This window comes from Brevibacterium metallidurans (assembly GCF_037101285.1).
Lineage (GTDB): Bacteria > Actinomycetota > Actinomycetes > Actinomycetales > Brevibacteriaceae > Brevibacterium > Brevibacterium metallidurans.
The window spans coordinates 114,692-155,963 of sequence record NZ_BAAAAF010000008.1; the positions used below are offsets into that span (position 1 = coordinate 114,692).

A 41,272-nucleotide genomic window follows, 5' to 3' on the forward strand; every position below is an offset into this window, starting at 1 on the left:
GGAAGTTGAAGGGCGCGATGACGGTGACGACTCCGGCGGGCACGCGGCGGGAGAAGGACCAGTGCGGTTCGTTCGAGGGCAGCACCTGACCCATCGGGTGGCTCGGCAGGGCCGCGGCCTCGTAGCAGCTCTGCGCGGCGTAGCCGAGTTCGAGATCGGCCTTCGCTGGGATCGACCCGGCTTCGCGGACGATCCACGAGGCGATCTCCGCGGTGTGCTCGGTCCAAAGGTCACCGGCGCGGCGGAGGATCACGGCACGCTCGGCTGGCGTGGTCTTCGCCCACGCCTTCTGCGCGGTGGCGGCGCGGGCGGCCGCGGCAGAGGCGTCGTCGACGGTCGCCGCGCCGATCTCCCCGAGGGTGTTCCCGGTGGCGGCTTCGACGACGGGCTGGGCGGGACCGGATCCGTTGATCCACTGTCCCGTGAAGATCTTTCCGTGCCAGTCGGTGCCGAGAATTTCGTCGGTGCTCATGTCGTGCTCCTTGTGCGCTCGGGGCTCGCGCCGCCGTCGGGGTTCGTCGGTTCAGTGGTCACTTCGATGAGCATGGGTCCCCCGCCGGCTCGCGCCCGATCGAGGAGTCGTCCCAGCTCAGCGATATCGTCTGCGTGTTCGGCGGTCATGCCGTAACCGCGGGCGATCGAGACGAAGTCGACCTCGCCGAGGTCGAGGCCCGGCGCCTTGTCGACCCCGAGCAGTCGTGCGAACCAGTCGAGCGCCCCGTACGTGCCGTTGCGCAGGAGGACGATGACGACGGGGATGTCCTCCTCGACGGCGGTGCGCAGGGCCGCGATCGAATAGTGTGCCGAACCGTCGCCGATGATCGTGACGACCGGTCGGTCGGGGTCGGCGAGCGCCACGCCCATCGACGCCGGCAGTCCCCACCCGAGTCCGCCGGAGGCGGGGAAGAAGTACGACCCGGATCGGCGCAGGTCCATCTGCGCCCAGAACGCGGCGTTCGTCGACGTCGATTCGACGACGAAGCGGGTGTCGCCCGGCATCTGCTCCCGCAGGGTCGCGAAGACCTCCTCGGGGTGGAGGACTCCGTCCTTCGCCGAGGTGGCCGCCGGGTCGATCTCGGCACTCCACGTTCCAGCGGGGCCGGGGGCGACCGCCTCGGCGAGGGCGCTCAGGACCTCGACGGGGTCGGCCAGGAGGGCATCGCCGAAGGGCGCGCGGTCGGCGGCGGACGGGTCGTCGCCGATCTGGACGAGCGCGGTGGTCTCGGGCAGGTACTGGCCCGGCTGCCACTGGTGGTAGCGGAAGACGGGGGCGCCGATGACGAGGGCGAGGTCGTGGGCACCGAGGATCTCGCCGATCCCGGCGATCGCGGCCGGCAGGACGCTGCGGAAGAGCGGATGGCGGTTCGGGAAGGGCAGTCGGGGCAGGGACGGGGCGGCCCAGACGGGGATCTCGAGCGCCTCGGCGAGGGCGATGGAGGCCTCCCACCCGGCATCGGTGTCGACGTCGGGGCCGAGGACGAGCACCGGGCGTTCGGCGGCGACAAGCCTGGCGCGGAGGTCGGCGATGACGTCCGGGTCGACGACGGTCGCCGGTCGCACGGTCCGGGAGAGTTCGGCGATGACTGCGGCCGGCACCTCGGCGTCCCAGTCGTCGTAGGGCACGGAGAGATAGACGGGGCCGCGGTCGGCGGCGAGCACCGACTGGGAGAAGGCCCGGGGGACGTCAGCGGCCGAGAGCGGTTCGAGTGACTGGTGGACGAGCGGCTTCGCGAGCACGGTGGCGTCGACGTTGGCGAGCATGACCTCGGGGCCGACCATGTCTCGGACCTGCTGGCCGGCGGTGAGGACGAGCTTCGAACGGGAGACCGTCGCGTTCGTCAGGGCGCCGAGGCCGTTGCCGGTGCCCGAGGCCGCGTGGAGATTGATGAGCGTGGGCCGGTCGGTGACCTGCGCGTACCCGTCGGCCATCGCGACGACGGTTCCCTCCTGCAGCCCGAGGATGTAGCGGGCGGGCAGGTCCTTGAGGAAGGGAAGCTCGTTCGATCCCGGGTTGCCGAAGATCGTCGTCATGCCGTGGAAGGCCATGAGCTCGTGGACTGCGTGTCGGACCGAGACCGTCGTCATCGACGCTGCTCTCCTTTGAGACGGGGCGGTGTTCTGAGGCGGATCAGACGCTGGGCGCACACGGTGTGCACCGCACTGCTCGCCACCCTAGTGACGCAGACCACCGTGCGGAAGATTCTTTTCATTCATTGGGAAACCCTTCATCGCGCGGTTACCATGACTGACATGGCGAACTCACCTTCGGGCGACTCGATGATCGACCGGCTCGTCCGCGTCCTCAGCTCCTTCGACCCGGACCATCCGAGTCTGAGCACCGAGGAGCTCTCGGCGCGGGCGCAGCTGCCGAAGTCGACGGCGTATCGCCTCATCAACGACATGATGCGCCACGACCTCCTGCAGCGCGACCCGTGCGGGCGGATCCGCATCGGGGTGGGGATGTGGGAGCTGTCGAACCGGGCCTCCGACGCCGTCGAGCTCGCGTCCTTGGCCCGGCCGCACATGACCTCGCTGCACGACTTCGTCGGGGAGAACACGCAGCTGGGCATCCTCCGCGAACGCGAGGTCCTCTTCGTCGAGCGGATGTCGAAGCCGAGCGCGGTCGTCCACCGTTCGCGGACGGCCGGGCGCCTGCCCGCCCACGCCTCGTCGTGCGGGCTCGTCCTCCTCGCGCATGCGCCGCGGCATGTGCGGGAGGCCTACCTGCGCGGTCCGCTGGCCGCGTTCACCGAGCACACGACGACGGATCCGACGATCCTGCGCCGGATGCTGCAGACGATCCGGACCTATCATCGGGCCGAACTCGTCGGGCACATCGACGAGGGGACGACGGGCATCGCGGTGCCCGTCTTCGACGGCAGCGGGCTGACGATCGCCGGCCTCGGCGTCGTCGTCGACTCCGAGCGCAACGTCGGGATGCCCGCGATCATGCAGGCCCTGCGGACCGCCTCGGCGGGCATCACTCAGGACCTCATCGCGCAGGGAGCACGGGCGAGCGAGTAGAGACCGCACCTGCTAAAGTAGCAACGTACCTACTTTATGGAGGTGGCGACGATGACGACGATGTCCGCACGCGAATTCAACCGCGATGCCAGTGCCGCGAAGCGCGCGGCGGCGGAGGGCCCGGTGGTGATCACCGATCGCGGCGAACCTGCATTCGTCCTGCTCTCGATCGAGGAGTACCGCCGCCTCGGCGAGAGCGGATCGGAGTTCGTCGACCGCCTGAGCATGGACGACGATGACGATGTCGAATTCGAGCAGATCGACTTCCACGCCAAGGTGCCCCCGCTGTGAGCTACCTGCTGGATACGAACGTCGTCAGTGAGCTGCGCAAACCGCAGCGCAGGGCCGACGGCAATGTGCGCGCGTGGGTGGCCGCTCGAGCGCCGTCCGACCTGTTCCTCTCCGTCATCACGATCCTGGAGATCGAAGTGGGAATCAGCAGGATCGGTCGACGGGACGCAGCCCAGGCCGGCCGCCTCCAGACGTGGCTCGACGACATCGTTCTCAAGTCGTTCGCCTCACGGATCCTCGCTGTCGACGTCCCCACAGCCCGTCAGGCAGCCCGCCTGCATGTGCCCGATCCTCGCCCTGAGCGCGATGCGCTCATCGCGGCGACGGCGCTAGTCCACGACCTGACCGTCGTCACGAGGAACACGGCCGATTTCGAACCCACCGGGGTTTCGATCATCGACCCCTGGGCGATCGGCTGACTCACGCGCGGGCGGCGTACCTCGCGCGGCGCTTCTCGGCCTCGACCTCGCGGTTCTTCGGCGGCGCGGTCGTCACGAGAGCGTCGAGGAGGTGCTGCGTGATGTGGGCGATCTCCTCGACGGCGGCGTCGAACGCTTCGGCGTTGGCCTGGGAGGGCTTCGTCGTGCCTGCGATCTTGCGCACGTACTGCAGGGCTGCGGCGTGGACCTCGTCCGAGGTGGCGGCGGGTTCGAAGTTGTGGAGGGTTCGGATGTTCCGGCACATGCCTCAACGGTACGCCGCGCGTCCCTTCGGGCGGTAGGTCCGGGCGAAGCTGCGCGGATTGGCCTCGTCGATCGTCACGAGCTCCCAGTCGAGGCGTCGACCGCCGGGGACGTCGAAGATCCGCACCCCGTCGCCGAGGAAGACGGGTACGGAGAAGTACTGGAGTTCGTCGATGAGGTCGGCCTCGAGCGCCTGCCGGGCGATGTCGGCGCTGATGATCTGGATGTCGCGGTCACCGGCGATGGCCTGGGCACGGTCGACCGCCTCGGCGATGGAGCAGTTGAGAGCGATGACGGAGTCGTCGTCCTCCAGTTCCTCGGGCCGGTGGGTGAGGACGAATTCGGTGCCCGACCACGCTCCGCCGTAGGCCTCGGAGGTCATCTCGTCGCGGATCGCGGCCTGCGCCTTCGCCGCATCGTAGCCGCGGCGGCCGGAGATGATGACGGCGACGGCGGCGGCCATCGCCTCGGTGGTGCCGTCGGTGAGCGGTTCGGCCGCGGACAGCCAGGACATGTCGTGGCCCGGTCCTGCGATGAAGCCGTCGAGCGAGCACGAGAAGCCCCATGCGACCTTTCCCATCACCCCTCCTTGAGTGAGCGTGCGCGAGTGAGCGCGCGTGATCTGGCACGTGGTGATTGCATTCTGCAACTGCTCCACCGTGTCCAGTCAATCACATGTAAGACACTGCGGGAATCCCTGCCGGCTCGGGCCGGAATCGGCGGCGCGGTCGTAGACTGGCATCGTCCCCGCACATCGGAACCAGGAGCATCGATGCCCGTCCCCGCAGACCCGTTCACCCCCGGCTAGGCGGAGAGGGTCCAGCGTCTGCGCACGGAGTTCTCGCGGATGCTCATGCACCATCAGTTCGCGATCGACGAGATGCTCACGAAGGTCTCGATCCTCCGCGAGGAGTTCCTCCACCTCCATCGGTACAACCCGATCGAGCACATCAGTTCGCGGGTGAAGACCCCGCGCAGCCTCATCGAGAAGATCACCCGCCGAGGTCTGCCGCTCGAGATCGACGCGATCACAGCGAACATCACCGACATCGCCGGTATCCGCATCACGTGCAGCTTCATCGCCGACACGTACCGGGTGCTCGAGACGCTCACCTCGCAGAACGATGTGCGGATCATCGAGATCAAGGACTACATCGCTCACCCCAAGCCGAACGGGTACAAGAGCCTGCACGCGATCCTCGAGATCCCCGTGTTCCTCACCGGCGGGCCGGTGCCGATCATCTGCGAGGTGCAGGTGCGCACGATCGCGATGGACTTCTGGGCGAGCCTCGAGCACAAGATCCACTACAAGTTCTCCGGCGATGTGCCCGAGAGGCTCGTCGAGGAGCTCACGCGTGCCGCCGCTGCCGCCGGTGACCTCGACCGGAAGATGGAGCAGCTCCACGCCGAGGTCCACGACGCCGACGACCCCGATGAGCAGGACGATTCCGACGGCGAGCTGCTGCGCCTCCTCCTCAAGCTCACCCGCGACGACGCGTAGGCGATTCCCGCCGAGGTGGTGGCGCGGTCATCAGTACCGCGCCGAGAATCCGCCGTCGGCACCGAGCAGCTGACCGGAGATCCACCGGCCCGCCGGCGAGATGAGGAAGGCGACGACATCGGCGATGTCGGTCGGGGTGCCGAGTCGCCCGAGCGGCTGATACGGAGTGAGCGTCGACCTCAGCTCGTCGTCCATCCATCCGGTGTCGACGGGTCCGGGGTTGACGACGTTCGCGGAGATCCCCTTCGGCCCGAGCTCCCGTGCGGCGGAGATGACGATGCGATCGAGCGCGCCCTTCGAAGCGCCATAGGGCAGGTTGCCGGTGGTGTGGTCGCTGGTGAACGCGACGATCGCCCCACCGTCGGCGGAGACCTGGCGGGCGAATGCGGCGATGAGCAGCAGACTCGCCCGCGCATTGACGGCGATGTGGGCATCGAAGCTCTCCGCCGTCGTGTCGAGGATTCCCGATTCGACGCCGTGGGCGTGGGAGAGGATGAGCGCGTTGATCGTCCCATGGTCGGCGGTCACGGCGCCGATGAGCTCCTCAGGTCCGGTTCGCGTCGACAGGTCGCATGGGTAGTCGGCGTTCTCGAGGTCGCTCGTGACCATGGTCCAGCCGTCGGCGCGCAGCCGGGGAACGATGCCTGCGGCGATGCTGTTGTCCCGGGCGGCACCGGTGATGACGGCAAGTGGCATTACCTTCTACTCCCGATGGGCGACGATGTTGAGGACGTTGCCGTCGGGGGCACGGACGAAGAAGCGGCGCACTCCCCACTCCTCGTCGGTGAGCGGATGGACGATCTCGAACCCGCGCTCGATCGCCTCGGCGTAGGCGGCGTCGACATCGTCGACCTTGACGGAGATGACCGCATCGACGGGGGCGGTCGCGTCCTTCGTCACGACCTGCAGATGCGCGCCCGTCTCCGCCGAGGTGAACCGGGCCACCCAGCCCAGGTTGAACTCCTCGACGCCCAAGCCGAGGTAGTCCGCGTAGAACTCCCGCGAACCCTCGATGTCGGGCACCCGCAGATCGGCGATGATGCTGTGGACCTTCATGACCCCACCCTCCTTGCGAGCGCGTTCGCCCTCACCACTGGTCATGGTCGAAGACCTGGCAGAACACGCTCGTCATCGTGTCGTTGAACAGGACGAACTGGACCTCGTCGATCGAGCCCCAGCGCTCGCGCTCCCGACCGTCGACGATGACGGCGTGGGCCGCCTCGGCGACATCCCGGGGCGACCAGCCGTACACACCCCCGCCGATCGCCGGGAACGCCACCGACGACGCCCCGAGCTCCTCGGCGAGATTGAGGCTTGACTCGAAGCACGACTCGAGGACCTCCGGATCGGCCTCCCCGGCGTTCCGGTTCGGTCCGACGGTGTGGATGACCCACCGCGCCGGCAGCTCACCCGCCCCGGTGGCCACCGCCTGCCCGGGCGGCAGACCGCGCGGATGACTCGTCCGCCGGATCTCGCGAGCCTCCTCGAGCAGACTCGGCCCCGCAGCCCGATGGATCGCCCCGTCGACCCCGCCCCCACCGAGGAGACTCGAGTTCGCCGCATTGACGATCGCGTCGACATGGACCGTGGTGATGTCTCCTTCGAGTACCGTGATCCTCATGGGGCGAGTCTATGCCCCGGTCAGGATGGCAGACGATGTGCAGACTCCTCGGATTCCTCTCACCGACCCCGGTGAGCGCGGCGGACCTCATCGGCGCAGCTCAGTGCCGCCGATGGCAGGACCTCGGCCGCCTCCACGACGACGGCTGGGGCACAGCCTGGATCGACCCCACCGCCGCCGAGGCGATCGCCCGGTTCCGCACGCCCACCGAAGGCACCGACGACCCCCGGCTCACCGCGGCCCTCGACGACGAAGCCGACGTCGGCCGGATCTTCCACCTCCGGATGGCGACGACCGGGATGGCCGACCTCGTCGAGAACACCCACCCCTTCCTCGCCGACGGCATCGCGTTCGCCCACAACGGCTCCGTCCACCCCGTCGAAGAGCTGCGCGCCCTCGTCACCGATGAGGAGATCGCCCGGATCGGCGGGACCACCGACTCTGCCCTCGTCTTCGCCCTCATCCTCCGCCGCGTCCGCACAGGCGTCACCCTGCTCGAGGCGGTCGTCGAGACAGTGCGGATGCTGCGCGCCGACTTCGACCACCCCGGGATCAACCTCCTCCTGCTCACCGCAGGCGAACTCATCGTCGTCCACGCGACCGCCGGCACCCCGGTGCCGTATCAGAGCTTCGACCTCTCCGGCACGGGCGGTCTGCTGCCCTACGACCACCGCGACCACTACTACCGGATGAGCTGGCAGCGGTTCGACAACGGAGCGACGATCGTCACTTCCTCGGGCCTGTCCCATGCAGGGTGGAGCCGCATCGAGCAGAACACGGCGATGCGGCTGCGGCTGGGCACGGGAGCGGAGACGATCGTGCGGCTGTGACGGCGGGCCGCCTCGGCGAGGAATACCATTCAATGGAAAAGGCCTCGCGGTGCTCACGTGGCGCAGAGCACACTGGGGTGAACCCAGTCAGGCAAGGAGGCCAAGGTGCCACAGCTCCAGACCGACGTCGCGATCGTCGGCGCAGGACCCGCGGGCCTCATGCTCGCCCATCTCCTGCACGTCGCGGGCATCGACTCCGTCGTCATCGACAACCGCAGCCACGACGACATCGCCACGACCCACCGGGCCGGCATCCTCGAAGCCGCCTCGGTCCGCATGCTCGAGACCCCGGGCATCGACTCCCGCGTCCACACGGCAGGCCACCGCCACGACGGCATCGACATCCGCGTCGACGGCATCAGCCACCCGCTGCACTTCCCCGACCTCGTCGGCGAATCCGTGTGGCTCTACCCGCAGAACGAGATCTTCGTCGACCTCGCCGCCGCCCGCGCCCGCACCGGCCGTCCGACCTTCCACTCGGTCACCGACACGCGGCTGTCCGCCATCGACTCGGAGTCCCCTTCGGTCCACGCGGTCACCGAGGACGGCGAACAGCTGACCATCACCGCCCGCTACGTCGTCGGCGCCGACGGCTCCCGCGGACCCAGCCGCGCCTCGATCCCCGACTCGACCAGACAGCGGTACTTCCACGAATACCCGTTCGCCTGGTTCGGCATCCTCTGCGAAGCCCCGCCCAGCCACGAGGTGCTCGTCTACTCCCGCTCCCCGCGCGGCTTCGCGCTCATCTCCCAGCGCAGCGAGAGCGTCCAGCGCATGTACTTCCAGACCCCTCCCGGCACCGACGCGGCCGACTGGTCCGATGACCGCATCTGGTCAGAGCTCCAGGCCCGGGTCGCAGGCCCCGACGGGTTCGAACTCAAGACCGGGCCGATCATCGACAAGACTGTCCTGCCGTTCCGCTCGGCCGTGACCGAGCCGATGCAGCACGGCTCGCTCTTCCTCGCCGGCGACTCCGCCCACACCGTGCCCCCGACCGGGGCGAAGGGACTCAACCTCGCCTTCGCCGACGTCGCCGTCCTCGCCCCCGCCCTCATCGCGGCCCTCCGCGACGCCGACGCCGAGGCGCTCGCCGGATACTCGCAGACCGCCGTCGCCCGGGTGTGGAAGGCCCAGAACTTCTCGTACCAGATGACCCGCATGCTCCACACCGACGAGACCGCGGATCCCTTCGAGACGAAGCGCAGCCTCGGCGAACTGCGCTCGATCCTCGGCTCCGAGCACGGGCGCCGCTACCTCGCCGAATGTTATACGGGCTGGCCGCAGGGCTGAGCCACGCGACGACCCCACTCCGACCCCACCGAGACACTCCCACAGAAGGAAGGCCCGACCATGAGCGCCACGAAGCTCCCCGGCCCCGACGACGCAGCCGAGTCGCAGGCGACGCTGAGCGCCGAGATCGACGCGATCGCCACCGAATACCGCGACGCGGTCGCCGCTGGGGCACCCGTCGAGACGCAGCCGCGCCTTGACTACCTGCCCTACCGCTCCTCGCTGCTGCGGCACCCGACGAAGGACCTGCGGCACGCCGACCCGGAGACGATCGAACTGTACTCGCCGGCGTTCGGCCACCGCGACATCGGCACCCTCGAATCGGACCTGACGATTCAGCACGGCGGGGAGCCCATCGGCGAGCGCATCCGCGTCACCGGACGCGTCCTCGACGGCGACGGCCGCCCCGTCGCCGGTCAGCTCGTCGAGATCTGGCAGGCGAACTCCGCCGGACGCTACATCCACAAACGCGACCAGCATCCTGCCCCCATCGACCCGAACTTCACCGGCGTCGGCCGCACCCTGACCGGACCCGACGGTTCGTACTCGTTCACCACGATCAAACCCGGTCCCTACCCGTGGAAGAACCACCACAACGCGTGGCGGCCCGCGCACATCCACTTCTCCCTCTTCGGCTCCGAATTCACCCAGCGCATGGTCACCCAGATGTACTTCCCCGGCGACCCGCTCTTCGCGCTCGACCCGATCTACCAGTCGATCACGGATGAGAAGGCCCGCGACCGCCTCGTCGCCACCTACGACCACGACCTCACCGAACACGAATTCCTCATGGGCTACTCGTGGGACATCGTGCTCACCGGCACCGACCGCACCTGGATGGAAGAGGAAGACCATGCCTGAGCAGACCCGCCTCACCGCGACCCCCGGCCAGACCGTCGGCCCCTTCTACGGCTACGCCCTGCCCTATGCCAAGGACCGCGAACTCGTCCCGCCGGGATCGGAGCGGGCCGTGCAGCTGACCGGAGTCGTCTACGACGGCGCCGGGGAACCCGTGCCCGATGCGATCCTCGAGATCTGGCAGCCCGACGAGACCGGCACGGTCTCCCGCGCGACCGGGTCGCTGCTGCGCGACGGCTTCACCTTCACCGGCTTCGGTCGCGCGGCCTGCGACCCGGAGGGCCGGTTCAGCTTCTCGACCGTCGAACCCGGACCCACCGAGCCCGGGCGGGCGGCGTTCATCAGCGTCGTCGTCTTCGCCCGCGGCCTGCTCAACCGGCTCTTCACCCGCGTCTACCTGCCCGAGGACACCGCAGCGCACGCGAGCGATCCGCTCCTGTCCTCCCTCGATCCCGCCGAGGCGGCCCGTCTCATCGCCGAGCGCGAAGCTGACGGATCCCTCCGGTTCGACATACGGTTGCAGGGTGAGGACGAGACCCCGTTCCTCCGGTTCCCCGGCCACAGCGACTGAGACGCCTGCCGTGACCGCCGCGATCGAGACCAGTGAGGAGTCCGCATGAGCGAGCACACGCGTCTGCTCTTCGCCCCCGGCGACCTGCGCGCCGAGGGTGTCGACGATGCCTCGCTCGTCGCCGCGATCGGCGAGGTCGAATCCGCCTGGGTGCAGGCGCAGGCGGCCACTGGACTGATCTCCGCCGAGGTGCGCGCCGAGGCGGTGACCGGCATCGAGGCGACCGTGCGGGAGCTGAGCGGGGATACTGCGGCACTGACGACCCTCGCCGAGGATGCCGAATCCGGGGGCAACCCAGTCATCCCGTTCGTCACCGCCGTGCGGTACCGGCTTAACCCGGCAACGGCGCGGATCGTCCATCGGGGACTGACGAGTCAGGATGTCATGGACTCCGCGCTCGGCATCCTCATCGGCCGGGCGTTCGCCCGGATCGACGCCGACCTCGAAGCCGTCACCGCTACTCTCGTGACACTCTCCGAGAACCACGCGCGCACCCTCTGCCTGGCCCGCACGCTCACACAGCCGGCCCTGCCGACGACCTTCGGTCTGCGCGCGGCGACGTGGGCGGCCGAGGCCGAGGAGATCCGCCGCGGCACCCCGCAGCTTGCGACCCTCCAGGTGGGCGGGGCCGCCGGCACCCGGGCCGCGATCAGCGAGTTCGCGGGTCAGGCGACGATGACGCTGCTGCGCGAATTCGCCGTCGCCGTCGGCGGGCCCGACGCCGCCCTCACCCCGGTGCCCGCGCCCTGGCACACCGACCGGATCCGGGTGCTCACCTGGGCCGGGCACCTCGCCGCGTGCGTCGCACTGGGCTCCACGATCGCCCGCACCGTCCTCATCGGCACCCGCCCCGAGATCGGGGAGCTGCGCCTGAGCGCGACCGGTGCCTCCTCGGCGATGCCGCAGAAGGCGAACCCCACCGCGGCGGTCCTCCTCCACCGCAACGGCATGCGCGCCCCCGGGGCGCTGGCGACCGTGACGACCGCCGCGGCGGAAGCGGTCGAGGAGCGCTCGGACGGAGCCTGGCACGCCGAATGGGCCCCCTTGGCCGAGCTCATGGTCCTCGCCCTGTCCTCCCTCTCCCTGCTCGAGGACATGGTGGCAGGCCTCAGCGTCGAACCGGAGGCGATGCGCCGCAACCTCGACGCCGCAAGCCCCGGCATCTATGGAGAGCGCCTGACCACGGCCTTCGGCGACCGTCTGACGAAGACTCAGATCCAGGAGATCATCGTCCCCGGCGGCGATCCGAGCGCCCGGCTCGCGGCAGCGCTCGCAGACACCCCGGGGCCCACCCCGCCGCGGGCCGACCTCGAGGGATTCTTCGCTCCGGAGGACTACCTCGGCGAGACCGAGGACATCCGGCAGACGATCATCTCCGCGATCACCGACCGACCCACCGACCCTGCCCTGTGACGACCCTCTGACGAAAGCGACCACCGTGGACCTCACCGCCTCAGTCCTCACCGCCCCGACGACGCCCGCCCCGGCGGTCCTCATCGTCCTCCCGTCCCTCGGCACCTCGGTGAGCGCACTGTGGCAGACGGCGGCCGAGGACTTCGGCCGGCTCTCCCCCGACACTGCTGTCATCGGCATCGACCTGCCCGGCCACGGCCGGTCCCCCGCCCTCGACGTCCCCGCGGGGACGGCACGCTCGGACGTGCCGCGAGTGACGATGGCCGAGCTCGCCGAGGCGGTGCTCGCCACCGTCGACCGGGTCCTGCCGGATGTCGCCGAGGAGGGGGCCGAGATCTCCGTGGCCGGGGACTCGATCGGCGGGGCACTCGCCCTGCAGCTCGCCCTCGACCATCCCGCCCGGTTCGAGCGCATCGCCGTGTTCTGCACGGGGGCGAAGATCGGGGAACCCGAAGGGTGGGAAGAGCGCGCGGAGACCGTCGCGATCTCGGGCACCCCGACCCAGGTCATCGGCTCGGCCGAACGGTGGTTCGCCCCCGGTTTCATGGAGCGCGAACCCGAGGCCTCGGCCGCACTGCTCCACTCCCTCCAGGACGCCGACCGGTTCTCCTACGCCGCGCTGTGCTACACCCTGGCCGACTACGACATCCGCGAGCGCCTCGACGAGATCGTCCTGCCCGTGCTCGCGGTCGCCGGGGCCGAGGACAAGCCGACCCCGCCGACGAAGCTCGCCGAGATCGCCTCCGGAGTCCGCGCAGCCCGGCTTGAGGTCCTCGAAGGAGCCGCCCACCTCGTGCCCATCGAAGCGCCCGAGGTCACCGCGGGTCTGCTCTCGGACTTCCTCGCCGGGCGCGGGGCCGCCGAGGCTGATGTCGCGGCCGGCTCGGCACAGCTGCCGACCGCGTCGGGGCCCCGCGACGCCGACCGGGACGAGGTGTGGGCCGCCGGCATGCGGGTGCGCCGCGAGGTGCTCTCCGACGCCCATGTGGACCGAGCGAACGCCGCCATCACCGACTTCACCGCCGACTTCCAGGACCTCATCACCCGTTTCGCGTGGGGCGAGATCTGGACCCGGCCGGGATTGGACAGGCGGATGCGCTCGGCGATCACGCTCACCGCGATGATCGCCGGCGGTCATGAGGCGGAGCTGAAGATGCACGTCAAAGCCGCCCTGCGCAACGGGCTCAGCCGTGACGAGATCAAAGAGGTCCTCCTCCAGTCGGCGATCTACTGCTCGGTGCCGAGCGCGAACACCGCCTTCGCGATCGCCGCCGAGGCCCTGGCCGAAGTCGACGCCGAAGGGCTCGACTGAGACCGCGGCTTGATTCGGACTCAGAGGGCGCGGTCATCGGTGGCCGTGTCGTCGGAAGCAGTGCCGTCGGTGGTGCTGTCCGCGGACGGGCCGCCCTCGTCCTTCGCCGCCTCCTCGTCGTTCTTGGCTGCCTCAAGGTACTGGGTCGAGAGCATCCGGTAGGCACGGGTGGCGAACGCGCCGAGGGCGAGGAGGATCGAGACGACGCCCGTCCACACGAAGACGAGCCCGATGCCACGCACGTCCCCGGTGCCCAGCAGCCAGCCCCACCGGTCCTGACCGGCGGCGGAGTCCATGTAGGGGATGATCCAGAACTCGGCGATCGGAGCAATGAGGAACGCGGTGATCGGGGCCGATGCCGCTTCGAAGGTCATCGCGAAGCCGAACACGCGGCCCTGCTGCCGGAAGGGCACGACGCGTTGGATGACGGTCTGCTCCGCGGCCTCGACGGCGGGCATGACCATGAAGAACGCCCACAGGCCCAGCCCGTAGAGCAGCCATGACTCCCGCAGGGCGAAGGTCGCGCCGAGCACGCCGATGAGGCAGCACAGCAGGAGCATCGTGCGGATCGGGTTGCGCCCGAGGCCGAACTTCGCGACCAGTCCCCCGCCGATCATGAATCCCGTCGAGACGACCGCGAGGGCGATCCCCCATGCCTGCGCCGTGCCGAAGACCTCGATGCCGTACGGGTCGGTGAGCGCCATGTAGACACCGCCGACGAGGTTGTTCAGCGTCGTGAAGAGCACGAGGGCGAAGAGGCCGGGGGCGGCCATGACCGCAGCGAATCCGCCGCGGATGTCGACCCAGCCGGGCTGACCTTCGGTGTGGACGATGACCGGTTCGGGGATGCGCAGGGTGAGGAGGTGGGCCAGGGAGAGGCCGACGAAGACCACGGCGATGGCGATCGACCAGCCCATGCCGAGATAGCCGATGGCCAGACCGCTGAACACGCTCGTGACGAGGAAGCCGAGACCCTGGACGGTGCCGACGAGGCCGTTCGCGTTCGCCCGCTTCGGGCCGGGCACGAGCAGGGACACCGTCGTCGACAGGGCGATGCCGCGCAGCTGCTCGACGACGGCTCCGGCGAGCATGACGAGGCTGAAGACCCAGAACCACGGGCCTGTGACGTCGAGGAGGACCGCATTGGGCACGGAGAGGTAGATGAGCCCGGTGAGCGCGAAGAGGACGAAGGTGCCCGTGGTCGCCGTGACCATGACCCGGTGCTTGCGGAACCGGTCGACGACGGTGCCGAAGAACATCGAGAACACGGCGACGAGGAGCATGTACGCCCCGCCGATGACGCCGGTGGCGAGCACCGACCGCGTCTCGAGGTAGACCCAGAAGGTCAGCGCGAACCACAGGAAGCTCGTCGTGACGTTCGCGATCGCCGTGTTGACGAGCACGTGGAGGAACGTCCGCTGCCCGCCCGGCGGCGGCTCCGGGTCGGCTGCGTGCGGATCCACGGCGGCTGCGCTCATGCCCACCTCCTCGTAACGGCGATGTCGCTGCGACCATTCTCAGCGTAGACCCGATCACTGACACGGCAACGCTGCCCGGCTGCTGTTCGACCGGTCACATTGTGACGTGCGGTCTTCACGCACCCGCCTGCGGCCACTAGGCTGGTCCGGTTGCGGCGAGCGCTCCAGCCGCCCGTGATCATCCGCACCCCATCCCAGAGGACAGCCATGAGCGATGCTCCCGTGCCCCGCAGCACCTACAAGTTCGCCGTGTTCGCACTCGCGATCGGTGCCTTCGGCATCGGCGTCACCGAGTTCGCGACGATGGGCCTCCTGCCCCACATCGCCTCGGAGCTGGACATCACCGTCCCTCAGGCCGGGCACGCGGTCTCCCTCTACGCTCTCGGGGTCGTCGTCGGCGCTCCGCTCATCACGACGATCGCGGCCCATATGGACCGCAAGACGCTGCTGCTGTGCCTCATGGGGCTCTTCGCGCTCGGCAACATCGCCTCGATGCTCGCCCCGAATGCGTGGTCGTTCAATCTCGCCCGCTTCGTCAGCGGTCTGCCGCACGGGGCCTACCTCGGCATCGGGGCGATCGTCGCCGCCTCGCTTGTGCCCGCCAACCGGCGCGGACGGGCGATGGCCCGGGTCATGCTGGGACTGACGATCGCCAACATCGTCGGCGTCCCCGTCGCCGCAGCCCTGGGCAACGCCTTCGGCTGGCGCAGCGCCTACGCGCTCGTCGCCGCCCTCGGCATCCTCACCGTCATCATGGTCGCGATCGCCGTGCCCCGGGTCAGCCTCGGTCAGACACCCTCGGCACGTGGGGAGATGAAGGCACTGGCCAGGCCGCAGATCCTCCTCACCCTGCTCGCCGGTTCCGTCGGCTTCGGCGGCATGTTCGCCGTCTACACCTACATCACCCCGACGATGACCGAGGTCGCCCACGTGCCCGGCACCGCGATCCCGTGGGTGCTCGCCGTCTACGGCCTCGGCATGACCGCAGGCTCCCTCATCGCCGGTCCCCTCGTCGACAAGTCGATCGAACGCTCCGGGGTCGGCGGCATGGTCCTCTCCGCGCTCGTGCTCTCGATCTTCGGCGCGTTCACGCAGATCGCCTGGGTCGCGATCCTCGCCCTCTTCTTCATCGGCATCGCCGGCTCCATGATCACCACGGCCCTGCAGATGCGCCTGCTGCGCGACTCGACGGATGCCCCGAGCCTCGCCGCGGCGATGAATCACGCGGCCTTCAACCTCGCCAACGCCCTCGGCGCGTGGCTCGGCGGCATCGTCATCACCGCCGGGCTCGGCTACCGGGCGCCGGCCTGGGTGGGGGTCGGCCTGTGCCTGGCCGGACTCGTCGTCCTCGGCATTGCGATCGCCCTGCGCCGAGGCGGTCCCGCCCAACCCTCCCGCCGCACCACCCTCGACGTCTGAGGCCGACCCTGCCCCCACCTCGGCGGGGGCAGGGTCAACCACCTCGGCGGGGGCAGGGAATACTCGGACATCGAAGCAATCTTAACTTCTGAGACCTCACATGTGCACTTCCTGAGACAGGCGTACTGTCGGTCCGTCCGACACGAGCAACCCCGCCCGTGCCTTCGTCTCACCACCTCAGCGGAGCACAAGAGAACATGTCCACCGAAACACAGCCCGGCAGCCACGAAGCGCAGTCGGCAGCCGAGTCCGACGCGATCGCGGCAACCCGGAAGAACAACACCCGCGGCAAGGTCCTGTCCGCGTCGATGGTCGGCACGACGATCGAGTTCTTCGACTTCTACGCCTACGCGACTGCGTCGTCACTCGTCTTCCCCGCCCTCTTCTTCCCCAACCAGACCTCGACGACGCAGCTGCTCAGCTCGTTCGCGATCTTCGGCGTCGCCTTCGTCGCCCGCCCCGTCGGCTCGATCATCTTCGGCCACTTCGGCGATCGGGTGGGGCGGAAGAAGACCCTCATCGCCTCCCTGCTCATCATGGGCATCGGCACCTTCCTCATCGGCCTCCTGCCCACCGCCTCGACGCCGGGCTGGGTCGTGCTCGCACCCCTCTTCCTCGTCCTCCTCCGCTTCGCCCAGGGAGTGGGCCTCGGCGGCGAATGGTCAGGGGCGGCTCTGCTGGCCACGGAGAACGCCCCGAAGGGCAAGCGCGCGATCTGGGGGACGTTCCCGCAGCTCGGCGCGCCCGTCGGCTTCATCCTCGCGAACCTCCTCTTCGTCGGCCTCAACTCGTGGACCTCGCCCGAGGCCTTCCTCGCGTGGGGCTGGAGGATCCCGTTCCTCCTCTCCGCCCTCCTCGTCGCCGTCGGCCTCTACGTCCGCCTCTCGCTCATGGAGACCCCGGCGTTCCAGCTCGTCGAACAGCGCCAGCAGATCTCCCGGGCCCCGATCGGCCGGGTCTTCACGAACAGCTGGCGTCCGCTCGTGCTCGGCACGTTCATCATGCTCGCCACCTACGTCATCTTCTACTTCATGACGGCCTTCACCCTCACGTACGGCACCTCGCCTGCGACGACGGAAGAGGCAGCAGCTGCCGCCGAGGCGGCCGGCAAGCCCTTCGATCCCGCGGGCTTCGTCGCGGGGCTGGGGTACGCGAAGAACGAGTTCCTCACCTACCTCATCATCGGCGTCGTCTTCTTCGGCATCTTCACCGTCGTCTCGGGACCGCTCGCGGAGAAGCTGGGCCGGAGGAAGATGCTCATGGGCGTGACGGTGCTCATCGCCGTCTACGGTTTCGCAGTCAACGCGCTGTTCAACGCCGGCACCGTCGGCGTCGTCGCCGCCCTCATCATCGGCTTCACGCTCATGGGACTGACCTTCGGTCCGATGGCCGCATACCTGCCGGAGCTCTTCCCCGCCAATGTCCGCTATACGGGATCAGCGGTGAGCTACAACATGGCCAGCGTCATCGGCGCGGGTCCGGCCCCGTTCGCGATGGTCGCCCTCTGGCAGGCCGAAGGCGGAACGATCTTCTGGTGCGGTCTCTACATCGTCGCCGCCGCGATCCTCACCTTCGCAGCCCTCTTCCTCGCGAAGGAGACCGCGAACCTCGACATGGAGGCCGAGCTCAGCTGATGTGACCTGGGGATTCACTCCCCTACCCACCTCGAAGCGCCGAGGCGGACTGCGACAGTCCGCCTTGGCGCTTCGCTGTTGCGCCCGCGGATCCGGGCCGGGAAACGATTCCGCAACGACCGCCTCGGCGGGACCGATCGAAACATAAATGTGACACAGGACACGGTACTATACTGCTCAGACGCTATCCGGAATGTGAAACCGGGCAGCGCGAACCCACGTGACTTCGCGGTCACGACCGATCTGGGAGGATCCATGAAACGACGCTCGACTCTCTCCGCCCTGGCTGTTGGCGCACTGTTCGCCCTGTCCGCGTGCGGCGGAGGAGGAGGCTCAGGATCCTCGTCGACCGCGGCCGGCGGCGTGCCCCTGGTCAGCGACGGGAAGCTCACCGTCTGCTCGGACATCCCCTACGAGCCGTTCGAGTTCGTCGAGAACGGGAAGAACGTCGGCTTCGACATGGATCTCGCGCAGGCCACGGCCGACGACCTCGGCGTCGAACTCAATGTCATCACCACCGCCTTCGAAGCCATCCAGTCCGGGTCCGCCCTCGACACCGCACAGTGCGACATCGCGCTGTCGGGCATGTCGATCACCGATGACCGGAAGACGAAGATGGACTTCTCCGCCCCCTACCTCAAGGACAACCTCGGGCTCATGGCCACGAAGGACTCGGGGATCAAGGGCATCGCCGACGTCAAGGGCAAGAAGGTCGGCGTGCAACAGGCGACGACGGGTGAGAAGTACGCGCAGGACAACGGCACCATCCCCGTCCAGTTCGAGGACTCGGGACTGATGACGCAGGCGATCCAGACCGGGCAGGTCGATTCGGTGATCGGCAACATCTCGATCATCTCGACGGCCGTGGCGTCCGACGACAAGCTCACCTTCGTCGAGGAGTACGACACGGGCGAGGTGCTCGGCGCCGGAGTGAAGAAGGGCAACAAGCCGATGCTCGATGCCTTCGCCAAGACCATGGACCGCCTGTACAAGGACGGTTCGTACGACAAGTCGGTCGACAAGTGGTTCGGCGATGTCGCCGATGCCGCTCGGATCCCCGAAGCGGATCGCGGCGCCGACAACGGCTGAACGACATGACCGGGGCCCGGTCGGCACTGCGCCGACCGGGCCCCGGTCGGTCACCCCGAAACTCACTGAACGGCATCACCCGCCCGATGCTGCGTGACTGCTCATCGGGCCCCTGACCCCGGAGGCACACCTTGGCTCTCAGCGTGCGCCAGCGCGAACGGACTTCGCGCGGCATCCAATACGCCATCCTCATCATCGCGGCCCTGCTGGCGATCTTCCTCGCCGACTGGCAGACGATCTACCTCAAGTTCTTCAACCCCAAGGTGATCGCGGAGCAGTTCCCCGCGATCATCACCACGGCCCTGTTCAACACGATCATCTACACGGCGCTCGGCTTCGTCCTCGCGCTGTCCCTGGGCATCCTGCTCGCGCTCATGAAGATCTCCTCGGTCGCACCGTACCGGTGGATCGCGACGGCCTACATCGAGCTCTTCCGCGGGGTGCCCGCCCTGCTCGTCTTCCTCGCCTTCGGCTACGCCGTGCCCTATGCCTTCGGTGTGCGGATGGACACGTACGTGACCGTCATGCTCGCGCTCGGCATCGTCGAGTCGGCCTACATCGCCGAGACGATCCGGGCGGGCCTGCAGGCGGTCCCGAAGGGACAGTACGAAGCGGCGAGGTCGCTGGGCATGTCCCACACCCGGGCGATGGTCACGATCGTCATCCCTCAGGCGTTCCGGATCATCCTGCCGCCGCTGACGAACGAGATCATCCTCATGACGAAGGACTCCTCGCTCATCTACATCCTCGGCCTCACGGCCTCGCAGTACGAGCTGACGAAGTTCGGCCGGGAGGCGATCTCGAATCCTGAAGCGGGTCTGACGCCGCTCGTCGTGGCCGGCGTCTGCTATCTCGTCATCACCGTCCCCTTGGGCATCCTCGCCCGGCGCTTCGAATCGCGCACCGCCAAGATCAAGAAGTAGGCAGATATGTCGATCGCATCGAAACCGACAGAGAACATCCACGCCGAGGGGTGCACGATCTCCGGCCTCCACAAGTCCTACGGCGACGTCGAGGTGCTCAAGGGCATCGACCTCGACGTCGAACCGGGCCAGGTCGTGTGCCTCATCGGGCCCTCGGGCTCGGGAAAGTCGACGCTCCTGCGCTGCGTCAACCTCCTCGAGCAGCCCAACGCCGGAACGATCACCGTCGCCGGCTTCGACGCCACCGACCCCGACGTCGAGCTCAACAGCCTGCGCCGGCACGTGGGCATGGTCTTCCAGGCGTTCAACCTCTTCCCGCATCTGACCGTGCTGGAGAACTGCACGATCTCCCAGCGGCGGGTCCTCCACCGCGGCAAGGCCGAAGCGGAGACGATCGCCGTCGACCGGCTGACGAAGGTGGGTCTGGCCGACCTCGCCGACCGCTACCCCGACCAGCTCTCCGGCGGTCAGCAGCAGAGGGTCGCGATCGCCCGGGCGCTCGCGATGGATCCCAACCTCATGCTCTTCGACGAGCCGACCTCCGCGCTCGACCCGGAGACCGTAGGCGACGTCCTCCAGGTCATGCGCCGCCTCGCCGAGGCGGGGATGACGATGGTCGTTGTCACCCATGAGATGGAGTTCGCCCGGCAGGTCGCCGACCGCGTGGTCTTCATGGACGGCGGCGTCGTCGTCGAGGAGGGTCCGGCGAAGGACGTCATCGGCAACCCGCAGCACGAGCGGACGAAGCACTTCCTCTCCCGCGTCCTCCACCCCGGCCAGATGGAGTGACGCAGGCGGCGGGGTGGCGGTCTCGGTGAAGCTTCGGCGACGAGGTGGACCATGTCGACGTGGACGACGCGCGAGCCAGGGGTGCTCGCCTTGCCGTCGGGCAGGCTGGTGCGCGGGCGAGCGCTGTCGGCACCACGGCAGCCATCCCGCTCCCAGCCCGTACCCTCGTCGCAGCCCGCACCATCAGACGCTCGAGCCGACTTCGAGCTCATCCTCCTCGGCACCCACCGGCAGTTCGAGACCCAGACCGCGCACGTCGGTGAGGCTGGGAACGGCACCGCCGTCGAATCGCGCTGGGTGAAATGGCCGGACTTCCGGTTGCCGTCCGATCCTGCCGATGCCGCGTCCGCCTTCGCCGAGGCGTGGGCGCGGGCATCGTCTGAACGCGTCGGCGTCGCCTGCGCGGGCGGCAGGGGTCGCACCGGGACCGCGCTCGCGTGCCTGGCGATCCTCGACGGGGTCCCTCCCGCCGAGGCGGTCTCCTTCGTCCGCGAGCATTACCACCCTCGCGCCGTCGAGACACCGTGGCAGCGTCGCTTCGTCGAGCACTTCACTGCCGAGACCGCCACTTAGCGCCGAGACCGCGGCGCTAAGTGGCGGTCTCGGTGGTTTCGGCGCCGGCGGCACCCCCGACACCGCGATACTCGGCGATGATCTGATCGGAGGCCTTCTCGCTGACCATGTAGACGGCGCTGGCGATGAAGTACCCGGGGATGTCCGGGAAGACACTGGCATCGACGACGCGCAGACCCTCAACCCCGCGCACCCGCAGATCGCCGTCGAGGACCGCCATCGGGTCATCGGCCGCGCCGATCTTCGCCGTCCCACACGCATGGTGCCCCCACGCCTCGCGAAGGACGTGATCGCGCAGCTTCTCCCGCGTATCGACCTCGGCTCCGGGCACGAGCTCCCGGACGACCTTCGTGTTCTCGATCGCGCCCATGATCGTCCGCGCCATCTCGATGCCGTCGACGACACCTTCGAGATCGGTCTCCCACCCGGGCGAGCCTTCGTCGAAGTACCGCATCCGGATGTCGGGCACATCGCGCGGATCCGCCGACCGCAGCCGCACGCTGCCTGCCCGATCCCGCGTCCAGCCCTTGAGCACGAGCATGCTCATCCGGTCATGGTGCGGCTTCGCATCATACGAGTAGTTCGGGTAGTACCCGTGGAAGTCTGCGGCGAGCGAGAAGAGGATGACATCGGTGTCCTCGCCCTCGGCCGCGCTCGTGCGCGCGACCATCGCCGCGAGCGACCCGTTCGTCGAATAGGGCCCACCGCGATCGGCCTTCCACTCCCGCAGCAGGTGGTCGTCAGGCTCGCCCGGTGCCGGCAGGTCGAGGGTCGAGTCGTCGAAGATCGGGAAGTCGCCGTCGAGCTCCCCGACGACGGAGACCTCGTAGCGGTCGTGGAGGTTCTCCCCGACACCCGGTGCGTCGACGAGCACATCGATCCCGAACTCCTCGAGCTCCGCCCTCGGTCCGATCCCGGAGAGCTTGAGCAGCTGCGGGGTGTTGAAGGCCCCGCCGGAGACGATGACCTCGTGGCGGGCGCGAACGGAGAACCGCCTCGGCGAGCGATCCTCCGACCGCCGGCCGGCCGGGGTCGCCGCGTAGAGTCCGGCACCGGAGAGGCACTCGACGCCGACGGCCCGGGTGCCCTCGAAGATGACCCGTGTGGCCAGGGCATCGCCGATGATCGTCAGCCGGTCCGGGTGGGCGGCGCGCGCGGCGAGGAGGCGCTCCCGACTGCCGTTGCGCTGTCCCCCGCCGGCGGCGACGGGGACGAACGACATGCCCTGATAGCTCGCCGAGGTGTCGGCGGCGTTGATGTCGCGCGGCAGGGAGACGTCCTCGGGGATGTCGAAGAGATCCCGGCTCGTCGCCTCGGTGGCGTTGATGATGTCGAGGAACCGGGGTTCGCGCCCGGCGATCGCGGGATTCGCCCGCGTCGTCCGCAGCCAGCCCGAGCGACCGTGGGACGCCTTCGCATCCCGGTCGGCCTCGGTGTCACCGGGCAGCGGATTCGCGTCGACGCCCTGCCAGTCCTCGATGCGCTCGAAGATCTGCCGCATGTGCGCAGGTCCCCAGTCCGGGTCACCGGTGAGCGCCTCGAGCGCCTCCCAGTCACGCGGGTGCGGGGCGATGTGGACGAGCGCGCTCACGGCGGTGCTGCCGCCCAGCGTCGAACCGCGCGGATAGAGGACGCCGCCTTCCTTCTCGACCCATTTCGAGTCCTGCGCCGCCCGGTCGGGATCGTCGTAGTGGGAGACGAAGAAGTTCCACACCATGTCGACGTCCTCGCTGGCGTAGGCCTGCATGACGGGGATGTCGTAGTAACCGCATTCATGGTCGCCGCCGGCTTCGATCACGGCGACACTGAAGCCCGCCTCGGCGAGGTTGGCCGCGAGCGGTCCCCCGCCCGCGCCCGAGCCGACGACGACGAAGTCGAAGACGGCGTCACCGTCGGCGGGTCCGCCTGAGGCGGGACCGGAGGTCACTGGAGGTAGCCCTCGACTTCGCTCACGGGGCGCTCCCTGGCGAGGTTCGGGTCACGGCCGGCGTCACGTTCGCCCTGCCGCTGGCGCAGCAGGTCCCAGAGCTGGTCGAGTTCGCCTTCGAGCTGTGCGATGCGCTGGTGTTCCTGCTCCTCGGTGATCTCGCCCTTCCCGAGGCGGCGGCGCAGCTCGCGCTCCTCCTCGACGGCTTCGTTGATCTGCTGATGGATCGACTTGTCGGTGGTCACGGGATGTCCTCTCGAGGGGTCTGAGCGGGGATGCTCAGCGGTGGATCTTATCCATCCAGTCCGCGGGCACGCGGTCGGCGGGACCGGGAACGGACTGGGATTCAGGGTGCGCGAGCGGTGGGGCGAGTTCGGGTCCGTCGAAGAACTGCTCGGTGCGGAAGTCGTAGAACCAGTCCTCCCCGGGCTCGTAGCTGCGGGTCACGGGGTGGCCGGTCTCCTTGACGTGCTTGCTCGCGTGCTGCGAGGGCGAGGTGTCACAGCAGCCGATGTGCCCGCACGCCGCGCACCGGCGCAGATGGACCCACCACCCGCCGGTCTCCTCGCATTCGACGCATCCCGGACCCGAAGGCGGGACTGAGGGATCGATGTCTCCGGGCTGCAGTTGAATCTCCATGCCCCGAGTATGGCACAGGTCACACTGATGCGACGCTACTCGGCCTCGGCCTCCCCGGCGACCTCCGGCAGGATCACGCGGTAGCCCAGCCGGGCCTCGTAGCCGTGGATCTCCCGGGTGTCGAGCGCGGACATGAAGTCGAGCACCTCGGCGGTGATGACCTGCCCGGGCACAAGCACCGGGAAACCGGGCGGGTACGGGGTGACGAACCCGGCCGAGACCGGGGCCTCCCCGACTTCGACGCGCCGGCGCAGCTCGTGCGGGAGGACGTATTCGACGGAGGACTGCCGCAGCCCCGCATAGTAGGCGGAGCGGAGGTCGCCGTCGGGAAGCTGCGCTGCGGGATCCTCGGCCGGCACCTCGGCGGCGTATTCGGGGGCGAAGGCGGAGAAGTCCGGCAGGGACGGCATGACGTCGGCGACCTCCCCCGAGGCGTCCGATCGGTTGGACTTGTACGGGTCGGTGAACTTCTCGGCGAGCTTGACGAGGACCTCGATGAGGTAGGCGACGGCGGACCGGGAGGTGCCGATGTTGGTCATGAAGAGCACGGTGTTGCGGCTCGTCTTGTTCACCTGGATGCCGTAGCGGTCCATGAGGTACTCGTGTTTGAACGTGTCCCCGTCGACGCCGGTACCGGTGATCTCGACGGTGATGCGGCTGGGATCGACGACGAACTCGTCCTTCGTCCACGCGTTCCAGAACGTCGCCAGGCCGTCGCGCAGCGGCATCGACCGGGTCGTCTCCCGGTATTCGGCGGGGATGAGGTCCTTGGCCGTGAGCACCCGGAACGTCTTCTTCAGCAGCGGATGCCGGGCGACGGCCGAAGCGAGGCTGACGGCGAGGTCGAGCTGCTTCTGGACGAGCGCGAAGCCCTCCATCTCGACCTGTCGGCGCCCGAGGTCGAGGGAGGCGAGGATCTGGTAGTTCGGCGAGGTCGAGGTGTGCGTCATGTAGGCCTCGTGGAAGGCCTCCTCGGCGCCGGAGCCGAACTCCTGGTCGTAGACGTGGATCATCGAACCCTGTCGCAGCGCCGTGAGCGTCTTGTGCGTCGACTGGGTCGCGTACACCCTGATCGTCGCGTCCGGGGGCGCGAGCAGGGTCTCGTTCAGCCATACCTCGTCCGGTGCCGGTTCGCCGGTGACCGGGTCGAAGAGCCGTTTACGCTGCTCCCGGTAGGCGGCGTCGTGGGAGTTCGTCCGCAGGGTCTCATCGAGGCGTTCGGCCGCGACCATCGCGGTGCGCTTGCGGGTGACGGGGTGGAAGCGGGCGAAGGCGAACCACGCTTCGTCCCAGAGGAAGACGAGGTCGGGTTTGATCGCGAGGCATTCGGCCATGACGCGTTCGGGGTCGTAGACGATCCCGTCGAACGTGCAGTTCGTCAGGGTGATCATCCGCACCTCGTCGAGGCGGCCGGCCGCCCCGTAGTCGAGGAGGAGCTGCTTGATCCGGCTGAGGGGAACCGCGCCGTAGAACGCGAAGTCGTTGAGCGGGTACGCCTCGAGGTAGGCGGTGCGGGCACCGGTGAGCATGAGCGCGTGGTGGTGGGATTTGTGGCAGTTGCGGTCGACCATGACGACCTCGCCGGGGGCGACGATGGCCTGGTGGACGATCTTGTTCGCCGTCGAGGTGCCGTTGGTGACGAAGTACGTCCGCTTCGCCCCGAAGGCGCGGGCGGCCAGGGACTGCGCCTTCTTCAGGGTGCGCACGGGGGCGAGCAGCGAGTCGAGCTCACCCGAGGTCGCGCTCGTCTCGGCGAGGAGGAGGTTGAGGCCGTAGAAGTCGACGAAGTCGCTGATCCACTTCGATCCGACGACGGAGCCGCCGCGGGAGACGGGCAGGGCGTGGAAGACGCCGGCGGGGCGGCGGGCGTGCTCCTGGATGGCGGCGAAGAACGGGGTGTCCCAGAGGTGCTGAACGCGTCGGAGCAGGGAGAGGTGGAGTTCGAACTGGTCCTCTCGGCGGAACACCCTGCGGAATCGGTGGGTGAGCGCTCCCGCGAGGCTCTCGATGTGGGCGCCGGCCATGAGGTAGAGGTCGAGTTCGGGGCGCAGTCCCGCCAGGGTGTCGGCGAGCCGCAGCACTCGGCGCACGGAGTTGAGCGGGCTCATCGGCCCTGTCGGCGACGACGTCGTGCCCTCGTGGGCGAGCGCGACGGCGTTGCGGAGGTCGCGGCTGAGCACCTCCCGGGTCCGGTCGGTGAAGCCGGGGCGGATGACGCAGGCGAGCAGGTTCGGGTTCGTCAGGGCCGCGACCACGGCGTCGTCGGCGGTGGGGACGATGACGTAGTCGTAGATGAACTGGTCGCCGGGGCTGCGCAGCCGCAGCAGGTCGGAGTGGAGTTCGTCGCGGCCGCCTTCGGTCGTCTCGTCGACGATGAGGACCTCGAACCGGGGGCGCGGATCCTGCCGGTCGCGCTGCTCGGCGCGTTCCTCCTCGGTGAGCTCCTCATCGATCGTGTCGGGCACCGTCGTGCCCCGCAGACGGTTGACCGCCTTGGTGATCATGTCGTGGGCCTTGTCGAACTCGCCGTCGGAGAGGAGTTCGGCGATCTCCTCGACGTAGCGCTGACCGAAGCCGCCCCAGTAGAGCTCGATCGTCTTCAACGACCGCAGGGACCGCCACACCTCGCCGTCGGCGGCGATCATCGAGAAGTCCCCGCCGCTCATGACGAGGCGCTTGATCGCGTACTTGAGGTACTCCCACGCATCCGAACGCAGCCGCCATGTGCTCGCCGGCATCCCCGGGTCGCGTTCGAGCCGCGCCTTCTCGGGGCGAGCGAGGAATCCCTGCTTCGTCGAGACGGGTTTGCCGCCCCGGTCCGAGGACAGGCCGGAGGTGAAGGGGGCGCCTCCCGGGAAATCGTCGGAATCGATGCCGGTCATGCTCGAGCCTCCTGGCGTGATGGTGCGCTGGTGCGGAATCCGTTGTGCTGACGATCATACGGCCTTGCCGCGACCGGATGGACACCGCGGTGCGCACTTGAGACGAAACAGTGATAAGCATGGTCCATGGTCTTCACCGAGTCGCTCACCGCCGGCCACCTCATCGTCAGCGAGCTCGAGGCCCACGGAGTGAGGCGCGCGTACCTCGTCCCCGGAGAGTCCTACCTCGACGTCCTCGACGGCCTCCACGATTCGCCGATCGAGACGATCGTGTGCCGGCAGGAGGGCGGGGCCGGCTACATGGCCGTGGCCGAGGGCCGGATGACCGGCATCCCCGGCATCGCCATGGTCACCCGGGGTCCGGGGGCCGCGAACGTCATGGCCGCCGTCCACACCGCGCACCAGGATGCGACCCCGCTCGTCGTGTTCGTCGGGCTCATCCCCACCGCGGCCCGCGGGCGTGAGGCGTTCCAGGAGTTCGACCTGTCCGCGTGGTTCTCCTCGACCGCGAAGTCGGTCCTCGTCCTCGATGATCCGGACAAGGCCGCCGAGGTGGTCGTCGACGCCCTCCACACCGCCGTGTCCGGCCGGCCGGGTCCCGTCATCGTCGGCCTGCCCGAGGAGGTGCTCACCCAGCGCACGAGCGCCCCGGTGCTGGCGCCGCGGAGAAGAGCTCATCCGGCGCCGGATGAGCGCGGTCTCATCGATGTGCGGTCGATCAGCGCCGAGGCGGAGCGACCCGTGCTCATCATCGGCGGAGAGGGATGGACGCCCGGAGCTTCTGCGTCGGTGGCCGAATGGACTCGACGCCGCGGCCTCGGCGTCATCGGCACGTTCCGCGCCTACGACGGCATCGACCATGACGCCCCGAACTTCCTCGGGATCCTCGGCTACGGTGCCGCTCCCGTCGCGAAGCGGGTGTTCGCCGAGGCGGACCTCCACATCTTCCTCGGCTGCGTGCGCACCGATGTCGCCACCGACGGGTTCACGATCGGCACGGAGCAGCGGACGATCGTCATCGGCCCCGACCCGGATGCGCACGGGCACTTCGGGCGCCTCGACCATCAGATCGTGACCTCGGTGGCCGACTTCGGCACGGCCTTGTTCTACGACATGGGCAAGCCTAGCTACCTCTCGGGCCCGAGCGGTGACGCCTTCGATCCCGCTGGAGTACAGGATTCGCCATCCGAACAGGCCCCATTCCCGCCCCTGCCGACCTGGATCCAGGAGGCCCGCGCCGAGCTCATGGGCTGGCGGGAGCCGAAGCCGGTCGCGGTCCCGGTGGGGGCGATCTCGGCGGGAGCCGCCTCGGCGGGGGACGCGGGAGGCGCAGACGAGGTCGCCACAGCCGCCTCGGCGGGGAACGACGACCGCACCTTCGTCGACATGGACGAAGCGTTCTCCCACGTCAGAGAGCTGCTGCCGGCGGATGCGATCATCACGTACGGGGCGGGGAACTTCTCCGGCTGGGCCACCCGATTCCTGCCCACGCACGGATTCCCCTCGGCGCTGGGACCGCGGAACGGGTCGATGGGCTTCGGCCTGCCCGCCGCCGTCGCCGCGGGACTCGTCGCCCCGGACCGGACGGTGTTCTGCATCTCCGGCGACGGTGACTTCCTCATCAACGGCCAGGAGCTCGCGACCGCGGCCCAGTACGGGGTCGACCTCACGATCGTCGTCAACGACAACTCCGTCTACGGGACGATCCGCGGTCACCAGGACCGGGACTACCCGGGGCGGGCGACGGGCACGACGCTGGAGAACCCGGACTTCGCGGCCATGGCCACGGCGTTCGGGGGGCTCGGCATCCGGGTCGAGCGCACCGAGGACTTCCGAGAGGCCTTCGCCGCGGCCCTGAACCATCGAGGACCGGCGCTCGTCCACTGCATCACCGACCCCGCGATCCGCGGGGCCCGGCTGTGATGGCACACTCGAGGAGAACCAGTCTCCGATGAAGGCGGCCCCATGAGAATCGACGCGATCTTCACCGACCTCGACGCGCACACCCTTGACCCGACCCGGCCCAGGGTCTCGAAGATCGGCGTCGCCTCCGGCCGGATCGTCGGCGTCGACGAGGAGCTCGACGGCATCGACGCCGACCGGGTCGAATCGCTCGGCGGGGCGACCGTGCTGCCGGGCTTCAACGACGTCCACTGCCACACGACGTGGTTCGGGCTCACGCTCGCCTCCGTCGACGTCACCGCGTTGCCCGGCGGACTGCCCGAGGTCTACGCGGCACTTAAGACCGCGTCAGCGACGACGCCTGCGGGCGAGTGGATCAATGCGACCGGCTACGCCCACCGCGATTACGACGGGCAGTACCCGGACCTGGCCCGTCTCGATGAGATCACCGGGGACCGGCCCCTGTTCATGCGTCAGACCTCGGGGCATGCCGCGATCGTCAACACCGCGGCGATGCGCCTGGCCGGGATCCTCGAGCCCGACTTCACCGACCCGGTCGGCGGGAAGGTCGTCCGCGACGCCGCGGGACACCCGACGGGACTCGTCGAGGAGACCGCGCAGGGCCTCGTCCAGGACCTCATCCGCCCGTACTCGCTCGAGACGATCGTCGACGCCCTCGACCTCGCGACCGCGCAGTACGCGAGAGAGGGGATCACCTCGTTCGGGGAGTGCGGGATCGCCTACGGCTGGATCGGCCACTCCCCCATCGAGATCTCCGCATACCTGCGCGCCCGCGAGGAGGGCAAGCTCCGCGCTCGGGCCCAGCTCATGCCGCAGGCCGACGGCCTCCATCCGATCGCCGCACACCCCGCCGACGGGTTCGGCATCGGCCTCGACGCGGGACTGCGCACGGGCCTCGGCGACGACATGATCAGCATCGGTCCCGTGAAGTTCTTCATGGACGGGGCGCTGTCCGGGGAGACCGCGGCGCTGCGGGAGAACTACGAGGGCCGTGACCATCCCGGGTACCTCCAGGCCGACGCCGAGGCGCTGCACCAGCAGATCCTCGACACCTACGCCTCCGGGTGGTCACTGGCCGTCCACGCGATCGGGGATGCCGCCGTCGATGCGGCGATCGCGACCATCGTCGACGCCCAGACCCGCTACGGCAGGCGGGCGGTGCCCAACCGGATCGAGCACGCCGGGATGGTCCACGACGAGCATCTGGCGACCCTGGCCGCCCACGGCATCGCCGTGACCCCGCAGGCCGCGTTCGCCGAGGCCATCGGCGACGGCATGAACCGCTCCGTCGGGCCGCAGCGCCGCCGTCTGCTCTACCGGGCGAAGTCGTTCCTCGACTCAGGCGTCCTCCTGCCCGGCAGTTCGGATCGTCCGTGTGCCGACGGCACCGCCCTGCGCGGCATCGGCGCGTTCGTCACCCGTGCCACGAGGGAGGGCGATGTCATGGGCTCGGCTGCGGAGAGGCTCACCCCCGCCGAGGCGGTCGCCGCCTACACCTCGGTCGCGGCGATCGCCTCGGGGCAGGGAGCTGCGAAGGGGACGCTCTCGCGGGGGAAGCTCGCGGACTTCGTGGCGCTGGACGCCCATCCCGCCGAGGTGGCACCTGAGGAGATCGCCGACATCCCCGTGCGCGCCACCGTCCTCGGCGGCGAGTTCACCCACGACGCGAGGTAGCCGCCTCAGCAACCCTCCGGGCGCTGGGCAACCCGGCGCAGGGTGGCTGAGCGCCCGGAGGGTTGCTGAGATGAGCGCATTCAGCGCTCGAAGTCGAGGTCGGTGAGAACCTCCTCGAGGATCCCGAGACCCGACTCGAGGTCGTCCTCGCTGATGTTGATCGGCGGGACGACGTGGATGCGGTGGTAGTTGCTGAAGATGACGAGGCCGCGTTCCTTGAGTGCGGCGAGCACCGAGGCGACCTCGGGTGAGCCGCCGCCGTACGGGGCGAGCGGTTCCTTCGTCTCCTTGTCCCAGACGAGTTCGATCGCCCAGAACGCTCCGGTGCCGCGGACCTCGCCGACGTGCTTCGAGGCCTCCGCGATCTGTCGCAGGCGGGGGCCGATGATCTCCTCGCCGATGCGCGCGGCGTGGTCGACCATTCCCTCGTTCTCCATCGCATCGATCGTCGCGACCGCGGCGGCGCACGCGAGCGGATGACCGGAGTAGGTCAGCCCTCCGGGGTAGGCCACCTCGGCGAAGGCCTCATAGATATCGTCGTTCATGATCACTCCGCCGAGCGGCACATACCCGGAGTTGACGCCCTTGGCGAAGGTGATGATGTCGGGGACGATGTCGAAGTGCTCGAAGGCGAACCACTTCCCGGTGCGGCCGAAGCCGGCCATGACCTCGTCGGCGATGAGGACGATGCCGTGCTCGTCGGCCAGGGCCCGCACGCCCTGCATGTACTCAGGGCTGGGGATCATGATGCCGGCGGTGCCGGGGATCGATTCGAGGACGATCGCCGCGATCGTCGACGGGCCTTCGAGTTCGATGGTCCGCTCGAGGTGGCGCAGGGCTCGTGCCGTCTCCTCCGCCTCGGTGGTCGCTGCAAATTCGGAGCGGTAGAGGAAGGGGCCGAAGAAGTGGACGACGCCGGAGTCGCCGAGGTCGTTCCTCCACCGGCGCGGATCCCCGGTGACGTTGATGGCCGTCTGGGTGCCGCCGTGGTACGAGCGGTAGCGGGAGAGGACCTTGTGCCTGCCTGTGGTCAGGCGGGCCATGCGGATCGCGTGCTCGTTGGCGTCGGCGCCGCCGTTGGTGAAGAAGACGTGGTCGAGGCCTGCCGGAGTGCGTTCGGTGATGAGGCGGGCGGCCTCCGACCGGGCGGCGTTGACGTGGGCGGGGCTGATCGTGCAGAGCAGATCGGCCTGCTCCTTGATTGCGGCGACGACCTTGGGGTGCTGGTGGCCGATGTTCGTATTCACCAGCTGGGAGGAGAAGTCGAGCAGCGGCCGGCCCTCACCGTCGAAGATGAAGGAGCCTGCGGCGCGGGAGACGGTCATCGGGTTCAGGGTGCGCTGCGCCGACCACGAATGGAAGACGTGGGCCCGGTCGAGGTCGTAGGCGCGGGCGGATTCGTCCTTGATCTCCGCGATCTCCGCTTCGCTGAACTGCTCCATGTCGCTGGCCTTTCGCCGTGGTCGAATCCGGGCTTGAGCGCACCGTCACGGTGCCGCTTGGACTCATCGTAGAGCACAGCGCAGGACCGGTCGCAGGGCGCAGCGCAGCGCAGTTCGCAGGACACAGCGCACGGGAACGGCTTCGCTAGAGTGAGGCCCATGCCCTACCGCACGATCACCCGCACCGCCGAGGCCGAGATCGAGATCAAGAGGTCCCGTTTCTTAGGCCTCGTCGCCCCGGTGGCCGATGAGGCGGAGGCCCGCGAGGTCATCGCCGGACAGCGGTCGATCCACCCGAAGGCCAGGCACCACTGCACCGCGTTCATCCTCGATCCCGATTCCCGCACCCAGCGCTTCAGCGACGACGGGGAGCCGGCGGGCACGGCGGGCGCTCCGATCCTCGACGTCCTCGCAGGGCACGGCCTCACCTATGTCGTCGCGGTCGTCACCAGGTATTTCGGGGGAACCCTGCTCGGGGCGGGCGGGCTCGTGCGCGCGTACGGTCAGGCCGCCTCGGCGGCAGTGGATCTCGCCCCCGTCGTGACGAAACGGGAGCTCGTGCCTATCCGGGCCGAGGTCGACTATTCGCAGGCGAACGCGCTCGAGCGGGCCGCTGAGGTGCGGGGCTGGTCGGTGCGGGCCGAGTACGGCGCCGACGTGGGGCTGACCGTCCTCGCTCCCGTCGCCGAGGTGGACCCGGCGCTGACGATGTTCGCCGACCTCACAGCAGGTCAGGCCCATCCGAACGTCGGCGACGTCGAATGGGCCTGAGGGTGCGCGGCTGGGACCGCGCCGGCTGGGACCGAGTCGGCTCCGGAGGATCCGTCAGTCGAGGGCGGCGATCTTCGCGACCTGCGCGTTGGTGAGCATGACGAGGTCCTCGGGGCGGATCTCGATCTCGAGGCCGCGGCGGCCTGCGGAGACGAAGACGGAGGCGTGCTCGAGCGCGGTGCGGTCGATGACGACGGGCACGGCGTGGCGCTGCCCGAACGGGGAGACGCCGCCGACGGGGTAGCCGGTGCGGCGCTCGGTCTCGGCGACCCCGGCGAGCTGGGCCTTCTTCGCACCCCGCGCCGAGGCGAGGGCCTTGAGGTCGAGCTGTCCGGAGACGGGGACGAGAGCGGTGACGGGGGCGCCGTCGACCTGGATCATCAGGGTCTTGAATACCTGATCGGATCCGACGCCGAGCTTGTCGGCGGCCTCCGAGCCGTAGCGTCGGGTGGCGGGGTCGTGCTCGAAGCTGTGCAGGCTGTAGTCGATTCCTGCAAGATTGAGGACTCGAACGGCTGGGGTTGCCGCGCTTGCCGGTTTGGATGCAACTGTCATAGGGGGGATCGTGCCTCCTGCCCGTGGATCGGGCGGGACGTCCAGAGTGAGTCTGTCGAGGCCGATCGGCCCCGAATGTCCCGCGTCGATACGGACGGAATGTTGTTTCGATTGCTGTTTCCGTACCCGCCCACAATAGGCGAAACGTCAAGCCCAGCGCCAATCATGAAAGCCTGTGCGAACTCATCGGTAGCCTGTTTCCCTCCTGTTCACGCGGGGAGGATAGGGCCAGTGGCCTTGTCGCCTCGGCGGAGGTGTGCCGGCCCGGCGGGGATCAGCCCCAACCGATTTCGTGGAGACGGTCGTCGTCGATGCCGTAGAAGTGGGCGATCTCGTGGACGATCGTCACGACGATCTCCTCGCGGAGGTGGTCGCGGTCCTCGGCGTAGGCGATGAGGTTGGCGCGGTAGAGGAAGATCGTGTCGGGCATCTCGAGGCCCATCTGTCCGCGTTCGCCGATGGGGGTGCCGTCGTAGAGGCCGAGCAGCGTCGTGCTCCCGTCCTCGGGGACGTCCTGGATGAAGAGGGCGACGTTGTCGAGCTCGTCGGTCACCCCGGCGGGCAGATCGTCGATGGCCTCGTCGAGGATCTCCTCGAACTCCTCGTCGCTCAGATGTTCCATGCCCCGATCCTAACCATTCCCCACCCCTGCTCCGCTCCCCCGCCGAGGTGGTCGCTGGGAGGGGTGGACCACCTCGGCGAGGGGGGGTGGATCGGACCCGGGATCGGGGTCCGGATCAGGGTCCGGGACGCTGTGACGGAGGACACCGGTTTCCGCTTTGCATTCTGCGAAAAGGTTGGGATAAGCTTAACGTCGTTGCCCACGGGGAATCCGAGAGCAAACTAGGCCCCCATCGTCTAGAGGCCTAGGACACCGCCCTTTCACGGCGGCGACACGGGTTCGAATCCCGTTGGGGGTACGGTGTAGGATCGAAAGGTCTGTCACCACAACAGCAAGGCCCTGTGGCGCAGTTGGTTAGCGCGCCGCCCTGTCACGGCGGAGGTCGCGGGTTCGAGTCCCGTCAGGGTCGCGGAGCATAAGGCTCTTCTTCGGAAGAGCCTTTGTCTCTCTCGGCATACTTTTCGTATGTCGGCGACTCGGCTCTGTAGCTCAGTTGGTAGAGCGTTCGACTGAAAATCGAAAGGTCACCGGATCGACGCCGGTCGGAGCCACCAGAGAAGAACCCCGCGGATTCCGCGGGGTTCTTCGCGTATCCGGGGCGGGGGCGCGCCGGCAGTCCGCGACGCCCCGTCCGGACGCCCTCCGAGGTTGAGCTCACTCTGGTTTCCAGAGCTCAGTTCGCGAACTGGGCTCTCCGTACTGAAGTGTGCCGGAATCCGGTGGGGTTAGCATGCACCCATGAGCAACGACGCGCATCGCGCTCCCGGCGACCCCTCTCCCGACGTTGGCGACCACACTCCCGACGACGCCTGCCCCGGGGACCCTGCTCCCGTCGATGACGACGCCGCTCCCAACGATGGCACCCCTCCTGACGATGCTGGCAGCACGGTCGCCGTCGAGTGGCGCGGCGAAGCGACCAACGACGAGATCAACGTCCTCCACGCCGAGGCGTTCGAGCACCGGGTCCTCGACGACAACTGGCTCACCCCGCTGACGACGCTCAGCCTCGGGTGGGTGACCGCCCGCGATGAGGACGGGCTCGTCGGCTTCGTCAACGTCATCTGGGACGGCGGCGTCCACGCGTTCATCGAGGACACCGCGGTGGCCGAACGGGTCCGGCGCCGCGGTATCGGCAGGCGCCTCATCGCCGTCGCCCGCGAGCATGCGACGGCGGCCGAGTGCGAGTGGCTGCATGTCGACTTCGACGATCACCTGCGCAGCTTCTACTTCGACGCATGCGGCTTCGCCCCGACGAACGCGGGACTCATGCAGCTGCGGTGAGAGAGCTCCCTCGAGGACTCAGGCGCTGAGCTGGGAGTCTGCGCTGGCGATGAGCACATCAGCGGAGCGCTGGATGTGGCACTCGAGGGCATGGACCGCACCGTCGACATCGCGTGCCACCGACAGCTCGGCGATCTGACGATGCTCGTCGGGCACATTGCGGGTCTCATCGGCGACGAGCTCCCGCGACCAGTGCACGAACAGCTCCGATCGAGCACGGAGATCGGTCGCCACCTTCGCCAGGGTCTTGCTGCGGCCGCCGGCGAGGATCGCCGTATGGAAGGCCCGGTGAGCGCGATCCCACTCACAGGTGATGTGCCCTCCCCCGTCGGTGAAGCGGGTGTTCTCCAGCGTGTGATGGGCAGCGAGCACCTCTGACTCCCACTCGAGCCCACCCCGGGCGATCGACTCCCGCAGCGCTGCGGCTTCGATGATCCGGCGTGCACGGGTGAGGTCTTCGAGGAGGCTCGCGGTGAGCTCGGGGACCGAGAACCCGCGCTGCGGGCTGGCGCTGAGGAGTCCGTCCTGCGCCAATCGGGTCATCGCTTCGCGGAGCACGGAGGGGCTGACGGAGAACCGCTGGGCGATCTCGCCGATCCGCAGCTTCGATCCCGGCGTGAAGCTGCCCCGCAGAAGCTCCGCGCGCAGGCGGTCGTACGCTTCGGCGGACAGAGTGCTTCCGACTCGAGATGCAGCCATGTCGTCAGTATAGACGGAGCCCTCCGTCCACGAGATTCAGTGAAAATATCTTTTTTCTGTTGCAATGTTGTGATTTCAGCCATACGGTGGAGGGCACGCGGCAACGGATCCTGCCGCACTCGTCGGATCATCGCCGGTGCCCCCAGTGCACCGGTGCCAGGATGCAAGGAGGCACCATGGCTGACATCGAAGTACCCGTGCTCATCATCGGAGGCGGAGGCGCAGGACTGTCCGCATCGATGAATCTCTCGAAGCTCGGAGTCGACCACCTGCTGGTGAGTTCGCTCCCTTACACCTCGAAGCTGCCGAAGGCGCATGTGCTCAACCAGCGCACGATGGAGATCTTCGAGGAGACCGGGGTGGCACCGGAGATCGAGAAGCGCAGCACTCCGGCGGAGAACATGAAGGCCACCGGATGGTACGCCGGTCTCGTCGGCGACCACGAGTATTCGGGCCGTCGTCTCGGCCATCTCGAGGTGTGGGGCGGAGGCTACACCGACCCGGACTACATCGCGGCGAGCGCGAAGCGCACGTGCAATCTTCCGCAGATCCGCCTCGAACCCCTTCTCCTCGACCATGCGCGAAGACTGCACCCGGACCCCGACGGCATTCGGTTCAATCACGAGGTCACCCACGTCGAGCTGCTCGAGGAAGGCGTGCTGGCCACTGTGCTCGACAAGGACACGGACACCGTGTACACGGTGAAGGCCCGGTACGCGATCGCCGCTGACCGCGGCCGCACGGTGTGCCCGGCACTCGGCGTCGGCATGACCGGACCGACGGATCTCATGATGATGGTCTCCGTCCACTTCTCTGCCGACCTCTCGCAGTGGGCGCTCGATGACGACGTGCTCATCCGCTGGCTGGTCAATCCCGAGTTCGGCGGCTCCTGGTCCTCAGGCGTCCTCGTGGCCATGGGGCCGGAGCACTGGGGAACGAAGTCCGAGGAATGGGTCGTCCATCTCGACTACGCCACCCATGATGCCGATGCCCTGCAGGACGACCTCGTTGTGGAGCGTCTGTGCACCGTCCTCGGCGTCGAGCGCTCCGCCCTGGAGATCCACAAGGTCTCACCGTGGATCATGGAGGGTGTCGTCGCGGAGAGGTTCCGTGCCGGAGACGTCTTCATCATCGGCGACGCGGCGCACAGGCATCCGCCCACCGGTGGTCTCGGGCTCAACTCCGCGATCCATGACGGCTACAACCTTGCGTGGAAGCTCGCCCTCGTGCTCGAGGGCAGGGCCGGCGACTCACTGCTCGACACGTATGAGGCGGAGCGCAAGCCCGTCGATCAGGACAACGTCAACGCGGCGGTCGCCTCGGCGATGAATCATTTCACGATCGACAAGGCGCTCAACCTCTCCGCCGAGGCGACCCCGGCCGCCAACTGGGCGGAACTCGAACCGATCTGGGACGATTCGAAGCCCAATGCCGCCGAGAAGCGCCACGCCCTCAATCGGGCGATCGGCACGCAGACCATGGAGTTCCGCCACCACAACGTCGAGTTCGGGTATCGCTACGATTCCGCAGCGATCGTCTCGGACGGGTCGCCGGACTACGTTCCGATCGATTCGGTGCGCCTGTACGAACCGTCGACGAAGCCCGGTCACCCGCTCCCCCACGCGTTCGTCGAGAAGTCGAACGAGCGCTTCGCACTCAGCAGCCTCGTCGACGGCGGGCACTTCCTCGTTCTGGCCGGCGAGGACGGTCATGATTGGGTCGAGGCCGCCGAGCAGCTCGCCGCGGACCGCGGGCTGCGGATCAAGGCGCACACCGTCGGGCTCGAAGGCAGCGACTTCGTCGACGTGCGCATGGCGTGGATGAAGAACCGCGGGATCGGCTCGAACGGCGTCATCATCGTCCGCCCGGACCGCTACGTCGCCTACCGATCGATCGACGCGGTGCCCGATGCCGCCGAGGAGCTCAACGCGGTCTTCGACTCGATCCTCGGTCTCTCCGCGCCGCTGAGCCCGAGCCGGAAGGTCGCTCAGCCCGACGCCGCCGCGGTCTGATCGGCCAGGCTCTCAGTGCCGACGACGGCACGTGATGTCGGAGGACCCCGCGGTTTCCGCGGGGTCCTCCGGGTCTGCCCGACGAACCGATGTCGCCCGGTAATGGAAGGCGCCCAATTCCTGTGTGCGGCTCACCCTGGTCTCTGGAGCCCAGTTCGCGAAATGAGCTGCAGAAACCGGAGTGTGCCCAAATCTGCGGCCGCGGTCACCGGCTGCACCCGAACCCGGTCCCCGCCACCTCGGCGACCTGCCCCAACCGGGCGGGAAGGGTGTAAGAATAAGGAGGCAACCGACTCGATCCAAGGAGCGACCATGAGTGAGACCCCGACCGGCGAGAACACCTGGGACGACGAGAGCGAAGAGAACGCCTTCCTCACTCAGGACGACGAGTTCGACGAAGAGGAGATCGAAGAGGACGACGCCGAACCGACGGGCGTCGAACTCGACGGGCTCGAGAGCACGGCCGATGCCGCCGAGGCGGAGGCTGAGACCGACGACTTCGACGAGATCGAGGACGAGGACTCCGACGACGAGCCCTACGTCGAACCCGGCGCGGAAGGCCCCGAGGGCACCGGCGTCGAAGGCGCCGACGACGCACTCATCGAAGACGCAGGCTGGGACGAAGAACAGGATGCTCCCGCACTCGACGGCGACCTCGACACCGACCCGATCACCGCCGCCGAACAGGGCAACCGCGACGGCGACGACATGGTCTCGTACGGTGACGACGACTCCGAGGTCGCCGAACTCAGCGGCGACGACCTCGACGTCGACGCCCTCGCCGACGACGGCATCGAAGAGGTCGACGTCATCGACGGCATGCCCGAGACCATCGACAACGCCTACCAGGAGGACTGACCGGCCCTGGTCCCAGCCCCAACGCCCTCCCTTCTCGCTCGCCGAGGTGGGAGGGCGTTCTCGTGCGCCCGCGCCTCGCGGTTCCCGCGTGCCCGAAAGTCCGGCGCGCCCGATCGCAGCCCCGATCGAGATCCCCACTTCCACCCTGCAATCGAAGTCCGAACACCCGGGAGTCGGCATAAGTTTTTCACTGATCATTCTGAATTCAAATGAATATTCGTTCGGATCTGTTTCGAAACACATATTGACACGATTTGTGATGCGGTCTACACTGGGAGCAACGATCCACACTGGGGTGGAAAGGCAGGTGACCGGCGATGAAGGATCCTTCGGGTTCTCTAGGGCCCGGTTGCGGTGCCGCCGATGACGAGCCTCCCGACCGGTCGAGGACTCGCCGCCTCCGCATCGATCCTGACTCCCCCTATGCTGATGCGCTCTCCGTCTACAGCGCCTGCGATCGCGCGCAGCTCGCCGCGTGGGAGGCGACCGCTTCCCTCTTCCTCACCGACGTCATCGCTCACCTCGACCTCCTCAACCCCTCTCCGGAATCCCCCTACCGACACGCCTCGCTGACCGAGACCGCCCGCCGTCACGCCCGGGCCCACGGCTCCGACGCCGGCTGGGTCTCCGAGGTCGACCCCGACCCGGCCCCTGCGACCGCTGCCGGGGACAGTGAAGCCGCCCCCGCCTCGGCGTCTGATCCCTTTGCCGCGGCGCCACTCCCCGGTTTCCCGAAGTTCCGGGAGACCCAGACCATCTACGGATGGGTCCATTCCCTCTCCCATGCCGAGGACATCGCCGAGCTCTCAGCGATCCGGGGCTCGACGATCCCCGCCACCTACGCTCACGTCACCGCGGCGATGACCCTCGTCCACGGGCTGCCGAAGTTCTACGCCCGCTGCCTCGCCGGTGAGTTCACCATCGAGCATGCGATCGCCGCGACCCGCATGTGCCAGGACCTCCAGCTCCAGCGCCTCCCCGTCATCGACTGCTACCTCGAGGAACGGCGAGCCGACATCACGGTCGAGACCTTCAGGAAGTCGCTGTCTCTCAAGGTCGCGATCGTCCAGCCCGAGGATGAGCGCACCCAGCAGGCCCACGAACGTCGCCGAGTCGGCATCACCACCTACCCCGACGGCACTGCGTGTCTGACGCTGACCGGACCGTCGGCAGAACTGCAGGCCTGCTACCTGCGCATCGAGGCCTTCGCGAGAGCCATCCGCAAGGGCAGCACCGCAGCCTTCGCCGACCAGATGCCCGTAGGGGCGATCATCGACGACGACCGCAGCATCGATGCCCTCATGTTCGACATCCTCACCCGCACCATCCCGCAGGCTCGCATCCACATCCGCGCTCACGACACCGACACCGGGCAGAACTCGACCCGAGACATTCCCCTCGACCTGGAGAATGCCCGAACCGTCCATGACATCGCCGAGGCGATCAACGCGGCCGTCGGATCCGCCGGAATCGCCCCTGATGCACCCGGAGGCGTCCGCGTCCATGAGGGTGAACCCGCCACACCGGCGGTCGGCACTCTCAACGGAGCACCGATGGGAACTCCACCGCCGACTGCAGTCAGCGATGCATTCGGCACCGCAGCTCCCGTCGGCAGCGCGCCCGCAGTCGACCGCAATGGTCCCGACACCGAGAACCGGACAGCCGGCGATGCCTGTTCGACGGATGACGATGGACCCGAAGGTTCCGTTCGCTCGCCGGACACGAGGTACGCAGAACTGACCCGGATCGAGGATTCCGGCCCAGACGAGCAGGGTCGATACGCGTACTACTTGGGCCTGACGATGCCGACGACGCCGTTCTGGCTCGGCGGCCAGGCGAAGCTGATCACCACGGTGCCGGCCATCTCCCTGACTGGTCTCGCCGATCTTCCAGGCACGTTCTCTGACGGTTCGCCCATCCCGCCGGACATGGCTCGGGCGATCGCCGGCCAGTGCTCGACGTGGACCCGCATCCTCACCGATCCCGCGACCGGCACCCCGATCGACGCGAAGGCGATGTCCTACTACATTCCCGCTCAGGTGAGGCAGACGCTCGTCGCCCAATGGCAATGGTGCAGTGTGCCCGGATGCCGACGGCGAGCAGAGACGTCGGAAGTCGACCACATCATCCCGTTCGACCACGATGATCCTGCCTCGGGCGGACTGACCGTCTTCGGCAACCTCCACCCGCTGTGCAAGCTCCACCACCAGGCGAAGACGGACTGCAGGTACGCGGTGCGGATGGACTGTCCCGGTGTGCTCGAATACCGGTTCGCCCACGGAGTGGAAGCGATCCTCTCTCCAGGGGACAACCCTGTCGACGTCGAGCAGGCCCGACTCATACAGGCCATCGAGACGGGCGCGATCGACCCCGATGATGAGCAGGAACCGCCACCGTCACCCGGCGACGAACGATTCGCCGACGAGTGCCCGGGCCGCGCGGCCGGAGACGGAGGTGCCGGGTGGGTCCACGCGGAGGGAAGCATCATCTACAAGGAACCGCGAAAGAAGCGCTGGGTCTGGGATCCCGGCGGACCTCCGCCGTTCTGACTCCCCTTTTGCGGCTCTTCACAATTCGGGGTGTAGGTGTGGTCTGAATCCGCCGGCTTCGAGGAGTGCGCGGGCGATGTAGTTGGTGAGGTTGCGGAAGCCGAGGGCCAGGCCACGCAGGTGCTCGAGGCGACCGTTC

At 68.4% G+C, this 41,272-nt stretch carries 39 protein-coding genes and 3 tRNA genes (1 of these 42 only partly in view); 26 read left to right on the forward strand and 16 right to left on the reverse strand.

The window, feature by feature from the left end:
- Positions 1–472: the start of an aldehyde dehydrogenase family protein gene (locus AACX88_RS11330; protein ID WP_339393122.1), read on the reverse strand. Its footprint begins 992 nt before the window's first position; only the first 472 of its 1,464 coding nucleotides appear in the window; the start codon lies at positions 470–472; its stop codon lies beyond the left edge, outside the window.
- Positions 469–2,085: a benzoylformate decarboxylase gene (mdlC, locus tag AACX88_RS11335; protein WP_339393123.1), complete on the reverse strand. Its 1,617-nt coding sequence runs from the start codon at positions 2,083–2,085 to the stop codon at positions 469–471. The genes AACX88_RS11330 and mdlC overlap by 4 nt, the downstream gene beginning before the upstream one ends.
- A gap of 165 nt (positions 2,086–2,250) precedes the next feature.
- On the opposite strand from mdlC, the gene AACX88_RS11340 reads away from it, so the two are divergent.
- From AACX88_RS11340 to AACX88_RS11350, 3 genes are read left to right on the forward strand one after another with little or no spacing between them, the layout of a single operon-like run.
- The gene (locus AACX88_RS11340) at positions 2,251–3,024 is read left to right on the forward strand and encodes an IclR family transcriptional regulator (protein WP_339393124.1); all 774 of its coding nucleotides are present in this window, start codon (positions 2,251–2,253) and stop codon (positions 3,022–3,024) included.
- Between the two features lie 51 nt (positions 3,025–3,075).
- Complete coding sequence (locus tag AACX88_RS11345; protein WP_339393125.1) at positions 3,076–3,315, forward strand: type II toxin-antitoxin system prevent-host-death family antitoxin; 240 nt, start codon at positions 3,076–3,078, stop codon at positions 3,313–3,315.
- Entirely contained in the window at positions 3,312–3,734 is a 423-nt protein-coding gene (locus tag AACX88_RS11350) for a type II toxin-antitoxin system VapC family toxin (protein WP_339393126.1), read from the forward strand. The genes AACX88_RS11345 and AACX88_RS11350 overlap by 4 nt, the downstream gene beginning before the upstream one ends.
- 1 nt (position 3,735) lies before the next feature.
- Here the strand turns inward: AACX88_RS11350 and AACX88_RS11355 are convergent, their stop codons facing one another.
- Positions 3,736–3,999 (reverse strand): DUF2277 domain-containing protein, encoded by a 264-nt coding sequence (locus tag AACX88_RS11355; protein ID WP_339393127.1) that lies wholly within the window; start codon positions 3,997–3,999, stop codon positions 3,736–3,738.
- 3 nt (positions 4,000–4,002) lie between these two features.
- Complete coding sequence (locus AACX88_RS11360; RefSeq protein WP_339393128.1) at positions 4,003–4,578, reverse strand: dihydrofolate reductase family protein; 576 nt, start codon at positions 4,576–4,578, stop codon at positions 4,003–4,005.
- Between the two features lie 267 nt (positions 4,579–4,845).
- Between AACX88_RS11360 and AACX88_RS11365 the strand changes: the two genes are divergently transcribed.
- Positions 4,846–5,499 carry a GTP pyrophosphokinase gene (locus tag AACX88_RS11365; protein WP_339393129.1) on the forward strand — a complete coding sequence of 218 codons (654 nt, stop codon included), beginning with the start codon at positions 4,846–4,848 and terminating at the stop codon, positions 5,497–5,499.
- A 30-nt stretch (positions 5,500–5,529) separates the two neighbouring features.
- On the opposite strand, the gene AACX88_RS11370 is transcribed toward AACX88_RS11365, so the two are convergent.
- Genes AACX88_RS11370 through AACX88_RS11380 form a run of 3 tightly spaced genes read right to left on the reverse strand, consistent with a single transcriptional unit; the run spans position 5,530 to position 7,120 of the window.
- Positions 5,530–6,195 carry an SDR family oxidoreductase gene (locus AACX88_RS11370; RefSeq protein ID WP_339393130.1) on the reverse strand — a complete coding sequence of 222 codons (666 nt, stop codon included), beginning with the start codon at positions 6,193–6,195 and terminating at the stop codon, positions 5,530–5,532.
- A gap of 6 nt (positions 6,196–6,201) precedes the next feature.
- Positions 6,202–6,555, reverse strand: coding sequence for a VOC family protein (locus AACX88_RS11375; RefSeq protein WP_339393131.1), 354 nt, complete (start codon positions 6,553–6,555; stop codon positions 6,202–6,204).
- Between the two features lie 31 nt (positions 6,556–6,586).
- On the reverse strand, positions 6,587–7,120 hold the full coding sequence (locus AACX88_RS11380) for an O-acetyl-ADP-ribose deacetylase (RefSeq protein WP_339393132.1): 534 nt from the start codon (positions 7,118–7,120) through the stop codon (positions 6,587–6,589).
- Between the two features lie 35 nt (positions 7,121–7,155).
- Here AACX88_RS11380 and AACX88_RS11385 point away from each other — a divergent pair, with 35 nt between their 5' ends.
- From AACX88_RS11385 to pcaDC, 6 genes are all read left to right on the forward strand, one after another.
- Positions 7,156–7,950: a class II glutamine amidotransferase gene (locus AACX88_RS11385; RefSeq protein WP_339393133.1), complete on the forward strand. Its 795-nt coding sequence runs from the start codon at positions 7,156–7,158 to the stop codon at positions 7,948–7,950.
- A 105-nt stretch (positions 7,951–8,055) separates the two neighbouring features.
- Positions 8,056–9,240: a 4-hydroxybenzoate 3-monooxygenase gene (locus tag AACX88_RS11390; protein WP_339393134.1), complete on the forward strand. Its 1,185-nt coding sequence runs from the start codon at positions 8,056–8,058 to the stop codon at positions 9,238–9,240.
- Positions 9,241–9,300: 60 nt separating this feature from the next.
- On the forward strand, positions 9,301–10,101 hold the full coding sequence (gene pcaH / locus AACX88_RS11395; protein ID WP_339393135.1) for a protocatechuate 3,4-dioxygenase subunit beta: 801 nt from the start codon (positions 9,301–9,303) through the stop codon (positions 10,099–10,101).
- Positions 10,094–10,669: a protocatechuate 3,4-dioxygenase subunit alpha gene (gene pcaG / locus AACX88_RS11400; protein WP_339393136.1), complete on the forward strand. Its 576-nt coding sequence runs from the start codon at positions 10,094–10,096 to the stop codon at positions 10,667–10,669. The genes pcaH and pcaG overlap by 8 nt, the downstream gene beginning before the upstream one ends.
- A 45-nt stretch (positions 10,670–10,714) precedes the next feature.
- Positions 10,715–12,082 (forward strand): lyase family protein, encoded by a 1,368-nt coding sequence (locus AACX88_RS11405; RefSeq protein WP_339393137.1) that lies wholly within the window; start codon positions 10,715–10,717, stop codon positions 12,080–12,082.
- A gap of 25 nt (positions 12,083–12,107) precedes the next feature.
- Positions 12,108–13,394 carry a bifunctional 3-oxoadipate enol-lactonase/4-carboxymuconolactone decarboxylase PcaDC gene (gene pcaDC / locus AACX88_RS17750; protein WP_459892578.1) on the forward strand — a complete coding sequence of 429 codons (1,287 nt, stop codon included), beginning with the start codon at positions 12,108–12,110 and terminating at the stop codon, positions 13,392–13,394.
- Positions 13,395–13,414: 20 nt separating this feature from the next.
- On the opposite strand, the gene AACX88_RS11420 is transcribed toward pcaDC, so the two are convergent.
- Positions 13,415–14,872 carry an MFS transporter gene (locus AACX88_RS11420; RefSeq protein WP_339393138.1) on the reverse strand — a complete coding sequence of 486 codons (1,458 nt, stop codon included), beginning with the start codon at positions 14,870–14,872 and terminating at the stop codon, positions 13,415–13,417.
- 207 nt (positions 14,873–15,079) lie between these two features.
- Here AACX88_RS11420 and AACX88_RS11425 point away from each other — a divergent pair, with 207 nt between their 5' ends.
- The 6 genes from AACX88_RS11425 to AACX88_RS11450 all read left to right on the forward strand — a co-directional run bounded on the left by AACX88_RS11425 (position 15,080) and on the right by AACX88_RS11450 (position 21,299).
- Positions 15,080–16,291: an MFS transporter gene (locus AACX88_RS11425; protein WP_339393139.1), complete on the forward strand. Its 1,212-nt coding sequence runs from the start codon at positions 15,080–15,082 to the stop codon at positions 16,289–16,291.
- A gap of 197 nt (positions 16,292–16,488) precedes the next feature.
- Positions 16,489–17,925 carry an MFS transporter gene (locus AACX88_RS11430; protein ID WP_422614437.1) on the forward strand — a complete coding sequence of 479 codons (1,437 nt, stop codon included), beginning with the start codon at positions 16,489–16,491 and terminating at the stop codon, positions 17,923–17,925.
- 255 nt (positions 17,926–18,180) lie between these two features.
- Complete coding sequence (locus AACX88_RS11435) at positions 18,181–19,014, forward strand: ABC transporter substrate-binding protein (RefSeq protein WP_339393140.1); 834 nt, start codon at positions 18,181–18,183, stop codon at positions 19,012–19,014.
- Positions 19,015–19,145: 131 nt separating this feature from the next.
- Complete coding sequence (locus AACX88_RS11440; protein ID WP_339393141.1) at positions 19,146–19,937, forward strand: amino acid ABC transporter permease; 792 nt, start codon at positions 19,146–19,148, stop codon at positions 19,935–19,937.
- A gap of 6 nt (positions 19,938–19,943) precedes the next feature.
- Positions 19,944–20,726 (forward strand): amino acid ABC transporter ATP-binding protein, encoded by a 783-nt coding sequence (locus AACX88_RS11445; RefSeq protein WP_339393142.1) that lies wholly within the window; start codon positions 19,944–19,946, stop codon positions 20,724–20,726.
- A 51-nt stretch (positions 20,727–20,777) separates the two neighbouring features.
- On the forward strand, positions 20,778–21,299 hold the full coding sequence (locus AACX88_RS11450; protein WP_339393143.1) for a protein-tyrosine phosphatase family protein: 522 nt from the start codon (positions 20,778–20,780) through the stop codon (positions 21,297–21,299).
- 16 nt (positions 21,300–21,315) lie between these two features.
- Here the strand turns inward: AACX88_RS11450 and AACX88_RS11455 are convergent, their stop codons facing one another.
- Genes AACX88_RS11455 through AACX88_RS11470 form a run of 4 tightly spaced genes read right to left on the reverse strand, consistent with a single transcriptional unit; the run spans position 21,316 to position 26,747 of the window.
- Positions 21,316–23,226, reverse strand: a complete 1,911-nt coding sequence (locus tag AACX88_RS11455; protein ID WP_339393144.1) for a GMC family oxidoreductase — start codon at positions 23,224–23,226, stop codon at positions 21,316–21,318.
- Positions 23,223–23,471 (reverse strand): DUF2630 family protein, encoded by a 249-nt coding sequence (locus AACX88_RS11460; RefSeq protein ID WP_339393145.1) that lies wholly within the window; start codon positions 23,469–23,471, stop codon positions 23,223–23,225. Before AACX88_RS11460 ends, AACX88_RS11455 begins: the two co-directional genes overlap by 4 nt.
- Before the next feature lie 34 nt (positions 23,472–23,505).
- Positions 23,506–23,865, reverse strand: a complete 360-nt coding sequence (locus AACX88_RS11465; protein ID WP_339393146.1) for a UBP-type zinc finger domain-containing protein — start codon at positions 23,863–23,865, stop codon at positions 23,506–23,508.
- A gap of 35 nt (positions 23,866–23,900) precedes the next feature.
- Positions 23,901–26,747: an aminotransferase class I/II-fold pyridoxal phosphate-dependent enzyme gene (locus AACX88_RS11470; protein ID WP_339393147.1), complete on the reverse strand. Its 2,847-nt coding sequence runs from the start codon at positions 26,745–26,747 to the stop codon at positions 23,901–23,903.
- Positions 26,748–26,873: 126 nt separating this feature from the next.
- Here AACX88_RS11470 and AACX88_RS11475 point away from each other — a divergent pair, with 126 nt between their 5' ends.
- Both AACX88_RS11475 and AACX88_RS11480 read left to right on the forward strand, forming a co-directional pair.
- Positions 26,874–28,670: a thiamine pyrophosphate-dependent enzyme gene (locus AACX88_RS11475; protein ID WP_339393148.1), complete on the forward strand. Its 1,797-nt coding sequence runs from the start codon at positions 26,874–26,876 to the stop codon at positions 28,668–28,670.
- Positions 28,671–28,712: 42 nt separating this feature from the next.
- Positions 28,713–30,344 carry an amidohydrolase gene (locus AACX88_RS11480; protein WP_339393149.1) on the forward strand — a complete coding sequence of 544 codons (1,632 nt, stop codon included), beginning with the start codon at positions 28,713–28,715 and terminating at the stop codon, positions 30,342–30,344.
- 80 nt (positions 30,345–30,424) lie between these two features.
- Here the strand turns inward: AACX88_RS11480 and AACX88_RS11485 are convergent, their stop codons facing one another.
- Positions 30,425–31,786 carry an aspartate aminotransferase family protein gene (locus AACX88_RS11485; RefSeq protein WP_339393150.1) on the reverse strand — a complete coding sequence of 454 codons (1,362 nt, stop codon included), beginning with the start codon at positions 31,784–31,786 and terminating at the stop codon, positions 30,425–30,427.
- A gap of 159 nt (positions 31,787–31,945) precedes the next feature.
- Here AACX88_RS11485 and AACX88_RS11490 point away from each other — a divergent pair, with 159 nt between their 5' ends.
- The gene (locus tag AACX88_RS11490) at positions 31,946–32,557 is read left to right on the forward strand and encodes an IMPACT family protein (protein WP_339393151.1); all 612 of its coding nucleotides are present in this window, start codon (positions 31,946–31,948) and stop codon (positions 32,555–32,557) included.
- Positions 32,558–32,611: 54 nt separating this feature from the next.
- Here the strand turns inward: AACX88_RS11490 and ybaK are convergent, their stop codons facing one another.
- Positions 32,612–33,112, reverse strand: a complete 501-nt coding sequence (gene ybaK / locus AACX88_RS11495) for a Cys-tRNA(Pro) deacylase (protein ID WP_339393153.1) — start codon at positions 33,110–33,112, stop codon at positions 32,612–32,614.
- Between the two features lie 274 nt (positions 33,113–33,386).
- Positions 33,387–33,734, reverse strand: coding sequence for a metallopeptidase family protein (locus tag AACX88_RS11500; protein ID WP_339393154.1), 348 nt, complete (start codon positions 33,732–33,734; stop codon positions 33,387–33,389).
- A 225-nt stretch (positions 33,735–33,959) separates the two neighbouring features.
- On the opposite strand from AACX88_RS11500, the gene AACX88_RS11505 reads away from it, so the two are divergent.
- The 4 genes from AACX88_RS11505 (at position 33,960) to AACX88_RS11520 (ending at position 35,015) form a co-directional block, all read left to right on the forward strand.
- Positions 33,960–34,032: transfer RNA gene (locus AACX88_RS11505), tRNA-Glu, on the forward strand.
- A gap of 37 nt (positions 34,033–34,069) precedes the next feature.
- A tRNA-Asp gene (locus AACX88_RS11510) sits at positions 34,070–34,143 on the forward strand.
- A 69-nt stretch (positions 34,144–34,212) separates the two neighbouring features.
- Positions 34,213–34,288, forward strand: a tRNA-Phe gene (locus AACX88_RS11515).
- 184 nt (positions 34,289–34,472) lie between these two features.
- Positions 34,473–35,015: a GNAT family N-acetyltransferase gene (locus tag AACX88_RS11520; RefSeq protein ID WP_339393155.1), complete on the forward strand. Its 543-nt coding sequence runs from the start codon at positions 34,473–34,475 to the stop codon at positions 35,013–35,015.
- Positions 35,016–35,033: 18 nt separating this feature from the next.
- Here the strand turns inward: AACX88_RS11520 and AACX88_RS11525 are convergent, their stop codons facing one another.
- A complete protein-coding gene (locus AACX88_RS11525; protein ID WP_339393156.1) occupies positions 35,034–35,714 on the reverse strand; it encodes a GntR family transcriptional regulator in 681 nt (226 codons plus the stop codon).
- Positions 35,715–35,890: 176 nt separating this feature from the next.
- Between AACX88_RS11525 and AACX88_RS11530 the strand changes: the two genes are divergently transcribed.
- From AACX88_RS11530 to AACX88_RS11540, 3 genes are all read left to right on the forward strand, one after another.
- On the forward strand, positions 35,891–37,726 hold the full coding sequence (locus AACX88_RS11530) for an FAD-dependent monooxygenase (protein WP_339393157.1): 1,836 nt from the start codon (positions 35,891–35,893) through the stop codon (positions 37,724–37,726).
- Between the two features lie 312 nt (positions 37,727–38,038).
- Positions 38,039–38,584: a hypothetical protein gene (locus tag AACX88_RS11535; protein ID WP_339393158.1), complete on the forward strand. Its 546-nt coding sequence runs from the start codon at positions 38,039–38,041 to the stop codon at positions 38,582–38,584.
- A gap of 317 nt (positions 38,585–38,901) precedes the next feature.
- The gene (locus AACX88_RS11540) at positions 38,902–41,133 is read left to right on the forward strand and encodes an HNH endonuclease signature motif containing protein (protein WP_339393159.1); all 2,232 of its coding nucleotides are present in this window, start codon (positions 38,902–38,904) and stop codon (positions 41,131–41,133) included.
- The last annotated feature ends 139 nt before the right edge of the window (positions 41,134–41,272 follow it).

Excerpts from the sequence above, each read along its gene's own strand:
- AACX88_RS11425 (WP_339393139.1), top strand. The coding sequence starts at position 15,080 with ATGAGCGATGCTCCCGTGCCCCGCAGCACCTACAAGTTCGCCGTGTTC.
- AACX88_RS11480 (WP_339393149.1), top strand. The coding sequence starts at position 28,713 with ATGAGAATCGACGCGATCTTCACCGACCTCGACGCGCACACCCTTGAC.
- AACX88_RS11500 (WP_339393154.1), bottom strand. The coding sequence starts at position 33,734 with ATGGAACATCTGAGCGACGAGGAGTTCGAGGAGATCCTCGACGAGGCC.
- AACX88_RS11465 (WP_339393146.1), bottom strand. The coding sequence starts at position 23,865 with ATGGAGATTCAACTGCAGCCCGGAGACATCGATCCCTCAGTCCCGCCT.
- AACX88_RS11405 (WP_339393137.1), top strand. The coding sequence starts at position 10,715 with ATGAGCGAGCACACGCGTCTGCTCTTCGCCCCCGGCGACCTGCGCGCC.
- AACX88_RS11530 (WP_339393157.1), top strand. The coding sequence starts at position 35,891 with ATGGCTGACATCGAAGTACCCGTGCTCATCATCGGAGGCGGAGGCGCA.
- AACX88_RS11360 (WP_339393128.1), bottom strand. The coding sequence starts at position 4,578 with ATGGGAAAGGTCGCATGGGGCTTCTCGTGCTCGCTCGACGGCTTCATC.
- AACX88_RS11420 (WP_339393138.1), bottom strand. The coding sequence starts at position 14,872 with ATGAGCGCAGCCGCCGTGGATCCGCACGCAGCCGACCCGGAGCCGCCG.
- mdlC (WP_339393123.1), bottom strand. The coding sequence starts at position 2,085 with ATGACGACGGTCTCGGTCCGACACGCAGTCCACGAGCTCATGGCCTTC.
- AACX88_RS11340 (WP_339393124.1), top strand. The coding sequence starts at position 2,251 with ATGGCGAACTCACCTTCGGGCGACTCGATGATCGACCGGCTCGTCCGC.
- AACX88_RS11345 (WP_339393125.1), top strand. The coding sequence starts at position 3,076 with ATGACGACGATGTCCGCACGCGAATTCAACCGCGATGCCAGTGCCGCG.
- AACX88_RS11370 (WP_339393130.1), bottom strand. The coding sequence starts at position 6,195 with ATGCCACTTGCCGTCATCACCGGTGCCGCCCGGGACAACAGCATCGCC.
- AACX88_RS11435 (WP_339393140.1), top strand. The coding sequence starts at position 18,181 with ATGAAACGACGCTCGACTCTCTCCGCCCTGGCTGTTGGCGCACTGTTC.
- AACX88_RS11540 (WP_339393159.1), top strand. The coding sequence starts at position 38,902 with ATGAAGGATCCTTCGGGTTCTCTAGGGCCCGGTTGCGGTGCCGCCGAT.
- AACX88_RS11445 (WP_339393142.1), top strand. The coding sequence starts at position 19,944 with ATGTCGATCGCATCGAAACCGACAGAGAACATCCACGCCGAGGGGTGC.
- AACX88_RS11490 (WP_339393151.1), top strand. The coding sequence starts at position 31,946 with ATGCCCTACCGCACGATCACCCGCACCGCCGAGGCCGAGATCGAGATC.
- AACX88_RS11430 (WP_422614437.1), top strand. The coding sequence starts at position 16,489 with ATGTCCACCGAAACACAGCCCGGCAGCCACGAAGCGCAGTCGGCAGCC.
- AACX88_RS11535 (WP_339393158.1), top strand. The coding sequence starts at position 38,039 with ATGAGTGAGACCCCGACCGGCGAGAACACCTGGGACGACGAGAGCGAA.
- AACX88_RS11475 (WP_339393148.1), top strand. The coding sequence starts at position 26,874 with ATGGTCTTCACCGAGTCGCTCACCGCCGGCCACCTCATCGTCAGCGAG.
- pcaH (WP_339393135.1), top strand. The coding sequence starts at position 9,301 with ATGAGCGCCACGAAGCTCCCCGGCCCCGACGACGCAGCCGAGTCGCAG.
- AACX88_RS11525 (WP_339393156.1), bottom strand. The coding sequence starts at position 35,714 with ATGGCTGCATCTCGAGTCGGAAGCACTCTGTCCGCCGAAGCGTACGAC.
- AACX88_RS11380 (WP_339393132.1), bottom strand. The coding sequence starts at position 7,120 with ATGAGGATCACGGTACTCGAAGGAGACATCACCACGGTCCATGTCGAC.
- AACX88_RS11365 (WP_339393129.1), top strand. The coding sequence starts at position 4,846 with ATGCTCATGCACCATCAGTTCGCGATCGACGAGATGCTCACGAAGGTC.
- AACX88_RS11520 (WP_339393155.1), top strand. The coding sequence starts at position 34,473 with ATGAGCAACGACGCGCATCGCGCTCCCGGCGACCCCTCTCCCGACGTT.
- AACX88_RS11385 (WP_339393133.1), top strand. The coding sequence starts at position 7,156 with ATGTGCAGACTCCTCGGATTCCTCTCACCGACCCCGGTGAGCGCGGCG.
- pcaG (WP_339393136.1), top strand. The coding sequence starts at position 10,094 with ATGCCTGAGCAGACCCGCCTCACCGCGACCCCCGGCCAGACCGTCGGC.
- AACX88_RS11470 (WP_339393147.1), bottom strand. The coding sequence starts at position 26,747 with ATGACCGGCATCGATTCCGACGATTTCCCGGGAGGCGCCCCCTTCACC.
- AACX88_RS11375 (WP_339393131.1), bottom strand. The coding sequence starts at position 6,555 with ATGAAGGTCCACAGCATCATCGCCGATCTGCGGGTGCCCGACATCGAG.
- AACX88_RS11485 (WP_339393150.1), bottom strand. The coding sequence starts at position 31,786 with ATGGAGCAGTTCAGCGAAGCGGAGATCGCGGAGATCAAGGACGAATCC.
- ybaK (WP_339393153.1), bottom strand. The coding sequence starts at position 33,112 with ATGACAGTTGCATCCAAACCGGCAAGCGCGGCAACCCCAGCCGTTCGA.
- AACX88_RS11450 (WP_339393143.1), top strand. The coding sequence starts at position 20,778 with ATGTCGACGTGGACGACGCGCGAGCCAGGGGTGCTCGCCTTGCCGTCG.
- AACX88_RS11355 (WP_339393127.1), bottom strand. The coding sequence starts at position 3,999 with ATGTGCCGGAACATCCGAACCCTCCACAACTTCGAACCCGCCGCCACC.